This window comes from Streptomyces sp. NPDC048521, assembly GCF_043199855.1.
Lineage (GTDB): Bacteria > Actinomycetota > Actinomycetes > Streptomycetales > Streptomycetaceae > Streptomyces.
Window position 1 is genome coordinate 383,134 of record NZ_JBICWR010000003.1, and the last position, 49,896, is coordinate 433,029.

The window sequence follows — 49,896 nt, forward strand, 5'->3', positions numbered from 1 at the left end:
AGAGGGACTTGGCGTACTCGACGTCCGCGGGCGACTCGGCGAAGAAGACCTCCGGGTCGTAGGAACGGCACGGGACGGGTACGCCGAGGTTCTCGATGGCGTCGTCGAGCGCGGTGAGCGCGGTGAGGGGGATCAAGGTGGAGTCCTCCGTGAGGCCGGGCGGGGGGATCGTTTGTGAAGGCGGTACGGACGGGGCGTGCGCTTCGAGTTGCACGGTTCGTCTTCCTCGTCTGGTCGGTCCGGCCGGTTGACCGGGTGTCGGCTGGGTACCGGGTTCTTTTCTTGTCCCGAGGCCCCTTCGCTCCGTCGTCCCCGTTCGGGGAAAACAGAAGGGCCGCGGATCCCGGGTGGGGTTCCGCGGCCCTGAAGGCGCCGGCCTGATCGGCGATCAGGCTGGATCACTCCAGGGTTCTGGCCCACGGAAGGCCCACATCAGGTCGTGCTGCGTCGTCTGCTTCCGGAATCCGGCACCGGCCGCCGCAAAGGCATAGGCATGTGCCTGTGCCGCTACCGCTTCCAGTGCCTTGGTCGGTCGCTCATTGCGCTCGCGGACGGGAAGGCCCGCGAGAGACAGGGAGGACGCCGGACGGACGGCAGGAATGCCGGACAGACCGGTGCCCTGGTTCGAGGCGCCGAGGATGCACGTGGAGACGGTCGAGCGATCGGTCAGTTTGGCCGTGCTGATGGTGCTGAAGTTGATGCTGATCACTGGACTCGCCTCCTCTCGGCGTCTCAGGGACTGGGTGAACCAGTCCGCTCGGGTGTGCAAGTACATCACGGAAGCCGGGCCTTGGAGAAGGCCGCTGCTTCCGTGCCTAGAACCTATGGGGATTGCTGGCGCATGCGCAAACTATTTTTTCGACGAGTTCGCATCAATCGCTCTCCCCGTCTTCTTCGGGTTCCCGGCCTGCGCAGATGGCCAGAACGTCGGCTCCGTAGCTGCGCAACTTGCGGCTGAGGACGCCAGGGATGCGGGAGAGTTCGGCGGGGCTCTCCGGTCGCGCCTCGGCGATGGCCATCAAGGTCCGGTCGGTGAAGACGCAGAAGTCCGGCTGCCCGCTGCGCCCGGCCTGGACCGCCCGCCACTCCCGCAGCCGTTCGTAGAGCCCTTCGTCCATGTCCGAGGGGCAGTCCTCGCAGCGCATCAGCTTCATCTCGCCCGCGTCGGTCAGCGTGCGCCCGCAGACCCGGCAGCGGGCCGGGGTGCGCTGCGTGCGCCGGGGAACGGCGACGGTTCCCCCGGCGACCCCGCGCTCGACTCCTCCACCGGCGCCGGCGCCGGTGTGGCCGACGGTGGCGGTGGTGCCGGGGCGCAGGCCGTCGAGGAAGCGGCTGGGCCGGCGGCCCGGTCGGCCGCCGGGTGAACGGGACAGCGCCCAGGAGACATGGAGCCGTTCCCGGGCCCGGGTCACGCCGACGTAGAGGAGGCGGCGTTCCTCCTCGACCTGCTCATCGGTCTTGGCGTAGGTGATGGGCAGCATGCCCTCGGCGACGCCGACCAGGAAGACGACGTCCCACTCCAGGCCCTTGGCGGCGTGCAAGGACGCGAGGGTGACGCCCTGGACGGTCGGGGCGTGCTGGGCGCTCGCCCGCTCGTCCAGCTCCGCCACGAAGTCGCCGAGGGTGGCGCCGGGCTTGGCGGCGGCGAGGTCCTGGGCGAGGTTGACCAGCGCGGCCAAGGACTCCCAGCGCTCTCGGACCGCGCCGGAACCGGCCGGCGGCTGGGTGGTCCAGCCCTCCCCGGACAGCACCGCACGCACCTGCGAGGGCAGGTCCACCGCGTCGTCGAGCAGGGAGTCGTTGCCGCCGAAGCGGGCCGCGCCGCGCAGGGCGACGCCGGCCTTGCGCACCTCGGGCCGGTCGAAGAAGCGCTCGGCACCGCGCAACTGGTAGGGGACCCCGGCGTCGGCGAGCGCCTGCTCGTAGGTCTCGGACTGGGCGTTCGTACGGAACAGGACGGCGATCTCGGCGGCCGGGACGCCCGCGTCGATCAGCTCGCGGATGCGACGGGCGGCGCCCTCCGCCTCGGCGGGCTCGTCGGTGTACTCCGTATAGACGGGCTCGGGGCCCGGGGCGCGCTGGGAGACCAGTTCCAGCCGGTGGTCGGCGGCGCGGCCGCGGGCCTGGGCGAGCAGGCCGTTGGCGAGGTGGACGACCTGGGGCGTGGAGCGGTAGTCGCGGACCAGCTTCACGACGGTGGCGCCGGGATGCCGGGCCCGGAAGTCGAGCAGATGGTCGGGGGTTGCTCCCGTGAACGAGTAGATGGTCTGACTGGCGTCACCGACGACGCAGAGGTTGTCGCGGTCGCCGAGCCACAGCTCCAGCAGCCGCTGCTGCAGGGGGCTGACGTCCTGGTACTCGTCGACCACGAAGTGCTGGTACTGCGCGCGGACCTGTTCGGCGATGTCGTTCCGGTCCTGGAGGATGGCGACGGTCAGCAGCAGGACGTCCTCGAAGTCGATCACGCCACGGTCGCGCTTGAGGTCCTCGTAGGCCGCGTAGAGGTGGGCGACCTCGGCGGGGTCGCGGGGGGCCTCGCGACCGGCCTTCGCAGCCGCGTACGGGTAGTCGGCGGGCACCGTCTGGGTGACCTTGGACCACTCGATCTCGGCGGTGACGTCCCGCAGCTCGCCCCGGTCGAGCCTGGTGCCGCACGCGGCGGCCGCGTCGGCGACGAGCTGGATCTTGCGGTCGACGAGCCGGGGCATGCCGCCACCGACCGCTTTCGGCCAGAAGTACTGGAGCTGGCGCAGGGCGGCCGAGTGGAAGGTGCGGGCCTGGACGCCGTGGGCGCCGAGCTGGCGCAGTCGGCCGCGCATCTCTCCGGCGGCGCGGTTGGTGAAGGTGACGGCCAGCACGCTGGACGGCTGCAGGATCCCGGCGCGCACCCCGTAGGCGATGCGGTGGGTGATCGCCCGCGTCTTGCCCGTACCCGCCCCGGCCAGCACGCACACCGGCCCGTGCAGGGCGGTGGCCACCTCGCGCTGCTCGGGGTCGAGCCCTTCGAGCACCGCGTCGGCCCCGCTCGGCGGAGCCGAGTACGGAGAACCACCGGTGCCCTGTGGGAAGAGGGTGGAGTGCGTTGCTGCTGTCACACCGCCATGCTGCCAGGTCGCCGGAGACTGCCGTGCCGGTTGTCCACAGGCGGGCACCCGCAGTCGTATTAATGCGGCAGGGCTCACACCCGGAGCGCATACCCCGGGTGGGAATGGTGGCCCGGTCGCTTACGTTCTCTTCCTGGACGACCTTTCCGAGCTGCCTGAGGAGCGCGAGAGACATGCAGGGCACTGTGACGATGTACAGCACGACTTGGTGCGGTTACTGCCGGCGGCTGAAGAGCCAGCTGGAGCGGGAGGGCATCGCCTACACCGAGATCAACATCGAGCAGGACCCCGACTCCGCGGCGTTCGTGGAGAAGGCGAACGGCGGAAACCAGACGGTCCCGACCGTCCAGGTAGTTCCCTCCAGTGGTGGCACTGAGGTCGTGATGACGAACCCGAGCCTCGCCCAGGTGAAGCAGGCGCTCGGCGTCTGATCGCAGTCAAGAAGCAGCCCTCGTACCTACACGGTCGGGGGCCGCTTCTTTTGATGGAGCTACTGCTACTTCCAGCGCATCAGCTCCGCAAGGGCTCGGATGATCTCTGGTCGATGTCCCGGCTCCGCATCCTTCAAGGCGATCATCAGAGCCACCAGCCTCGGGATTACCAGGACCGCCGCAACCGCCAACAACATGTACGACCCTGAAACGGCCAGCTCCTGCATGACGGCCCACACAGCGCCCCCTCCTGGACGGTCTGATCGCCGTCTTCGAAAAGGGTGAGCTGGCTGCAACAACCTCAACGAAGACAGCCGGAAGTCTGTCTGTAGTCACAGCCACCCGCGAGCCGCGCCCCCACTGGCACGTGGGGGTGTTCGTTGAGGTCGTGTAGTACCGACCAGTTCTTCAATTGAGCGGGTGTGGCACGCCTCTCCAAGGTGCCAACTGCGTAACCCTGCCCCATGCCGACACGGCGGGACGCCGACTAGCACATGAGCCTAGGGTCAAGCAGCTTGCACGCTACGTTACATGGGGCCCGGCTTGCACCGCCAACCCTCCTGGAAACGCGACCGGAGGATCTTTCCTGTTCTGGAAAGTCGGAGATCTTGACCCTGCTGTCGGCAGGTCGGGAGCATCGAATGGGACAAGGACTGTCGACGTGAGGGGGAAGCCGTGGGCACACCGCTGCGGAAGCTGTCGGGAGACCCGGACTGCAAGAACGGCACGTGCCCGACGCTGTGGGGTACGGACGATGGCAAGGACTACGTGGTGCAGGGTTACGTGATCACCGACCCTGAGCGGCTGGCACAGCTCGATCTCCCCGAGGGAGAGACGGCCGTCATGGTCCCGGCCGGCGTACTTGAGGAGTACTTCCGTGCTCAGCGGTGAGGAGTTCGGCCGTCTCTTCGAGAGCTTCGAGCGGACCGCGTTCCGGATGGAGACGCTCGACGTGTATGACGTGGAGGAGGAGCGGGAGGAGATCGCTCGGTTCCTCGCGGGTGAGGACATGGGCCCGGAGTGGAGCGACAACCCATGGGTGCGCTCGATGACCGACAAGGGCAAGAGCGTGTCCCGCGTTCATGTCTTGCGCTCCCCTCTGACTGACTACCTGCGTTACGAGCTGTCGGCTTACCCCGGCAACATCAAGGCCGGGGAGTCCATCGGAATCATCGACCTTGCCGAGCAGAAGGTGACCGGCCTGCCCGATCACGACTTTTGGCTCTTCGACGACCGTGACGTGTACCGCATGCACTACACCCCCGAGGGCAAGTTCATCGGCGGTGAACTCCTGCCTACCGGCCGGCTGAGGGAGTACCAGGGTTACCGCGACCTGGCGCTCACCCGCGCCGTGCCGTTCGCGGCCTACTGGGAGCGGCATCACTGACCACGGAGTCGATCGGGAGAGCCCTGCGGGCACTGCGGGAAGCATCGGGACTGACCGGTGACGCGGTAGCCCGCAGGGCTTCCATGTCCGCAGGGAAGCTCTCGAAGATCGAGAACGGCCGGACCCTGCCCACCCTTCAGGACGTCGATCTGATCCTGTCCGCGCTCGGCGTCTCGGACACAGCAACTGCCCGAGCCGAGGTCACCGAGGCCACAGCGTGGCGCCTGCTGCGCCGCATGGGCCCCTGGAAGCACCAGAACACCATCAAGGCCATCGAGGCCAACACAGCCGCTCTCAGACTGTTTCAGGGGCAACTCATCCCCGGACTCCTCCAGACCCCGGAGTACGCCACGGCAGTGTTCTCCCTGCCCCCAGCTTTGCCGGACGAGACCAGGGCTCGGACGGTGGCAGCGAGGATGGAAAACGGCAGGCGACGCTCTACGAAGACGGCCGGTCGTTCTACTTCGTGATCTGTGAGCACGTCCTGCGGTGGCTGATCTGTGAGCCAGTCGTCATGGCGGTACAACTTGATCGGCTCGTATCCCTGTCCCGCCTTCCGAACGTGACCGTTGGGGTGGTGCCCCTGGCTGGTCGGATGCCGGACTTCCCCATGACGTGCTTCAGCATCCACGATGACCGGCTTGTGATCGTCGAGACGTTCCACTCGGAGATCACGACACGGGACCCGAGGGACATACAGACGTACGTCGACACCTTCGAGCGGTTCGCCGACGTGGCGCTCTTCGGCGATGACATGCGCGCCCTGGTCGAGAGGATCCGAGACGAGTTCTTGCCTCAACAGGAAAGAACGTAGGGCCGCTTCGCTGGAGCCCCAAGGATGGATCGCAGCAAGATCCAGGCGGGGAGGCCGTACAGGATGAGCACACCGAAGACGACGATGGCGGAGCCGGTGCACGTGACAGCTCCAGGCCCGGAGCCGGACCCCGTGGCAGGCTGCCGCGAGTGCCTCGGTATCGCGGTGACCCGAACCAACGCCCGATCGGTTGGCGACTACTCGAAGGCGTCAGATGCGAACGTCGTACTCCGTACGCACCTGCGGGAAGAACACGAGGCCGAGTGATGGTGCGCTCCGTCATGCGGTACGTGAAGCACAGGATCACGCAACACCCGGACACTGACGTGACCTTCGAAGCGGAGTGCCTTCACTGCAAGTGGACGGCCACGCCTGCCACGGATGGCGCGGCGGTCGATGTGGAGTGCATGAGCCACACGGGCCGGAGTGGGCACAAGGGCTTCAGACGGATCTGCACGTCGTTCGCGATGGTGGTCCGGGAAGAGTGATCGACAGCCCCCCGGCGCACTGAGGGACGGCGAGCACCACGACCGAGGTACGCCAGAGGGGGTTCGAGGGACACACCCCTGCCCCTGCCCCCTGTCGCCTTCCCCCGTGGTCGGCAGGGGCGTCACACCTGTCAGACGGCGTTACACGTCGTGCGTGACAACGGCCCCTGGCGTGAGCCGAGGGCCTGTCGCAAGCCGTTGTGCGCCTGTCTCAGGCGCTCTCTCCAAGGTGGCGGTAGAGGGTGGCTCGGGAGATCCCTAGAGCCTTGGCGATGGCGCTCACGCTCTCGCCCCTGGCCTTCCTCGCACGGGCCACGGTGAGCACGTCCTCATCGACGACGGACGGCCGCCCGCCTGTACGCCCCTGCGCTCTGGCTGCGTCCAGTCCTGCGCGAGTGCGCTCCTTGATGAGGCTGCGCTCGAACTCCGCCATGGCCCCGACCACCTGAAGCATGAGACGGCCGTCCGCCGTACCAGGGTCGATGTTGGCCAGTGCACCCGTGAGCACCTGGAACCCGATGCCGCGCTCTCGAAGGGTGTCGACCATGGTCACAAGGTCGATGAGCGACCGGGCGAACCGGTCGAGCTTCCACACACACAGGGTGTCGCCGGGTCTGGCGTAGTCCAGTGCGGCCGTGAGCTCTGGCCGGTTGGTGTTCTTGCCCGATGCCTTGTCCTCGAAGATGCGGGCGCACCCTGCGGCTGTCAGTGCGTCGCGCTGCAACTGCGCTTCCTGGTCATCGGTAGAGACGCGGGCGTATCCGATGAGCTGACCGGTGATCGTGTTCGTCGTCATGGCCGGGACTGTCTCAGAACTCGTCTCAATACATCAAGCCTGAGACGGGAGTTTCGAGACGGGTTTTGAACAGTGCTGCGCCCCCTTCCGGGGCGCCTTCCGTCTCGTCTCACAAACCTTGGTTTTCGAGACGCCCGTTACTGATCACGCTGCGCCACGGTCGGGCGAGACGGAGACGAGCATCGGCCCGGCTGCCTTGCTCCATGTCCCGCCCTGCGACAGGGCCGACTGTCCTTCGGTTCGCAGACCCTTGACCACGGGGGCGAGGAAGGTTTCCTGCCAGTGCTGCATCGCATCGGCAGTCATACCGCTCGCCTCAACAACGGCTCTGACTCGCGCTTCCAGTACCGCTGCGCCCTCTTGTATGTCGGCTCCGGTCCATGCGTCCGCGTGCTCGCCTGCCAGTGCCCAAGACATCTTGATCATGGCTGCATCGTAGGAGCGGAGAGCAGAGCAGCCGAGAGCCATAGCGGGTGGGGTATGACCCCTTGAAGGGGCCTCGACTCACCGCCGGGTCTTACCGGCTCAAATCCTGCCACGGTTTCAGGGCCTTTCAGGCTGGCCGGTACTCCAGCCGGCTGCGGCGTAGCGCCTGGTCAAGGGCTTGTGCTGCCTCCTTGGCGACGGCGAAGGAGTGCACAGAACGAAGCCTTACGTCCTTGCCTGTGGGGCGCGGCAGCGCCCCCCTTGGGCTTGCTCCTGTCGGCCCCTGCGGGGCCGCACTGTCGTAGAGGCTTCGGGCTGTGGCGGCCATCCGGCCGCCCATGCCGCTTACTACTTCGCCGATGCCTGTCTCTTGGGGCGCTGCCGCGCCCCCACTCCGCTTGCCGTAGGGCGCGAAGCCGCTTCCTTCTGTCGGCCCCTGCGGGGCCGCAACTGGGAGGGGTAACAGAAGAGAGAGCGAGCGAACCTTTCCGCAGGTCACTGCCCATGCCGCTACACGTACGGCGTGTGCTGGCTACACCTGCGGTGTGTGGTCACCGGTCCTGATGGACGCGGCACGGTACCGGTGCACCCTTCCCCTTCTGGAAGAAGTGATTACCAAGGACAAGGCAAGCGGCTCCCGACCGGGGCGAGACGAGCCCAAACCTCTTGGCGCGGTTGACCGCGTTGGTCGTGCTCTGGTCGGACAGGGGCTTGCCCTCCTTGCCCAGCAGAGCGGCCAGCTTCCCAGGGTCGAAGGCTGCATGACCCTGGCGGTCAGCCCAGCCCAGTGCAGCGAAGTGCACTCGGTAGGCGAGCGGGTGCCAGGGTTCCTGCGCCATGCGCCGGTACTCGCGCTGGGAGACTCCGCCCCACGGGCGGTCATGACCGAAGCTGATGGCCACTGGTTGCGGCTCCTTCCTGTGAGGCGCACACGGGTGCGCCAGCGACCCCCGCCGGACGGCGGGACATGTGTCTCCCTTCTTCGCGGGGGTGGCCGTGCGGAAGGCACAGCGCGCTTCACAGGTGGGCGCCCAAGGCTTCGGGCCTGGACTCGGTCTCTTGCAGTCGGGAGCGACGGCGGCGACCTGACCCGGCATCGTACAACACGCTGAAACGGGAAAGGCCCCCACGGTCGGGGGCCTTCCTTGCCTGCTTGCCAGCGTCAGGCGGGAGCCGGAACCTTGTGGGCCCCCGCTGCTCCCTTGGCTTCCTCTTCGGCCTTCGCTTGCTGCGCGGCACGTTCCGCTTCGAAGTCCTCCCAACGGCTCACGATTTCCCACTCCACCCCCGTGAGCGTCGGAGGCTTCTCGTACGGCTTCGCAGACAGCGAGACAGGCACGATCGGCGCCAGCACCTGCGAAGCCTTGACGGGGACGTCCCACCAAGAGACACCCTGCTGCCGGATGTTCTCGATGAGGTCGCCTGGATCGATGGCGAGAACATCGGGCCGGAAGTACGCCTTCACCCTGTGCTTCTTCAGGAACTCCCGGCGCTCGTCGGTGCTCGACCGCTGCCACCAGTCCGTGTAGCTCTCCCCCGTTCCCGTCCATACGGTCACGGGCTTCGGCCCTTCCTGGCTGGTGACTTTCTCGCGTTCCTGGGCAAGGCTCGCGACCTGCGAGGCGTATGCGACCGCGCTGATCTCGTCCTGTTGGAGTTCCTTGAGGAGCTGGTTCATCTTGCCGTCGATCACCGCGAGCTTCGCCGCACGGCTGTCATCGATGGTCGTCGTCGACTCCATCCGTTCCAGGTGGCCGATCTCCCCCAGCAAGGCCGACTCCAACCAGGGGTACAGATCCTCCGCCCAGAACCTCTGCTTCGGGCACGCGTCGATGCCCTTGCTCTTGTTGCCGTGGCAGCGGTACCGCTCACGCTGCCCCTTGGACAGGTTGCCCTTGACGTAGTACAGCGGGCTCCCGCACGTCAGGCAGAACGTCACGCCCACCGTCGGCGAGGTTGAGCCCTTCGGCTTCTTGTACTTGACCGAGGCGACGGCTTCCGACAGCTTGGCCCACTCCTCCTCGTTGAGCACCGGTTCCGACCGCATGACGGGCGTTCCGTCGTCGTTGCGGACCACTGAGCCATTGGCGCGTACGTACTCCCCAAGAAGGGATCGACTGGTCAGTACGGCCTGCACCGTCGTCGCCGTCCACCTGCTTCCGCGTGGCTTCGGAGCGGCCAGCCTCGTTGTGCTCTCCCCGGCCGCCGCGCGGATGCGAGCGATGTCCTGAGCCGTAGGTACGCCCTGCTCGTTCAGCCAGTCGGCCACACCCGAGAAACTCGGCTTCTCAACAAAGCGCCGAATCATCTCGATCAGTGTCGGGCCGTACTCAGGGTCGAGCTCCAGAGTGAACCCTTCCTCGCCCTTCACCGCCCTGCGCCCGAAGGGGACAAGGCCACCGGGCCAGCGGCCCGTCTTGCGCATGGTCTCCCGGGACGCCTTGTTGCGGGCCTTGATGGCGTCCAGCTCCGCCTCTGCGACCACGGCCAGGATCTTGGCGATGGTCTTGCCCCACGGCTTCGAGAGGTCGAACCCCTCTTCGCAGGAGATCAGGCCCTTACCGTTCGCCTCGCACCACTCGATGATGTCCGAGAGGTGACGGACCGACCGGGCGATGCGGTCGATCTTCAGGATGATGATGTGGTCGAACTGGTCCCTCTTGTTGTTGAGCCAGTCCCCCAGAGACGGACGCATCCACGGCGAGATGGACGCCGACACGTCGATGTCGACGGCGAAGTCGACCAACTCCATCTCTTCGGCGTCCGCCCGCTTGCTGATGCGGGTCCGCTGCGTTTCCTCGCCGGTCTGGTTCTCGTTGCCTACAGACAGACGGACCACGCCAAGCGCCCTGGGCTTGTCGCTCACCCTTGCCCTCCCCAAGACATGGGCGGCCCTCCCTGGCCGCCACAAGCAGGAGGGAAGTCTACAGACCGTTCCCGACCGTGCTTTTCGCTGACGGCAGCACGCTGACGAACCCGTCGCTGGCCCAGGTGAAGCAGAAGCTCGCCGCATGACGCTCCGCGGTTTCGCCGCGGTGACGAAACAGTAGGGCGGCCCCTGATCCGTCGGGGGCCGCCCTGCTGTCTGTCCCTACGCCTGTGGCTTGTCCCACACCACGGTGTAGCGCCACAGCAGCCGGCGCCGGAAGCGGCAGCCGGGCAGCAGCCGGCGGGCTGCCGCGCGGACCTCGCCCCAGTGCATGGGCGGGTCCTCCACGGGCATGCCGGCCGGCCCGCGCTTGCCGCCCCGCACGCGCGCGTACAGCAGGCTCGCGGGCACTCCGCAGCCGCTGATCACCCAGTCCAGCAGGGTGCGGTTGTACGCCATCCCGACGACGATCAGCCGGCCGCCGGGCGCGACCAGCCGGGTCAGGGCGCCGATCGCGTCCTCGAAGCGGGCGTGGTGCACGACGGCGACCGCGCTGACGACGTCGTAGGCCCCGTCCGGGAGCGCGCTGCCGTCGAGGTAGTCCGCCTCCAGGAAGGTCACGTTCCCGGTCTGCGGTGTCCCGGCCTGCGGTTTCCCGGTTTGCGGTTTCCCGGACCGAAGCCTCCCTGGCTGTCGGCGCGCGGGCTCTCCTGCGCGGGCCTGCCGGATCATCTCCGGTGAGCGGTCCACGCCCGTGACCGTCCCCGCGCGGGCGGCCAAGCTTGCGGGCGAGGAGGCCGTCGCCGCAGCCGACGTCCAGGACCGCGCGGCAGCCGCGGGGTACGGCGGCCAGCACGGCCCGGTGGTAGTGGACGTTGTGGTTCCAGTACGGGTCACCGGCCACGCGTGACGCCTCAGACGAAGCTGCGCGTCGGCAGTGGCTTGCCGTACCACATCTCGATCAGGCGGGCCGCGATGGAGATGCCGTAGGGCGGCAGCACCTCGCCGGACTCGAAGGCCTCGTGCAGATCCTGCCGGGAGAACCAGCGCGCCTCGTGGATCTCGTCGCCGTCGACGTCGATCTCGGTCGAGGTGGCGCGGGCCATGAAGCCGAGCATCAGACTGGACGGGAACGGCCACGGCTGGCTGGCGACGTACTCGACCGGGCCGACGGTGACACCGGCCTCTTCGTAGACCTCTCGGCGCACCGCCTGCTCGATGGACTCGCCGGGCTCGACGAAGCCGGCGAGCGTGGAGAAGCGGCCCTCGGGCCAGTGGACCTGGCGGCCGAGCAGGATGCGATCGTCCACGTCGGTCACGGCCATGATCACGGCCGGGTCGGTGCGCGGGTAGTGCTCGGCACCGCAGGCCGGGCAGCGGCGGATGTGCCCGGCGGCGGCGATGACCGTGCGCTCGCCGCAGCGGGAGCAGAAGCGGTGGGTGCGCTGCCAGTTCTCCAGGCCGACCGCGTGCACCATGAGCCCGGCGTCGCGCGGCGACAGCAGCAGGCCGGCCTCGCGCAGGCCCGCCGGGCGGGCGGACTGGTCGATGCGGCCGGGCAGTGCGTCCTTCTGGAGTGCGAAGTAGCTGACACCGTCCTCGTCGATGCCCAGGAAGTAACGGTGCGCCTCGGTGAGCGGGGCCTCGAAGGACGGCGTCATGACGAGTTCGGTCAGGCCGTCCGGGGTCTCGTCGATGAGCACCTGGCCGCCGGAGACGACGAAGCAGCGGGTCGTGGGGTGGCTCCACGCCGCCGCGAGCCAGGCCTCGTCCAGCCGGTGGTGGGCGGCGCGGTCGATGCCGCTCGGGGCGGTCAGCGAGATGGGTCGGTCGGCTGTGTCGTCGGTCCAGGTGGTCACGGGTGCTTCCAACTCCCCCAGTGCAGCGGTTCGTATCGGCGGACGGTTCGGCAGGTCGTAGGGCGGGAGGGCAGCGGGCCGGGCGGGGCGGGGCGTTCGGGGCGGCTCTACCAGTGTGCCCCGCGCGCGGTGCCCTTCCGTACGGCGCCGGCCGGTCAGGACGTGGGACGCCAGGTGTCGGCCAGGTCACCCCACAGGTAGGCGCTGGTCTCGACGCCCTTGAGCAGGAGGTCCAGTTCGACCTTCTCGTTGGGGGCGTGCCAGCCGTCCGAGGGGACGGAGATGCCCAGGAAGAGCACGGGGGCGCCGAGGACTTCCTGGAGGTCGGCGGCGGGTCCGGAGCCGCCCTCACGGGTGAAGCGGACCGGTTTCTCGAAGGCGCGGCCCATGGCGCGGACCACGGACTGCAGCGCGGGGTGGTCGAGCGGGGTCAGGCACGGGCGCGTGGCCGAGCCGAAGTCGATCTCGTACCGGATTCCGGCGGGCACCTGCTCGGCGGCCCAGGCGCGGACGGCTTTCTCGATGAGGTCGGGGTCCTGGCCGGCGACCAGGCGGAAGGACAGCTTCACCATCGCCGAGGACGGGATGATCGTCTTGCTGCCGGGGCCCTGGTAGCCGCCGCCGATGCCGTTGACCTCGGCGGTCGGGCGGGCCCAGATGCGCTCCAGGGTGGTGTGCCCGGCCTCGCCGTGCGTGGCGTGGGACTTGGCGGTGCGCAGCCAGCGCTCCTCGTCGAAGGGCAGCTCGGCGAACAGTTCGCGCTCGCGGTCGGTCAGCTCGACGATGCCGTCGTAGAAGCCGGGGACCGCCACGCGCGCCTGCTCGTCGTGGAGGGCGGCGACCAGGCGGGCGGCGGCGGTGGCCGGGTTGGGCACGGCACCGCCGAAGGAACCGGAGTGGATGTCCTGGCCGGGGCCGTACAGGCGGATCTCGCACTCGGCGAGGCCGCGCATGCCGGTGCACACGGTCGGGGTGTCCTCGGACCACATGCCGGTGTCGGAGACGATCACGGCGTCCGCGGTGAGGCGTCCCGCGCGCTCCTCCACGAGGGCCCGGAAGTGCGGGGAGCCGGACTCCTCCTCGCCCTCGACGAGCAGCTTCAGGTTGACCGCGGGGGCGGTGCGGCCGGTGGCGGCGAGGTGGGCGCGGACGCCGAGTGTGTGGAAGAACACCTGGCCCTTGTCGTCGGCCGCCCCGCGCGCGTAGAGGCGGTTCTCCCGGACGACCGGCTCGAAGGGGTCGCTGTCCCAGCCGTCCTCGGGGGCGGCGGGCTGTACGTCGTGGTGGCCGTAGACGAGGACGGTGGGCGCCTCGGGGTGGCCCGAGGACCACTCGGCGAAGACGGCCGGGGCGCCCGGGGTCTGCCAGACCTCGACGGTCGGGAAGCCGGTCTCCTCGAGCTTGGCGGCGAGCCAGTCGGCGCTGCGCCGTACATCGGGCGCGTGGTCGGGCTGGGCCGACACGGAGGGAATGCGCAGCCATGCGGCGAGGTCGTCGAGGAAGGCGGCGCGATGCTGCTCGATGTACGTACGGACGGCGCTGTCCGGGGTCTGGCTCATGCTCACGAGCCTATCCGGCCGCACCGGCATCCTCCGCCGCCGGTTCGTCACACTCGGTTTGTCTCCCGCGCCACACTCAGGTCCTCTCCCGCGCTCTGACCGGCTCGCCCGTGAGCAGGCGCTCCAGCGCGTCCCGGTCCGGCAGGCCTTCGGGGCGTACGACCTCGCCGCTGCGCACGTACAGGAAGGCGGCCGTGACCGACTCGGGGGGCACGCCCTGCTGCTCGGCCCAGGCCAGCCGGTACACGGCGAGCTGGAGCGGGTCGGCGGTACGGGTGCGGCTGGTCTTCCAGTCGACGATCTCGTACGTGGTCTCCTCGCCGTCGCCGGTCCGGTAGACGGCGTCGATGCGGCCCCGTACGACGCGGCCGGCGAGGGTGAGCTGGAAGGGGGCCTCGACCCGGTAGGGGGTGCGCCGGGCGTACTCGGTGCGTTCGAAGGCCTCCTTCAGGGCTTCGAGGTCGCGTTCGTCGGTGATCTCGGCGTCGCCGCCGGGCAGCTCGTCCGGTTCGAGCAGGGGCAGGGTCAATTCCTCGAAGCGGGCCTCGACCCAGGCGTGGAAACGGGTGCCTCGGCGCGCGGCCGGTTGCGGGGGGCGCGGCATGGGGCGCGCGAGTTCCTGTGCGAGCCCGTCGGGGTCCTCGGCCAGCCGCAGCAGCTGGGACGCGGACAGCGTGGCGGGCAGCGGGACGTCCGTCACGGTCTGCCGGGCGCGCAGCAGCTCTCCGGTGAGCGCGTCGAGGTCGCGGTCCCAGGAGGCGACGGTGCGGGCTTCCTCGGGGGTGAGTGCGGTGTCCGGCCGCGGTTCGGCGGGCCGGGGGCGGTCCTGCGGTGCGGGCGCCTGGTGGGGCACGGTGGACCGGCCGGCGCTCCGGGCGACCCGGCCGGCGGGACGGCCGGGGGCGGGGACGTCAGCGCGATGCGGGCGCTCCGTGCCGGAGGCGTCCTTGTCCGGGTGCTCCTCGCCGTGGGCGCCCTCGTACGGAGGCTCCTCATCGAAGACGTACGGGTGCTCCTCACCGAAGGCCTCCTCGTCGTAGGGGAAGTCCTCCTCGTGAGGAAACTCCTCGTACGGCTCCTCGCCGTAGGGGTCGTCGTCCGGCGCAGCGGGCCAGTCCGGGTCGTCGAGGGCGGCGGGGTCGTGGGCGGCCGGCGGGTGGCCGGCGTCCTGGGCGGCGAGGGCGTCCAGGTGGGCGAGGACGGTGTCGGCGGCCGCACGGCGGCGGGCCAGGGCGGCGTCGTCCAGCGGCAGCGGCCACACCTGGTCACCGGTGGCCGTGTGCAGGGCCGGGTTCTCCTCGTCCTCGGCCGGCTCCTCCGCCCAGACCTCGATCTCGCCGTACCCGGCGGCGCAGTGGTCGTACAGGGCCCGCAGGAAGTCGGAGGGACCGCGCGGCTTCTTCTGGCTGGGGCCCCACCAGTGGCCGGAGCCGAGGAGCAGGGAACGGGGGCGGGTGAAGGTGACATAGCCGAGGCGGAGTTCCTCGGTGTGCTGGTGGTCCTTCATGGCCTCGTGGAAGGCCTTCATGCCGCGCGAGTCCCAGGAGCCGACGTCGGGCAGGGTGTCGGTGTCGCCGCGCAGGGCGTGCGGCAGCACCTTGGCCTGCGCGGTCCACTTCTCGCGGCCCTGGGCGCTGGGGAAGGTCCCGTTGACGAGCCCGGGGACGGCCACGACGTCCCACTCCAGGCCCTTGGACTTGTGCGCGGTGAGCACCTTGACGGTGTTCTCGCCGCCGGGCAGGGCGTTGTCGAGGCCCTTCTCGTACTGCGCGGCGGTGCGCAGGAAGCCGAGGAAGGCCAGCAGGGTGGCCTCGCCGTCGCCGGCGGCGAAGGACGCGGCGACGTCGAGGAAGTTGGACAGGGTCTCGCGGCGGCGGGCGGCAAGTGCGTGCGGGGACGCCGACAGTTCCACCTCCAGGCCGGTGACCGCGAGGACGCGGTGCAGGACGTCCATCAGCGGGTCGGACAGGGAACGGCGCAGGTCGCGCAGTTCGGCGGCGAGACGGGCGAAACGCACGCGCGCGTCCGGGGAGAACGGCAGCCCGTCGTCGGCCCCTTCCTCGTGGTCCCCCTCCATCGGTGTCTCGAGGAACGTGTCGAGGGCGTCCGCGAGCGATATCACCTCCGCCGGGTCGACCCCTTCGACGGCCGCGGCGAGCCGGCCGTCCGGGTCGTCGGTGTCGCCCACGCGCGCGTGGGCGACCAGCAGGCGGGCGCGACGGCCGAGGAGGGCGAGGTCGCGGGGGCCGATGCGCCAGCGCGGTCCGGTCAGCAGGCGCACCAGGGAGGCGTTGGCGCCGGGGTCCTGCAGGACCTCGCAGACGGCGACGAGGTCGGCGATCTCCGGCAGGTGCAGCAGCCCGGACAGGCCGACCACTTCGACGGGGAGGTCACGGGCCACGAGGGCGCCCTGGATCTCGGCGAAGTCGGTCGCGGTGCGGCACAGTACGGCGATCTCGCCCGGGGCCGTGCCCGTGCGTACGAGGTGGGCGAGGGAGTCGGCGATCCAGTCGATCTCCTCCGCGTGGGTGCGCAGCAGGGCGCAGCGGACCGTGCCGTCGCGTTCGGCGCCGGGTGCCGGGCGGAGGGCCTCCACGCCCGCGTGCATGGCACGCAGGGGCTCGGCGAGGCCGTTGGCGAGGTCGAGGAGTCGGCCGCCGCTGCGGCGGTTCTCGCTGAGCGCCTGCCGGGTGGCGGGCCGGCCGTCGGCGTGGGCGAAGTGCGCGGGGAAGTCGTCCAGGTTGGCGACGGAGGCGCCGCGCCAGCCGTAGATGGCCTGGCAGGGGTCGCCGACGGCGGTCACCGGGTGGCCGGTGCCGCCGCCGAACAGGCCCGCCAGCAGGACGCGCTGGGCCACGGAGGTGTCCTGGTACTCGTCCAGGAGCACCACGCGGAACTCCTCGCGCAGCAGGCGCCCGACCTCGGGAATGCGGGCGAGGCGGGCGGACAGGGCGATCTGGTCGCCGAAGTCGAGCAGGTCCCGCTCGCGTTTGGCCGCCCGGTAGCGCTGGACGAGGTCGGCGAGTTCCCGGCGGGCGGCGGCCGTGTCGGGGACCTTGCGCAGGTCGGCGTTGGTGAGCCTGGCGCCCTGCAGGGTGTGCAGCAGGTCGGCGTCCCAGGCGCGCAGTTCCTCGGGGTCGACGAGGTGTTCGGCGAGTTCGGAGTCGAGGGTGAGCAGGTCGCTGACGAGGTCGGCGAAGGAGCGGGTCAGCGCCGGGTAGGGGCCGGGTGCCTCGCGCAGCACGCGCGCGGCGAGCTGGTAGCGGGTGGCGTCGGCCAGGAGACGGGAGGTGGGCTCCAGGCCGAGGCGCAGACCGTGGTCGGTCAGCAGGCGTCCGGCGAAGGCGTGGTACGTCGAGATGACCGGTTCCCCCGGCGGGTTGTCGGGGTCGATGACGTCCGGGTCGGTGACGCCGGCCTTGATCAGCGCCTTGCGGACGCGCTCGGCCAGCTCACCGGCGGCCTTGTTGGTGAAGGTCAGGCCGAGGACCTGTTCGGGGGCGACCTGTCCGGTGCCGACCAGCCAGACCACGCGGGCCGCCATCACGGTGGTCTTGCCCGATCCGGCTCCGGCCACGATCACCTGCGGGGCGGGCGGCGCGGTGATGCAGGCCGTCTGCTCCGGGGTGAACGGGATGCCGAGAAGCTCCTTGAGCTGCTCGGGGTCGGTGATACGGGCGGGCATGTCGAAAGAGGCTAGCGGCGGGCACTGACAGTCGAGGACGGATCGACCGCCCGGGGAGGAAGAAACGCAGGTCAGAACGTGGGGTGCCGTACGTCACCCCACCCTGGCCGCGGATCACTCGGCCCCGGCCGCGGATCACTCGACCACGTGCCGTCCCTCGGGACGGGCGCTGCACGAGGCACGGAACGCGCAGTGCGTGCAGTGCTGGCCGGTGCTCGGTGTGAACCGCTCGTCGAGGACCTTTCCTGCGGCGTTGGCCAGCAGCTCGCCGACCCACTCCCCCGCCAGGGGTTCCTGGGTCTGCACCTTGGGCAGGCTCTCGCCTCCGTCACGTTTGGCGGCGCCCTGCCTGAGGTGCACCAGTTCGGCGCCGCCCGGTTCGGGGCGTACGCCGTCGAAGGCCTCGTCCACGGCGCCTTCGCGGACGGCGAGCTGATAGACGGCGAGCTGGGGGTGGCGGGCCACGTCGGCGGCGCTCGGTGCCTGTTTGCCGGTCTTGAAGTCGACCACGTAGGCCCGGCCGTCACCGTCCGTCTCCACCCGGTCCATCTGGCCGCGGATGCGGACCTCGTAGTCGCCCGCCTCGAGGGTGACGTCGAAGTCCTGCTCGCTGACGACGGGGGTGCGGCCGGTGCGGTCCAGCACGTGCCAGTTCAGGAAGCGTTCGAGCGCCACGCGCGCGTTGTCCTTCTCCTGCCGCGACTTCCAGGGGGCGTCGAAGGCGAGCGCGTTCCACACCGAGTCCAGGCGTTCCATGAGGACGTCGAGGTCGGCCGGGGTGCGCCCGGAGGCGACCTCGTCGGCGAGGACGTGGACGACGTTGCCGAAGCCCTGCGCGGTGGTGGAGGGGGCGTCGGCCTTCACCTCCCGGCCCAGGAACCACTGCAGCGCACAGGTGTTGGCGAGCTGGTCGAGGGCGCTGCCGGAGAGCACCACGGGCTGGTCCCGGTGGCGCAGCGGCACCTTGCTCTCGGTCGGCTCGAACATGCCCCACCAGCGGTAGGGGTGCGCGGACGGCACCAGCGGGCGGCCGTCCTCGTCGGCGAGAGCGGCGAGCCGGGCCAGGCGGCGGGCGGCGGCGTCGCGCAGGGCGGGGGTCGCGCGCGGGTCGACGGTGGTGGCACGCAGCTCGGCGACGAGCGCGGCGACCGACAGCGGACGGCGGGGGCGTCCGGTGACGTCCTTCGGCTCGACGCCCAGTTCCGTCAGGAACCGGGACGGCTGGTCGCCGTCGTCGGCCGGTGCCTTGACCGCGGTGACGACGAGGCGCTCACGCGCGCGCGTGGCGGCCACGTAGAACAGACGGCGCTCCTCGGCGAGCAGCGCCCCGGGGGTCAGCGGTTCGGCGAGCCCGTCGCGGCCGATGCGGTCGGCCTCAAGCAGCGAGCCCCGGCGGCGCAGGTCGGGCCACAGCCCCTCCTGGACGCCGGCGACGACGACCAGGCGCCACTCCAGGCCCTTGGAGCGGTGCGCGGTCATCAGGCGGACGGCGTCGGGGCGTACCGTCCGGCGGGTGAGCGTGTCGGCGGCGATGTCCTCGGCCTCGATCTCCGCCAGGAAGTTCAGGGCGCCGCGGCCGCCGGTGCGTTCCTCCGCGCGCGCGGCGGTCGCGAACAGGGCGCACACGGCGTCCAGGTCCCGGTCGGCGTTGCGGCCGGCCGCGCCACCGCGCCGGGCGGCCCGCTCCAGGCGCGTGGGCCACGGGGTGCCCTCCCACAGGTCCCACAGCGCCTCCTCGGCCGTGCCGCCGCCCGCGAGGCGTTCGCGGGCCTTGCGGAGCAGTGCGCCGAGGCGCTGCGCCCCGCGCGCGTAGGCCGGGTCGTGCACGGCCAGGCGCTCCGGTTCGGCGAGCGCACGCGCGAGCAGTTCGTCGGACGGGGGCGGCAGCGGGTTGCCGGCGGCCCGCTCCTCCTCGCGCAGGGCCCGCCCGAGACGGCGCAGGTCGGCGGTGTCCATGCCGGCGAGGGGGGAGGCGAGCAGGGTGAGGGCGGTCTCGGTGTCCAGCCAGGAGGTGTCCGGGGTCCGCTCTCCGGCGCCTGCAGCCGCGGCTTCTCCGGCGGACGGCTCATCCCCGGACGGCTCGGCCTCCAGCGCCTGTCCGATCGGCTCGTCCCCGGACGGCTCGCCCTCCACTTCCTCGGCGGACGGCTCGCCCTCCGCTTCGTCCTGCACCGGGAGCGCGGTGGGCTCCTCCTCGCGGTGCCGTGCCTCCGCCGTGGCCACCGCCCGCAGGGCCGCCAGCAGCGGTGCCACCGCCGGCTCGTGACGCAGGGGCAGGTCGTCGCCGTCGATGTCCAGCGGGACACCGGCAGAGGTGAGGGCGCGGCGGAGGGTCGGCAGGGCGCGGGCTCCGGCACGTACCAGAACAGCCATGTCGCTCCAGGGGACGCCGTCCTCCAGGTGCGCGCGGCGCAGGATGTCCGCGATGTTGTCCAGTTCCGTGCCGGGCGTCGGGTAGGTGTAGACCTCGACGCGGCCGCCGTCCCGGACGGCGGCCGGCTCTCGGTGGGCCCGCACCTTGTCGGCGGGCAGCCTGGGCAGCGGCATGCGCTGTGTGATCAGGCGGGTCGCGGCCAGCAGGGCGGCGCCGGAGCGGCGGGAGGTGCGCAGCACCTCGACGGGGGCGGGGCGGCCGTCCGCGCGCGGGAAGGCGGCCGGGAAGTCCAGGATGCCGTTCACGTCCGCGCCCCGGAAGGCGTAGATCGACTGGTCGGGGTCGCCGAAGGCGACCAGGGTGCGCCCGCCGCCGGCCAGCGCGTGCAGGAGCCGTACCTGGGCGGGGTCGGTGTCCTGGTACTCGTCTACGTACACGGCGTCGTACCGGGCGGCGAGCCGCGCGGCCGCCTCGGGGCGGTGGGCGAGCAGGACCGCGCGGTGGACGAGTTCGGCGTAGTCGATCACGCCTTGCAGGTCGAGTACGTCGAGGTATTCGGCGAGGAACGCGGCGGCTGCCCGCCAGTCGGGGCGGCCGATGCGGCGGGCGAAGGCGTCCAGGGCGTCGGGGCCGAGGCCCAGCTCACGGCTGCGGGCGAGGACCGCGCGGACCTCGTCCGCGAAGCCACGCGTGGTCAGGCAGGCGCGCAGCTCGTCCGGCCAGCGCACATGGGCCAGCCCGAGCCGCTCCAGCTCCGGCTGGCCGGCGAGCAGCTCACGGACGGCGACGTCCTGCTCGGGGCCGGAGAGCAGGCGCAGCGGCTCGGCGAACAGGCCGCTGTCCTGGTGCGCGCGGACCAGTGCGTAGCAGTACGAGTGGAACGTGGTCGCCCGGGGGGCGTGGGCGGCGCCCATGCGCAGGGCCATGCGGTCGCGCAGGTCGACGGCGGCCTTGCGGCTGAAGGTCAGCACCAGGATCCGCTCCGGGTCGCCGCCGCGGGCGATCCGCGCCGCCACGGACTCGACCAGGGTGGTGGTCTTGCCGGTGCCCGGACCGGCGAGCACGAGGAGCGGTCCGGACCGGTGGTCAACCACGGCGCGCTGGGCAGCGTCCAGACGAGGGGGGTCCGCCGCGACCGGCGGGGTACGGACCAGTCGGTAAGCGCCACGGCTCCCCTGCCGCACCGGGGGGTGCGGCAGGCGCCTGGTGGAGGAAGAGGAGCTCACGTGATCGGCCGGTCCTGGTGGTCGTGCTGGCGGGCGGGCGGTCACGCGTGCGAGGCGGTGGCCGCGGGGTGAGGGGGACACGCGCAGCCGACGCTACGCCGCCGCTCGGGACGGAAGCAGGGCTTCCGCTTCATCCCACGTGGCGCTCGCGCCACGCGAGTCCCACCCCCCACGAACGTACGGCATGCCACGGACGTCCCCTCTGTCCCCCGAACGGGCCACAGGCCCTCCGCGGTGGCATCCGATGGCGGAAGCTGTCAGGTGTGACCCTCCGCGCCCGCACCGCCGTCCCATCGGGCCCGCCGCATGTCGAGCCGAGGCAGATGACCCTCGGTGCTCCTGCCCGCCTCCTTCAGCGGCGTGCCCTCCGCGCGGTAGTGGGCAAGGGCACGCAGCTCGTGCCCGGGCAGCAGCACGCCGTCGGCACGCACCACGCGCCACCACGGGACGGCGCCTCCGTAGAGGGCCATCACCCGGCCGACCTGGCGCGGGCCTTGCTCGGCGAGCCACTCGGCGACATCGCCGTACGTCATGACCCGCCCCGGCGGAATCCGCTCGGCGACCTCGAGGACCCGCTCGGCGTACTCCGGCAGCGCGTCCGCGTACTCCTCGCGGGTCTCCTGGGCAGGCCTCTGCTCGCTCATTCGCCCCATCCTGCCGCACCCCACCGACATCCGGTCGCTAACCGCGGCCACCGGTCCTCTCGCCCCTGGGCGGCACTTCCGGCAGACTGTGCGCTCGCGCATCCACACCCTGGTGCCCGCGTGTGTCGGTGGGACATGCCACCATCGTGCGGGCGGTGACCGGTGATACGAGACCAAGAAGAGACCATGAAGCAGCAGGGCGTGCACCCCGAAGGCGCGGCGGGCACCCCTGACGCCGCCGCGCGCCCCGACACCGCCCGCGCGGGCAAGGGCGACACCGACGCGCACCAGGAGGACGCCGGCCCGCGCGAGAACCATCCCACGGACGCGCGTGCGAAGGACGACGGCACGCGCACGCACGAGAGCAGCGGCTCGGACGGCTCACGCCCGGCCGGCAGCACGGCGCATGAGGACCACGGCTCACGCGCGCGTGAGGATGACAACACCGCAGGCAAGGGGGCGCACGTGCCGGAGAACCCGCCCCCCGACCACGGTCCGGGCGCCGGCGACGATCCCCACGCGGGGGAGGTGGAGGGCGACGAACCGCTGCTCCCCGCGCGCGTGCACCGCCCCTCCGACCTCATGCGACTCCTGGTGGGCGTGCTCGCCATCGTCGTGCTGTTCGCGATCGCCGCGTTCGCGCACGGCACCACCTCGGGCCTCGAACAGGACATCAACAAGGGCACCGGACAGGCCCCCGACCTGCTCATCAAGATCGCGGGACTGGCGTCCAGCATCGCGATCCTCCTGGTCCCGGTCGCCTTCGCGATCGAACGGCTGATCAAACGGGACGGGCTGCGCATCGCCGACGGCGTGCTGGCGGCGGTCCTGGCCCACGGGGTGACCCTCGCCACCGACCTGTGGGTCGCGCGGGCCGCCCCGGACTCGATCCAGGAGGCGCTCACCCAGCCCTCGCCGGGCGACATCCACGCCCTGACCGACCCCGTGCACGGCTATCTCGCGCCGGTCATCGCCTACATGACGGCCGTCGGCATGTCCCGCCGCCCCCGATGGCGGGCGGTGCTGTGGATCGTGCTGCTGCTCGACGCGTTCTCGATGCTGGTCACCGGCTACACCACCCCCTTCTCGATCATCTTGACGGTGCTGATCGGCTGGACCATCGCCTACGGCACCCTGTACGCGGTCGGCTCCCCGAACGTCCGCCCCACCGGGCAGACCCTGATGGCGGGCCTCAGGCACGTCGGCTTCCACCCCGTCAGCGCCGCCCGCGAGGAGGGCACCGAGACGGAGAACGGCGACCGGGGCCGGCGCTACTTCGTCACCCTGGAGGACGGCCCGCCACTGGACGTCACGGTCGTCGACCGGGAACAGCAGGCGCAGGGCTTCTTCTACCGCGCGTGGCGCAATCTGACCCTGCGCGGCTTCGCCACCCGCTCCAGCCTCCAGTCGCTGCGGCAGGCGCTGGAGCAGGAGGCCCTGCTGGCGTACGCCGCGATCGCGGCCGGCGCCAACGCGCCCAAGCTGATCGCCACCTCCGAACTCGGCCCGGACGCGGTCATGCTCGTCTACGAGCACACCGGCGGGCACACGCTGGACTCGCTGGCCGACGCGGACATCACGGACGAGTTGCTGCGCAACACCTGGCACCAGGTGCAGGCGCTGCAGTCGCGGCGCATCGCGCACCGCAGGCTGGCCGGTGACGCGATCCTGGTGGATCGTTCCGGCAGGGTGATCCTCGCCGAGCTGCGCGGCGGCGAGATCGCGGCCGGCGATCTGCTGCTGCGCATGGACGTCGCCCAGCTGGTCACCACGCTCGCCCTGCGGGTCGGCGCCGAGCGGGCCGTGGCCTCGGCGGTCGGCGTGCTCGGCCCCGACGCGGTCGCCGACTGCCTGCCGATGCTCCAGCCGATCGCGCTGACGCGCTCCACGCGCGCGACGCTGCGCCGGCTGGCCCGGGAGCGTGCCGAGCGCGAACGCGAGGCGGTGCTCGAGGCGTCCCGGCAGGCCAAGGCAATGCGCCTGGAGGAGGCGTCCACGACGGCGCCGCCCGTCCTCGAAAAGCCGGACAAGAAGACGGTCCGCGCGGAGCAGCGCGCGGAGAAGCGGGCCATCGACGAAGCCCTGGAGGAGGCCCGTGAGGAGGACCTGCTCACGCAGATCCGACACGAGGTGCTGCGGATCAGGCCCCAGGCGCCCGTCGAACCGGCCCGCCTGGAGCGGGTGCGGCCGCGCACGCTGATCAGCTTCATCGCCGGCGCCATCGGCGCGTACTTCCTGCTGACGCAACTCACCCACATCGAGTTCGGCACGCTGTTCGCGCAGGCCCAGTGGGGCTGGGTGATCGCGGCGGTGCTGTTCTCCGCGCTCAGCTACGTCGCCGCGGCGATGGCGCTGCTCGGGTTCGTGCCGGAGCGGGTGCCGTTCCCGAGAACGGTGGCGGCGCAGGTCGCCGGGTCCTTCGTGAAGATCGTGGCACCGGCCGCGGTCGGCGGTGTGGCCCTCAACACGCGCTTCTTGCAGCGCGCGGGTGTGCGCCCCGGGCTCGCGGTGGCGAGCGTCGGCGCGTCGCAGCTGTTCGGGCTCGGCTGTCACATCCTGATGCTGCTGTCCTTCGGCTATCTGACCGGCACCGAGAAGACACCGTCCCTGTCACCGTCCCGCACGGTCATCGCGGGTCTGCTGACCGTGGCGGTGCTGGTGCTCGTCGTCACCTCCGTGCCGTTCCTGCGGAAATTCGTCGTCACGCGCGTGAGGTCGCTGTTCGCCGGTGTCGTACCGCGCATGCTCGACGTGCTGCAGCGGCCGCAGAAGCTCGTCACCGGCATCGGCGGCATGCTCCTGCTGACCGCCTGCTTCGTGATGTGCCTGGACGCCTCCATCCGTGCCTTCGGCGATGGCTCGGTCTCGCTGAGCATCGCCAGCGTCGCCGTCGTCTTCCTCGCCGGCAACGCGCTCGGCTCCGCGGCGCCCACCCCCGGTGGCGTGGGCGCGGTCGAGGCGACCCTGACCGTCGGTCTGATCGCCGTGGGCCTGCCCAAGGAGGTCGCCGCGCCGGCCGTCCTGCTGTTCCGGCTGCTGACCCTGTGGCTGCCGGTGCTGCCGGGCTGGCTGGCCTTCAACCACCTGACCCGCAAGGGTGCGCTTTAGCCGCTTGGTCGAGCGGACGATCAGTGAGGGGCCGCGCGGGCGATCGGTGAGGGCCGCGCGGGAGCGCCACCGGGCCGGACGCGACGTGCGCGAGGCCTACCTCGGACGGCCCGTGTCCCGCGCGCCCCGGCCTGCGCGACCGCAGGATGGAAGCATGGCGAACCCTTCCCGGCTGCGCGCCGCCGCCCTGACCACCACCGCCGTGCTGCTGTCCGTACTGCTGGCCGGATGCGGAGACGGCGCTAAGGACGGGGACGTCACGCAACAGAAGCTGGACTGGACGGACTGCCCGGCTCCGTCCGAGGCGGAGGGTGGCGGCAGCGCCCCGTCCCCGCTGCCGAACGGGACGGAGTGGCAGTGCGCCACCATGAAGGCGCCCCTGGACTGGTCCGAGCCCAAGGGCGACACCATCGACATCGCGCTGATCCGGGCCAAGGCCAGTGGCCCGGCGAGCCGGCGGATCGGCTCGCTCGTGTTCAACTTCGGCGGCCCCGGCGGCAGCGGCGTGGCCACGCTGCCCGCCTTCGCCCAGGACTACTCGGCGCTGCGCACCCGCTACGACCTGGTCAGCTTCGACCCGCGCGGGGTCGGCCGCAGCGCACCGGTGCAGTGCGAGAGCGACTCGCAGCTGGACGCCTACTTCCAGCAGGACGCGACGCCCGACGACAGCACTGAGCGCACCCAGCTCCTGAAGCGCACCAAGCAGTTCAACGCGGCCTGCGAGAAGAACTCCAAGAGGATCCTGCCGCACGTGCGCACCACGGACGCGGCCCGCGACATGGACCTGATGCGGCAGGTCCTCGGCGACGCCAAGCTGTACTACTTCGGCATCTCGTACGGCACCGAACTCGGCGGCGTCTACGCCCACCTGTTCCCGCGGCGCGTCGGCCGGGCCGTCCTCGACGCCGTGGTCGACCCCACGCAGACCCCCGAGCAGGGCGCGCTCGGACAGGCCAAGGGCTTCCAGCTCGCGCTCGACAACTTCGCCGAGGACTGCACGTCCAAGGAGACGGAGTGCCCGATCGGGGACACCCCCCAGGATGTGAAGAACCGCATCGCGAAACTGCTGGGGGACCTGGAGAAGAAGCCGATCCCCGGCATCCTCCCGCGCCAGCTCACCCAGACCGCGGCGACCAACGGCATCGCGCAGTCCCTGTACTCGAAGGACTTCTGGGAGTACCTCACCGAAGGGCTGGAGCAGGCGTACGACGGCGACGGCAAGATCCTCATGCTGCTGTCCGACTCGTTGAACGGCCGCGACGAGAACGGGGAGTACAGCAACATCACCGCGGCGAACATCGCGATCAACTGCTCCGACGAGAAGCCTCGCTACACCACGGACTACGTCCAGGGGAAGCTGCCCGAGTTCCGCGCCGCCTCCCCGCTGTTCGGGGACTACCTGGCCTGGGGCATGGTCGGCTGCACCGACTGGGCCGTGCCGGGCGCCGCCGACCATCCCGACGTCAGCGCACCCGGATCGGCGCCCATCCTCGTCGTCGGCAACACCGGTGACCCGGCCACCCCGTACGAGGGCGCGAAGAGAATGGTGGACGCGCTCGGCAAGGGCGTCGCCGTGGAGCTGACGTACAAGGGGCAGGGGCACGGGGCGTACGACAGCAAGAACAAGTGCGTGCAGAGCGCGGTGAACGGCTACCTGCTGGACGGAAGGGTGCCGAAGGCCGGCACGGTCTGCTCCTGACGCGACGGCGAAGTCCAGCAAATTCGCTGGTCAGAGGGTTATCCACAGGCTCCCGCGGGACTGGCTCGGTGCGCCTACCATGGCCTGGAACGCCCGGCGCGGCACGACGCGCAGGGCCTGTGAGGGGGGTGCACATGTGGCGAATCCTGCGCTGGACGGCCGCCGCGGCCGCGGCGCTGCTGGTGGCCGGCTGCGGCGGTGGCTCGTCGGACAGGGGCGGAAACGAGGGCAAGGGGGCGGACACGGCTCCTCCATCGGCGTCCTCGGCGTCACCGCCATCCGGCGACCTGCCGTCCTCCCTCACCTCCCAGCGCCTCGACTGGCACCGCTGCATGGGCACCGGGGGCGCCGCGGCGCCGGGCGACGACTGGCGGTGCGCGACGCTCAAGGTGCCGCTGGACTGGGCCCGACCGAAGGGGGCGACGATCGGCCTCGCTCTGATCCGCGCCCAGGCGACCGGCCGCGACCGCATCGGATCGTTGCTGTTCAACTTCGGCGGCCCCGGCGGCTCGGGCGTGTCGATGATGCCGTACTACGGGTCCACGGCCTCCTCACTCCGTGAGCGCTATGACCTGGTGAGCTGGGACCCGCGCGGGGTCGGGGCGAGCGAGGGCATCCGTTGCCGCGCCGACCGCGAGATCCAGGCCGCCGAGGACGTGGACGCCACCCCGGACACCCCGGCCGAGGAGAAGGCGTACTTCCAGGACGTCACCGACTTCGGCAAGGGCTGCCAGAAGGCCGCCGGCCGGCTGCTGGCCCACGTGTCCACCACCGACACCGCGCGCGACATGGACCTGATGCGTCAGGTCCTCGGTGACGCGCGGATGCACTACTTCGGCATCTCCTACGGCACCGAACTCGGCGGTGTGTACGCCCACTTGTTCCCCGAGCGGGTGGGACGGCTGATCCTGGACGCGGTGGTGGACCCGACCGCGGACACGGTGGGCCATGCCGAGAACCAGGCCCGCGGTTTCCAGCGGGCGCTGGACGACTACCTGAAGTCCACCGGTCAGGACCCCGAGCTGGGCTCACGGAAGATCGCGGCCCTGCTGAAGCGGATCGACGCGCGGCCGCTGCCGACGTCGTCCGGGCGGAAGCTGACCCAGACGCTCGCGGTCACCGGGATCGTCCTGCCGCTGTACAGCGAGTCCAGCTGGCCGCGGCTGACGGCGGCGCTCAAGTCGGCGCAGGCGGGCGACGGTTCGCAGTTGCTGGCGCTCGCCGACGACTACAACGAACGGGACTCCTCGGGCCGCTACGGCACGACGTCCCACTCCCAGCGGGCCATATCGTGCCTGGACGACAAGCAGCGGCCGACGCTCGCCGAGACGAAGCGGCGACTGGCGGAGTTCGAGCGGATCTCGCCCGTGTTCGGGGACTTCCTGGGCTGGGACACGGCGGGCTGGTGCCACGGCTGGCCGATACCGGGCCAGTTCGACACCCCGGCGGTCGGCGCACCGGGCGCGGCGCCGATCCTGCTGGTCGGCAACACCGGCGACCCGGCGACGCCGTACGAGGGCGCCCGCAGGATGGCCGACGAGCTGGGCAAGGGTGTCGGCGTCGAACTCACCTGGAAGGGCGAGGGTCACGGGGCGTACGGCAACGGCAGCGACTGCGTCGACTCGACGGTGAACGCCTACCTGCTGAAGGGAACGGTGCCGAAGGACGGCACGGTCTGCTCCTGACGCGGACGGGGCCCCGGGCGCCTGTCGCGCCCGGGGCCCCTGCTCCACGACTCACCAGGAGCGGCGTCGGGACTCAGCTCCAGCGCTGGGCCTTGAGGCCGCCGTCGAAACCGGTGTAGAGCACGCTGCCGTTCTGGCCGAGCGTGAGCCCGGTCGCCTTGTTCTTCAGGCGCCAGCCCGCCGTGTCCTTGATCTCGTCCCACTTCTGGTAGGCGCCGCCGTTGCAGTGCCGCAGGTAGACCTTGCCGTCCCCGTTGCTGTCGAGGCAGTCGCCGTAGCTCGTCTTGAGCGTCCAGGTCCCGTCGGACTGCTTGGTCTCGGTCCACTTGGAGGGCGGCGTACCGCAGTCGGCGGCCGCGAGCGGGATGCCGTTCATGTAGCCCAGGCACTTGCCGTTGCCCTTGTTCTTCCAGGTGACGGTGCCGTTGGCGAACGCCTCGCCGGCGCCTGCCAGGATCACCGCCGGGGCGAGGATCATCGCCGCGAGCCTGCCCACCAAACGCTTCTTCATGGAACTCCCCCTGTCTTCTGTCCAGACGTGACGACAGCGGTCGCACCGGACCCGCGAGGGTGGTCATGCCTCGCTTGCGGCCCGGTGGCCCGTGTGGCTGCGGTCACGCAGTGGTGGTCGACCTCAACGCACCGAAGGGCGCGTGAAGTTGACGCCACGGTAACCGACATGATCATCACACTGCAACGCGCACACCCCCATGCCGAACAAAGGGAGCAAACCGGCACATTGTCCTCGCTCTCGGCCTCGCGGCAACGACAGAGGCCCACGGCTCTGAACGGGTCAGAGCCGTGGGCCTGTCAAGTCGTGCCGGCCGGCGGGCCGATCAGTAGACCGGCTTCTCCGGTTCGATCTGGTTGACCCAGCCGATGACGCCGCCGCCCACGTGGACCGCGTCGGAGAAGCCCGCGGACTTCAGGACCGCGAGGACTTCCGCACTGCGGACACCCGTCTTGCAGTGCAGGACGATCTTCCTGTCCTGCGGGAGGCTCTCCAGGGCGGCGCCCATGAGGAACTCGTTCTTCGGGATCAGCTTGGCGCCCGGGATGGAGACGATCTCGTACTCGTTCGGCTCGCGGACGTCGATGATCTCGATGTTCTCGCCGTCGTCGATCCACTCCTTGAGCTGCTTCGGAGTGATCGTGGAGTCGGCGGCCGCCGCCTGGGCCTCCTCGGAGACGACGCCGCAGAAGGCCTCGTAGTCGATCAGCTCGGTGACGGTCGGGTTCTCGCCGCAGACCGCGCAGTCGGGGTCCTTGCGCACCTTGACCTGGCGGTACTGCATCTCGAGGGCGTCGTAGATCATCAGTCGGCCGACCAGCGGCTCACCGGTGCCGGTGAGGACCTTGATCGCCTCGGTGACCTGGATGGAGCCGATGGACGCGCACAGCACGCCCAGCACGCCGCCCTCGGCGCAGGAGGGGACCATGCCGGGGGGCGGGGGCTCCGGGTACAGGCAGCGGTAGCAGGGGCCGTGCTCGGACCAGAAGACCGAGGCCTGGCCGTCGAAGCGGTAGATCGAGCCCCACACGTACGGCTTGTTCAGCAGCACGCACGCGTCGTTGACCAGGTAGCGGGTCGCGAAGTTGTCGGTGCCGTCGACGATCAGGTCGTACTGGCTGAAGATGTCCATCACGTTGTCGGCCTCGAGCCGCTCCTCGTGAAGGATCACGTTCACGTACGGGTTGATGCCGAGCACGCTGTCGCGGGCCGACTCGGCCTTGGAGCGGCCGATGTCGGCCTGGCTGTGGATGATCTGGCGCTGCAGGTTCGACTCGTCGACCTCGTCGAACTCCACGATACCGAGCGTGCCCACGCCCGCGGCGGCCAGGTACATCAGCGCCGGCGAGCCCAGGCCGCCGGCGCCCACACAGAGCACCTTGGCGTTCTTCAGCCGCTTCTGCCCGTCCATCCCGACGTCCGGGATGATCAGGTGGCGGGAGTACCGGCGGACCTCGTCTACGGTGAGCTCAGCAGCTGGCTCGACCAGGGGTGGCAGCGACACGGGGACTCCGTTGGTCGGTCAATCACTACAGTTGTTCTCCCCGTAACACTGCCACGGCCTTCTTCATTCCGAGACACCCGTTCCGACACGCGAGACGATGTCGTCCCAGTAGCCGGGCAGGGTCTCCCAGGGGTCGGCGCGCCCACCGCGGTCGGTGTGGTCCGTGAAGTAGATCGTCGCCGCTCCCTGCCAGCGGGCGATGCGCAGCGCCTCGTCCAGGTGGCCGCGCGGCACGCCGTGCACGAAGTGGCAGAAGCGGTCGGGCGGGTAGTCGGCGGTCCACTCGGCGACCTGCGACCAGCGGTAGTCGGACCAGGGGCCGGAGAAGGTCACCAGCTGGTCGGCGTTCTCCGCGTATCCCGGGTGCGGATGGCAACCGTGGCCGAGGACGATGTGGGCGGTGTCACTGATCGTCCGGAGCGTGGTGATCACACGGCGGACCTCGGGCAGCACCGTGCGCTCGCTGGGACAGCGGTCCACCAGGAAGCCGTCGACCCGGTACCAGTCGAGGTAGCGGTGGGCGTCGGTGAGCAGATCGTCGAAGGCGCGGGCGCCGTAGGTGAGGTCCAGGCGGCCGAGGACGCGGACGCCCGCGGTGCGCAGCCGGGCCGCGGCCTCCAGGCAGTGCGGGTCGGGCCGCGTGCCGGGGCCGGCGGCCACGTCGAGCACCACCCAGTCCAGCGGGGTGCCCGGGCGGGCGAGTTCGGCCCACTGGGCGGGTGCGACGAGCGGGTGGGCGTAACCGGGGATGCCGAGGGCGGTGCGGACGCCGGTGCTCGTGACGCCCGCGGCGGTGCCGGTCAGATGCGGCATGCCGCCTCCATCCAGATGTCTGCCAGGGATTCTTCGAGGTTGATCCGGGGCCGCCAGCCGAGCCGGTCGCGCGCGGTGCGCACGTCGGCCTGCTGCCAGCTGCCGCAGCCGTCCGGGTAGGGGTACGCGACCGGGGACACGTGGTCGGAGTCCGCGCGCGGGTGGCCGATCGTGCCGCGCAGGGGCCCGGGCGGGACGTCGAGTTCGTGCAGGGCGCCGCCGTATCCGGCCACGCGCGCGAGGACCGCGGCGGCGTCGCGGAGGCGGACGGCACGGCCGGAACCGATGTTGATGACGCCTTGCGCGGCGGAGAGCGAGGCGGCGTGCACGGCGCGGGCCACATCGCGTACGTCCACGAAGTCGCGCTGGACGCCGAGCCCGCCGAGCTTGAGTTCGCCGTCGCCGGACTGCATGGCGCGGCGCATGGCCTCGGCGAGGCGGCCGAGCGGGGAACCGGCCGGGGTGCCGGGCCCGGCGGGCGAGAAGACGCGCAGGACGACGGCGTCGAGGCCGGAGCCGAGGACCAGTTCGGTGGCGGCGAGCTTGCTGACGCCGTACGGGCCGCCGGGGCGCGGCACGGCGTCCTCGGCCGTGGAGGAACCGGGCTGGCTCGGGCCGTACTCGGAGCCGCAGCCGATCTGCACCAGGCGGGCGCCGCAGCCGCTGCGGCGCAGAGCCTCGCAGACGGTGGCGACGGCGACGGTGTTGTGCCGGGTGAGTTCGCGGGCGCCGCCCCGGGTGGCGCCGGCGCAGTTGACGACGACTCCGGGGTGCACCGCGTCGAGGAAGCGGGTGAGCGCGCCCGGGCTGCCGCTGGCGAGGTCGAAGCGGACGTCGGCGTCGTCGCCGCGGCCGAGTGCGGTGAGCTGGACGGCCGGGTCGGCGAGCAGGCGGTCGGCGACGAAGCGGCCGATGTATCCGTTGGCTCCGATCAGCAGAACCCTCATCGGGCGGCTCCCGGGGTGTGCGCGCCGGTGGCACCGGCCGGTGCGAAGGTTCCTGCGGCCGCTCCGGCGGTTCCGGTGGCTCCGGACGCTCCGGGTCGGGAGGTGGTCATCTGGTGTTCTCCTTCAAGGGGGTGGTGCGGGTGCCTCCGGCGGTGGGCCGGGAGCCCGTGGCCGTCGCCCGGTGCTGTCAGGTGATCCGGGCGGACGGCGGGAGGATCGGGCCGGACCGGTGGCGGAAGGTTCACTCGGCTGCTCCCGCGGGCGCGTGGGCCGAGGCCTGGGTGAGGGTGCGGGCGGCGTGCAGCAGCAGGGCCAGGGCCGCGGTGCCGCAGGCGAGGACCGGGACGGCGGACGGGCCCCAGGTGTCCACGAGGGTCTGCGCGGGGGCCGCGAGGAGGCCGCAGCCGGGCAGCCGGGCGGCCAGCGGCAGGGCGAGGGCCGCCGCCTCCATGACCGCCGCGGCGCCGAGGGCGAAGGCGGGGGCGTGCCGGTGGTGGTGCACGGTGAGCAGGCGGGCGAGCAGGAGCAGTGCGCCCAGGGCGAGGGTCTGCGTAAGGGCCGGGGGTTCGTGCAGGGCGGTGCCGCACAGCAGGAGCAGTGCCGTGAGCGCGCCGAGGAAGAGCGTGAACGTGCCCAACAGCAGCGGTCTCGCGGCCGAGGTGAAGTCCTCCAGGCCGCGACTGCCGGCGAGCCTGCGGCGGGCGCCGGCGGTGAGCAGGTGGGCGCACCAGGCCGCCGGGGCGCAGGCCAGTGTGAGGGCCAGGGCGGGCGCGGTGGCGGTGGGCCAGGGGTCGTCCGGGGCTCCGGTGGGCAGGGCGTCGGGGCCGCCCGTCACGACGGCGTCGAGCAGACCGTCACCGAAGAGGGAGTAGCCCAGCAGCCAGAGCGTCCACGCGCGCATGCCGTTCGCGGTGCTCCACGCGTGCGTGCCGGAAAGGCCGGCCAGGGGGCCGCGACGCAGTGCCGCGCGCGTGGCGAGAGCGACGGCGAGGATGCCGCCGAGGGCCGCCAGTTGGCGGGGTTGGCCGTGGGTGAGCCGCAGTGCCGTCACGGTGGCCGCGCCGAGGGCGCCGGGCAGGAGGGTGAGCAGGACCCAGCCGGCGCGGACCCGGGGCACGGGCAGGGGCTGGGACTCCGGCCGCGGATCTCCGTCGCGCGGCACGCGCGCGTAGAGCTCCTCGGCGAGCGAGAACACGTCCCGGTGCCGGAAACGGGCGGCGGTCCGGTCGGTGACCCCGTGCGCCTCCAGCCCGGCGGCGATCTCCAGCGGGTCCACGGCCCGCTCGCACAGCTCACGGTGCCGGTGCAGCAGCGCTTTCACCGGGTCTCCGCCTCCGCGCCGGGGTACGGCGGTCCGTCTCTCGCCCACCCCCGGCTTCCCGCCGGACTCCGGCTTCCCGCCGGACTCCGGCTTCGCTACGACTCCTGCGACGGCCGCCCCCGCACCGGGTCCGCCGGTCCGCCCGCCCGACCCGACGGCACCGTACGCACAGGCCGACGGCCCCGACTCCCGACTTGCCGGGGGCGACGCCGGCGAGCGGGGGCTGATCACGGAGGGCGACGACACCGACGGGCGCGGCACGCTGGTCGAGGACGCCGACGCCGGGGACGCGTCGCTCGCGGAGACCGACGGCACCAAAGGATCAGACACGTCCGCGGAAACCGGCAGCCCCGAAGGATCAGACACGTCCGCGGAGACCGGCACCCCCGAAGGGCCGGAGCCGTCCGTCGGGTCCTCGGCGGGCGAGGTGGGCTCGCCGCTCCCCCGCCCCCCGAACCACATCCCCGACCGGGCGTCCCACGGATCGGCGCCGCTGGGCATCCCCGGCCGGTCGAGCCCACCCGCGTCGCTCAGGCCCTGGCCGCCCTCCCGGTGGGACCGATGCACCACACCCGCTGCGCCCGCCTCGCCACCGGCTTGGCCCCCACCAGTACGGGGCCGGTACGCAGCAGCGGCCGCGCTCGACTCGCCCGACGCCCGACCGCCCTCATCCCGCGCCCCGCGCCCCTCAGCGGAGCCGAGGGCGTTCGGGGTGTCCGCCGCGGCGGGGCCCAGGCCGCCGTGCTCGCTCGTCGTACCGCTGAACTCGTCGCCGGAGCGGTTGTCGAACGCGTTCATCACGCTCCCTCCGCAGCCGCCAGCGGCGTCGCGCGTACCGGGGTGCCCGTGGCCCAGCCGGGAATGCCTCGGGGCAGGACGCGGGCCGTGGGGCCGGTCCAGCGGCCGGGGACGTGGGACTCGGCGGGGGTGGCGAACGGCAGCGGCTCGCCGGCCCCGTCGAGGACGACCCGGCGGACCGGACAGTGCGAGACGATCTCCAGGTAAATGCCGTGAAATGCCGCGATGTTCTGCTCGACGGTGAACAGTTCGAGCGCCCGGGCGCGCGCGGCGGCGCCGAGGCGCGCACGGCGCTCGGGGTCACGCAGCAGCGCCACGCACGCCTCGGCGAGCGCCCGCGGATTGCGCGGGGGCACGACGAGACCCGTGCCGCCGATGACCTCCACCACCGCGCCGACGTCCGTGGACACCGTGGCCCGGCCGCAGAACATGGCCTCGACGAGGCTGATCGGGAACCCTTCCACCACGCTGGACAGCACGACGACGGCGCCGGCCGCGTAAGCGTCGGGCAGGGCCGGGGCCTCCGGACCGCCGATCTCCTCGAAGGAGACGGGGTTGTCGCCGACGGCGTGCACGCCCTCAGCCTCGTCCGGGAAGAGCTGCGCGGCGAGCGCCCGGCAGTGGCCGAGATAGGCCGCGCCCTCGGGCCCGGAGGGCGCGCCGACGATGCGCAGGCGCGCGGTGGGCTCCTGCTTGCGGACCTCGGCGAAGGCGTGGAGGAGGGAGACCAGGTCCTTGGCGGGTTCGACGCGCCCGACCCAGACCAGGGTGTCCGGGGCGGAGCGGTCCGGGGACTCGCCGACCTCGGTGAAGCGGGCGGCCTCCATGCCCGGGTGGACCGTGCGGATCCTGCTGCGGTCGGCGCCGCACCGTTCCTGCCAGCGGCGGGCGTGCGCGTTGCCCGGGGTGAGGATCTCGGCCCGGCGGTAGACCTCGGCGGCGAGCCGGCCGTGGAAGGCCGCGAGCAGCGCGCGTACGGCGGGGGCGGCGACGTCGGGGCCGAGGGCCAGGTAGTGCGAGCGGAGCTGGACGCCGTACTCGGTGACCAGCAGCGGTACGTCGGCGAAGTGCCGGGCGAGCAGTCCGGGAAGGGCCGCGGTGCCGCCGGCGGTGGCGTGGCAGAGGTCGGCCGCGCCCAGGGCGTCGTCGTCGTACCAGTCGAGGGAGAGGGGGCGCAGGGCGCGTTCGAGGTGTGCGGTGACGGTGAGCAGATCCGGTACGCGCGCCTCGCGCGCCGTGCGCAGCGCACCGGGAGCCCGGCAGGCGCGTTCCAGGGTGCGTACGGCGGTGTCGGAACGCAGGGCGCCGACCAGTCCGCCCTCTTCCCGGGCGAGTTCGGCGAGCCCGTACAGCGCGCTGCCGAAACGGTCCGCCAGGTCGTCGGTTCGGGAATCGGGTCCGGCGTCGGCCCCGGCGCACAGCGCTTCGACCAACTCCCCGTAGCACTCGGTGAAGCGCCGGCGCGTGCGCCGTCCATACGCGACCCCGTCGTCCTCGGCCGTCCACAGCGGCGCCGTACGGACCCGGCTGACCTGCGCAGGGAGCGGGACCCAGCCCCCGTCCTCCTGGCGCCGGCCGCGGCTGAGCGCATAGATGTCGAACTCGTGCTGCCCGAGCCCGCGCACGAGCCGGTCGCACCAGAGTCCGGCGTCACCGCTCACAAACGGGTAGCCACCCTCCGTAAGCAGTCCGATGCGCACGTGTGCACCCCCGATCTCCCGTTTGGGGAGCCGCCGTTGTCCCGCGGCTCGCAGCGGGACGAACGTAAGCGGACAAGGCGGTGGCGCGATGGACGGTTGTCCATCGCGCCACCAAAAGGGGTGAACGGTCGTAACTTTCGCGTGCGGATCGCGTTCCGCCGCGCTAGGAGATCACACAGTGATCATCTCTTCACGAAACGTCACGCCACGGCGGGTGCGCGCCGGGCCGCGCGCCGCCGGGCCGCCAGCTCCGGGTCGAGCGCGGGTACGGCGGCCAGGAGCTGCTTGGTGTACGGCTCGCGCGGGCTGTCGTACACCTCGTCGGCCGGCCCGTATTCCACGAGCCGGCCCCGGCGCATCACCGCGACCCGGTCGCTGACCTGGCGGACCACGGCGAGGTCGTGCGCGATGAAGACCAGCGCGAGACCGAGTTCCCGCTGCAGTTCGCCGAGCAGGGCGACCACCTGGGCCTGCGTGGTGACGTCGAGCGCGGAGACGGGCTCGTCGCAGACGATGACGCGCGGCTCGGCGGCGAGCGCGCGGGCGATGCCGATGCGCTGGCGCTGGCCGCCGCTGAACTCGTGCGGGTAGCGGTCGTAGTGCGCCCTTTCGAGCCCCACGCGCTCCAGCAGTTCCGTCACGCGCCCCCGGATGCGCTCCTCGTCGTGCTCGCCCCGCGCGCGGAGCGGGTCGGCGATGGACTCGCCCACGCTGCGGCGGGGATTGAGGGAGGAGACGGGGTCCTGGAAGACCATCTGGACGGCCGGGTTCACGCCGGTGTGCGGGCGCCCTTCGTAGCGGATCCCGCCCGCGGTCGGCTCCAGCAGCCCGACCAGCATGCGGCCGAGCGTGGTCTTGCCGCTGCCGCTCTCCCCGACCACGCCGAGGGTCTCGCCGCGGCGGACGGTCAGCGAGACGTCGTCCACGGCGGCGAACGTCCGCTTGCCGCGCCCGAACTCGCGCCGGACCCCGACGGCCTCCAGCACGACCTCCTCGGCGACCGGGGAGCCGGTCCGGCGCGCCTCCAGGCGCGGGACGGCATCGAGGAGTTCACGGGTGTACGCCTGGGCGGGCGCGGCGAGGACCGATCCGACCGGGCCGCGCTCGACGGCCCTGCCGTGCCGCATGACGAGGACGTCGTCCACGCTCTCGGCGGCGACACCCACGTCGTGGGTGACGAGCAGCAGGCCCATGCCGGTCTCCTCGCGCAGCGTGTGCAGCAGGTCGAGGATCTGGGCCTGGACGGTGACGTCGAGGGCGGTGGTCGGCTCGTCGGCGATCAGCAGGTCGGGTTCGCAGGCGAGGGCCATGGCGATGAGGGCGCGTTGGCGCATGCCTCCACTGAACTCGTGCGGGCGGGAACGGGATCGCCGTACCGCGTCCGGAATTCCCACCCTCTCCAGCACCTCCACGGCACGCGCGCGTGCGGCGCGGCGCGACACGCGCGTGTGCACGCGATGGACCTCGGCGATCTGGTCGCCGATCGCGTAGTAGGGGTCGAGCGAGGACAGCGGGTCCTGGAAGACCATGGCGGCCTTCGCGCCCCGCAGCCGCCGCAGCTCGTCGTCCGAGGCCTCCTGGACGTCGGTGCCGGCGACCCGGACCGAGCCGGCGACCCGGGCTCCGGTGCCCCGGTGCAGGCCCAGCAGGGCGCCCGCGACCGTGGACTTGCCGGAGCCGGACTCGCCCACGAGGGCCAGGGCGGCGCCCTTCTCGAGGCTGAAGGAGAGACCGTCCACGGCCCGCAGGGAGCCGAACTCGACGGTCAGGTCCGTGACGTCCACCAGGCTCATGCGAGTACCACCCGTCGGTCGGCCACCGCGTACAGCACGTCCGCGACGGCGTTGGCGAGGACCACGAAGAATCCGATGACCAGGACCATGCCGACGACCACCGGCAGGTCGACGACCTTCACCGCGTGCACCAGCTCCTGGCCGATGCCGGGCAGGCCGAAGAGGGTCTCGGTGAGGACGGCGCCGCCGACGGCCGAGCCGACGTTGTTGGCGTTCAGCGCGATGACCGGCGCGAGCGCGCCGCGCAGCGCGTGCCGCCCGACGATGGCGCGTTCGCCGACGCCGTAGGCCCGGAAGGTGCGGATGTGGTCCTCGGCGAGCGTCTCCAGCATGGAGGCGCGGGTGAGGCGGGCGAAGGCCGCCGCCTCGATCAGGGCGAGCGAGAGCCAGGGCAGCAGCAGATTCCACGCCCACTGCTCGGGGTCGTCGGTGAGGTTCACGTACTGCGGGAAGGGCAGCAGCTGCAGTTCGCCGCAGACGACGATCATCAGGACCAGGCCGATGACGAACACGGGTGTGGCCGTGCCCGCCAGGGTGATCGCGGTCAGCAGGCGCTCGCTGAGCCGGCCGCGTCGCCAGGCGGAGAGCACGCCGGTGCCGACACCGAGGACGAGCCACACCACCATGGCGCCGACCACGAGCGACAGGCTGACGGGCAGCTTGGCCAGGATGATGTCCAGGACCTGCTGGTCGGTCTGGTACGACTGCCCCAGGCAGGGTGCCGCGCAGTGCTCGATCGAGGTGCCCGTGGAGAAGTCCTGGCCTACGAAGAGGCCCTCCAGGAAGTGCCAGTAGCGCAGGTAGATCGGGTCGCCCAGGTTCAGCTGCTCGGCGACCTGGTGCACCTGTTCCGGTGAGCAGCGCGGGCCGCAGGTGATCTGGGCGACGTTGCCGGGGGTGACGTAGAAGACGACGTAGACGATCACCGAGATGGCGAGCAGGGTGACCACCGTGCCCACGGCCCGGCGCAGCAGGAATCCACCGAAGCCGTTCACGCGGTCGCCTCCTTGTCGCTGTGCGCGCCCTTGTCCCTGCGGCCGGTGCCGATGCGCAGGCGGGAGGCGGCGCGTGGGTCCAGGGCGGTGCGCACGCCGTCACCGAAGACGGTGAGGGCGAGCACGGTGACGAACAGGGCCCCGGCCGGCAGCAGCAGGTACTGGGGTGCGGCCTGGTACCAGACGTCGGCGGCCGTGAGCATCTGTCCCCAGGACGGCGTGGGCGGTTTGACGCCGACACCGAGGAAGGACAGGGCCGCCTCGACGGAGATGTTCGTGGGGACCAGCAGCGCCGCGTAGGTGATGACGGGGGCGGCGAGGCCGGGGAGCAGTTCGCGGCGGGCGATCCGCCAGGTGCTCCAGCCGCTCAGCCGAGCCGCGGAGACGTAGTCGAGCCCCTTCTGGGAGAGGGTCTGCGCGCGCACGATCTTGGCGATGTTGCCCCAGGCGATCAGCCCGATGACCAGGGTGACCAGGACCGGCCGCGGGAAGCTGGACGGCACGATCGCCAGCAGTGCCAGAGACATGATCATCAGCGGCATGGCGACGATGATGTCCGTGGCGCGGCTCAACAGTTGATCAACCCATCGGCTGCCGAGCGCGGAGGCCACACCGACCACGACCCCGATGGCGACCTGCACGACCGTCGCGGCCAGCGCCACCCCCAGCGACACCCGTGCTCCGTACACCAGCCGGGCGAACATATCGCGGCCGGTCTGGGGTTCGACGCCCAGCCAGTGGTCGGCGCCGACGCCGCCGAAGGAGCCGACGGGCACGCCTCCGCGCGCGGAGTCGATCAGCGAGGGGTGGTAGGTGGTGGGGTCCTGGCCCTCCAGGGCGGTGAGCAGTGGCGCGGCGAGCGCGATCAGGACGAGAAGCGCGACGACGGCCGCGGCGACCAGGGCGGCGCGCTGCGCCCGCAGCCGCCGCCAGAACTGACGTGCCCCCGAGGCCGCCGGGACGGAAGCGTCCGTCCCGGCGGTCTCGACGGCGACAAGTGCCTCGCTCACGGCGTCACTTCACCGCGACCTGGGAGATGTCCAGCACGCCGGTCCAGTCGCTGATGACGATGTTCTTGACGTCCTTGCCGTACAGGCGCTTGTACACCGGGTGGAACAGCGGCACGACGAGAGCCTTCTCGCCGATCTTCTTGTCCAGTGCACCCCACCGCTCGGCGGCCGCGCCAAGGTCGGTCAACTTGTTGATCGCGTCAATCTCGGCATTGACCGACTTGTCGTTCAGCAGGCCCGTGTTGAAGTTCGCTCCATCCTTGACGATCTGCCGGCCGTCGAAGATGGGGGCGAGGAAGGGACCGCCGGAGGGCCAGTCGGCACCCCAGTGGGCGAGGAAGAACCCGGGCTCGGTCTTCACGCTGTGGATCTTGTCCCGGTAGTCGTTGTCCTCGAGACCCTGCAGCTTGACCGTGATGCCGGCCTTCTTGAGCGCGTCCTGGACGGCGGTCGCGATCTCCGGGCTGGTCTCGAAGTCCTTGTTGTTGGAGTGGGTCAGCGTGATGGTGAGCCCGTTCTTGTACCCGGCCTGCGCGAGCAGTTCCTTGGCCTTGGCCGCGTTGCCGGACTTGCCCGCCGGGAACGGGTCGTAAGGCGTGTAGCCGAAGGACTTCTGGTCGGGCAGGAAGGTGGTGGCGGGCTCGGCGAGCGCGCTGCCGCCGGCCGCGTTGACCACGGAGGACCGGTCGATGGCGTAGGAGATCGCCTGCCGCACCCTGGGGTTGTCGAACGGCTTCACGGTCGGGTTGAAGGCGATGTAGTTCGTGTAGCCGAAGTGGCCGGTACCCACGCGCGCGGCCAGTTCCTTGTCGCCGGTGACCTTGGCCAGCTCGGCCGGGCCGAGGTTGGTGTCCGTGGTGACCGCGGCGGCGTCCGCTCCCTGGGACGCGGACAGCCGCTGGTTGATCACGGAGGAGTCGAGGCCGGAGCGGACGTCGATCGTGTCCGGGTAGGCCTTGCGCTCGGCGTCGACGGCCGTCGACCAGTACGTGTTGCGCTCCAGGACCAGATGCTCACCGTCGTTCTCGTTCTTGACGACCTTGTACGGCCCGGACGAGACCGGGTGCGATTCGTACTTGGTGCCCGTGTCCTTGCTCTTGGGGACCGGGGTGAACTGGGTCTGCGTGGCGAGGTACGGGAACTCGCCCTCGGGCTTGTTCAGGTGGAAGACGATGGTCCGGGCGTCCGGCGTCTCGATCGCGGACAGCCCCTTCTTGTCCTTGTAGGGGCCCTGGTAGTCGGCGGCACCGACCAGCCAGTCCCGCAAGTAGGGTGCACCGCCGGAGAGTTCGGGGGCGAAGGAGCGCTCGATGCCGTACTTGATGTCGGCCGAGGTGATCGGGGTGCCGTCCTCGTACTTGAGGCCCTTCTTCAGGGTGTACGTCCACACGGTCGCGTCCTTGTTGGGGCGTCCGGTGTCGGTGGCGAGGTCCGGGACGACCTTGGCGCCGGCCTCGCCGTTCTCGCGGTTGCGCGTGGTGAGGGTGCGGAAGACGAGCGAAGGGACGTTTCCGCCGCCGGAGGTGTAGAGGCGGGCCGGGTCGAAGTCGGTCTGCGGCTCGGAGTTCAGCACCGTGAGCGTGCCGCCCTTGTGGGGCGCGGAGTCGCCACCGGAGCCCTTGGCATCGTTGTCCTCAGGACCGCAGGCAGCGGCGCCCGCTGCCACGACCAGGCTGACGGATGCCGCTGCCACGCGGCGCGCTATGACGGACGGTTGACGCATCGGAATGACGACCTCTCGGGGACTGATCGAGGGTTTCTCGAAAAGTGAGACAGATGGACGAGGAGTGAGACGACTGCGGACAGACGTCGGCCCCGGCGTCGGGTCGTCGAAAAATCCGTGACACGGCCACGGAGGAAAGAGAGGAAAGGTCGCGACGCGAACGCCAGGGAGGCGGCGTCAGCGACAGTGGATGTCGGCCACGCAGAGCGCGGTCACGCCGATCAGCGCCAGCTCGATGGCGGCGCTGTCGGAGACGGCATGACTGGACCACATGCGCAGAAATATGAACGAACTTGCGACTCATGTCAATGTGACATGAGTGGCGCCCGTCAACTCCTGGGATAGGGCCAGGGGTTGGGCAGGCAGTGGATTCCGTCGTGGTCGAGGAACTTGGTCTGCTGCTGCATGACGGGAGCCGGCTCTCCGTCCTTCTGGCACGTCACATGCCCGTGACCGAGACGGTGGCCGACCTCGTGATTGATGAGCATCTGCCGGTATGCGTAGATTTTGTCCCCGTATGTCTTGCTGCCTTGCGCCCACCGGTAGGCGTTGATCATCACCCGCTCGGTGGCGGCCGAGTCGCAGGAGACGTTGTCCTCCGTGGTGTCCAGGCCGGACTTGGCGCACCACGTGGCGGTGGTGCCCGGGCTGGCCAGCGTGATCACGAAGTCGGGTTTGCCGGAGGAGATGCGCTCGAAGGTACGGGCGCCGCCGTGGCTCCAACTGCGGTCGTCGTTCAGGGTCTTCTGCACGGCCTCGGCGAACAGCACGCCGTCCAGCCCCAGCCCCTGCTCGACATCCACCCGGTACCGGTACTTCTGCCCCGTACCGGGGGCCTTGTCGAAGCCGGGCACGGCGTCGAACTTCCCCGAGCCCTTCAGCGTGGCACCGAGCGGGTACTTCCTGCCCATCTTCTGCGCGTACGTCAACGTCACCGCGCTCGGCGCGGCGGAGGGTGCCGCCCCGTCGGGATCGCGCGCGTCACGGGCCTGTCCGGCGTCGGTGTCGGACTGGGACTGTACGGCGTCACCGTCCCGTCCCTCGGTCACCTGCCCGGCGACGACCACCGCCAGCACGGTGGTGACGGCAGCGGCCGCGATGCCGGCGAAGGCCCGCCCCTTGCCGCCGCCACGCTGTGCGGGCACACGGACGCCGTCCGCCGCGCGGGCGTCGGCCTGCCGCTCCTCGGCGGCCGGCGCCTCCTCGTCGGGTCCCCGGCCCCCGGGGGGCGCGAAGACGTCCAGGTCCTCGATGCCGTCGCTCGCGCCCTCGAAGGCGTCCAGATACTCCTGCCGGGGACCGGACCGCCGCCCAGGACCACCACCCGACCCCGCCTGCCGCTGCCGGGGCAGCACGACATCGGGCCCCGCCCCCGCACCGGCCGACCCGCCGAACGCCCCCCAGCCACCACCCGCTTCCCTCTGCTGCGGGTGCCCACCACGGGCAGAGCCACCATCGGGCAAACGGGGTACACCGCGCGCGGGGGTGCCGTCGGGAAGCCTCGGCGCACCGTGCGCAGGAGTGCCGTCCGGAAAGCGGGGCACACCGTGCGCGGGGGTACCGTCGGCGAAGCGCGGCACTCCCGGATACGCCGCTCGCGAGGTCCCTGGAGCAGCCGGACCACCTGGACCACCCGTAGCAGCCGGACCACCCGGACCACCCGGACCACCCGGAGCACCCGGAGCACCTGAGGCACCTGAGGCACCTGAGGCACCCGGAGAGCCTGAAGCACCCGGAGCACTCGAATCCCTCCGGCCACGCCAACCCCTCGGAGCATCCGGAGCGGCGCCCTCGGTGTACGGCGGCTCGGCCCCCGGCCCGCCCCTCTGGCCCGGTATCTCGGGCCGGTCTCCGGGGCTCGTGCCCCGCCGTTCCGCCCGGCGTGCGGCTATGTCGGCGGAGTCGTCCTTCGGAGCCGGTCCGCGCCGGCTGTGGCGTCCCACTCCGGCCCTCAGCTCCCCGCGCCCGTGGTGGTGGCGTCCTCGGCGGCGCCGCGTGGACCGGCGCCCGCGGGCCCACCCGCGTCACGCGCCTCCGCGTCACGCCCGCCCGCGTCACGCCCGTCCGTACTGCGCTCGCCCGCGTCGCGCTCGCCCAAGTCGCCCACCTCCGCCAGGAGTTCCCGGAAAGCCCCGGCCACCACGTCCGGGTACTCCATCATCGCCACGTGTCCGGCGTCCGGCAGGGACAGCAGACGGGAGTCACGGAAGGCGCGGGCGGCCTTGCGGGCCATCCGGAAGCCGACCAGCTGGTCACGGCCGCCGTAGATCAGCAGGGTCGGCGCGAGGACGCGCTCGGCCTGGCGCCAGAGTCCGTGCTGGCCGCCGAGCGTGTAGGCGTTGACGATCCCACGCGCGGAACGCGCCATCGCGTCCCAGAAGTACGGCAGCCGCAGCCGCCGTTCCAACTCCTCCACCGCCTGCTGGAACGCCTCCGGCGACACCCGCCCGGGGTCGCCGTAGCAGAGCGCCGTGACCCCGCGCACGCGCTGCTCGACCGTCCACCCCTGGGTGAACCGGGTGAACAGGGCAGCGACACCGGGCACGCCGAGCAGCCCCGTCGGCACAGCGGAGCGCTGGATACGCAGCTCCGGCAGCGCGGGCGAGACCAGGGTGAGCGTGCGGACGAGGTCGGGACGGACGGCGGCCACGCGCGTGCTGACCGCGCCGCCGAGCGAGTTGCCGAAGAGGTGGACCGGGCCGTGGCCGGCCGCGTCGAGATAGCGGATCACCGCTCGCGCGTGCCCGGTGACGGAGTAGTCGCCGTCGTCCGGTGGCGGGGAGTCGCCGAAGCCCGGCAGGTCGACGGCCTCGCTGTCGACGACGCCCTCCAGCTCGGCCATCAACGCGGACCAGTTCTGCGAGGAACCGCCGAGCCCGTGGACGTACAGCGCGGGCGGCAGGCCCTCGCGCGCTGGGCGCCGGGAACGGATCGACAGGGTGACGCCGGGCAGGCCCACGGACCGCAGCCGCTCGCCTTCGCCGACCCGGACGGGCGCCACCCTGGGGAGCACACTGGCAGCCGACACGGACGGCGACTCGGTCGAAGACATGCGGCAATGTTACGAGGTGATCACGCCCAGATTTGTGTGTTCGCCGTCACAGCGTGAACCCCGGGCCACAGGTGTACCGGACAACGCGTGGACCGAGCACGACAAGAGAGACGGAAAGCGTGTGAACCGTGAGCAACTGGTGAACCGGTCAGCGAACGGACGCAATGGCATGGCGTCCGGATCAGCCGTCTCCTAGGCTCGTACAGAGGGCACCCACGTGTGGCCCCTGCTGTCCAGGGACGTTCGTAGGAAGGGAGCCCACCATGGCCTATGACCCCACCGAGCCCGACGCGGTCGAGGATCTGGAACCCGACACGGTCCCGCAGATCGACGACGTCGAGGCCCCCGAGGTGGACGCTGCCGAGCAGCACGCGGACATCGCGCCGGACCGTGACGACCCCCTGACGGGGGTGGACCCGGACCGCGCGAACGTGGCCGATCTGGTCGAACAGGCCCGCGTCGTCTCGCTGGACGAGGACGACTACCGCTGACCTCGCAGGACCCCGCCGACCGCTGCCGGCCGTGCGAGGACCGCTCCGCGGCTTCCGCGGCCGTCCGGTACGTGAAATTCTGCGCTCGCACCGCGCACACCACGGTTACCGAAAAGTACGATGGCCGCGCGGCCGACACCGCATGTGGACGACTTTGGGAGGCGGCGTGACAGCCATCGAGCAAACAGAGGCGGTACGCCCGCGTGGCACCCGTCTGCCGCGCCGAGCCCGACGGAACCAGCTGCTGGGCGCCGCCCAGGAGGTCTTCGTCGCTCAGGGCTACCATGCCGCGGCGATGGACGACATCGCCGAGCGGGCGGGCGTGAGCAAGCCGGTGCTCTACCAGCACTTCCCCGGCAAGCTCGACCTCTACCTCGCCCTGCTGGACCAGCACTGCGAGTCACTGATCCAGTCGGTGCGCAGCGCGCTCGCCTCGACGACCGACAACAAGCAGCGCGTGCGGGCGACGATGGACGCCTACTTCGCCTACGTCGAGGACGACGGCGGTGCCTTCCGGCTCGTCTTCGAGTCGGACCTGACGAACGAGCCGGCGGTGCGCGAGCGCGTCGACAAGGTCACCAACGAGTGCGCCGAGGCGATCTGCGACGTCATCGCCGAGGACACCGGCCTGTCGCGCGCGGAGTCGATGCTGCTCGCCTCCGGCCTCGGCGGCCTCGCCCAGGTGGTGGCCCGCTCCTGGCTGCACAGCGACCGCAGCGTCCCGCGCGAACAGGCGGTGCAGCTGCTGACCTCACTGGCCTGGCGGGGCATCGCCGGCTTCCCGCTGCACGGCACCGAACACCACTGACGGCCGTTTGTTCCCGTGAGCTGTTCGCTGATGGCGTTCCGGCCCGCAGCGTGTACGTCCCCTCACCGGGCTAATGTGTGCTGCGTACGGCGCGGAAGATCGCGCACATCACTGACCGTCGGAGGGACATAGCCGTGGAGGTCAAGATCGGCGTGCAGCACGCGCCCCGCGAGATCGTTCTGGAGAGCGGTCAGAGCGTCGAGGAGGTCGAGCGCGTGGTGGCCGAGGCGCTGGCCGGGAAGTCGCGCCTGCTGAGCCTCGAGGACGAGAAAGGCCGCAAGGTCCTGGTGCCGACGGACCGCCTGGCGTACGTGGAGATCGGCGAGCCGACGGTGCGCAAGGTGGGTTTCGGCACGCTGTAGGCCGACATCGTGAGAAGGGCCCGGCGGCCATGTGCCGCCGGGCCCTTTCCGCGTGCGGCGTCCGCACGGACAGAGCACAGTTCCTCCACAGCGGATGATTGCAATCCGCAGGTCACGGGTATGACGGGCTACGACCGACAAGGGTCGACCGGCCGTGGGAGGGACCTCTCGATGATCCTGGAAGCACTCGGCTCCGCTGTGCTCGGTCTCCTGCTCGCGTGGGCAGCGGCGTACCGTCTGCCGCACCGGCTGCCGGCCCGCCCGCTGGTGTACTCCACGGGCATCGCCGGAGCCCTGTTCGGCGACTTCGTCACCCACAGCGCGCTGGGCCCCGGCAGCACCCTGCCGAGCTTCCTCGGCGCCGCGATCGTCTCGGCGGCGTCCCTGTCCCTGCTCCTGCGCCCCACGGGCCGCCGCCTACGGCGACGATCAGCGCCGGCGTAGCACAAGCGCCACGAAGGGGCGCGGGGAACTGCGCGAGCGACCACACCGCGCCCGCAGCGGCGCTGCTCCGCTCCCCCGTAGAGCGCACCCGGCGCTCAGGCGGCGAGGCCCAGCGCGGCCATCCGCTTGGTGTGCGCCTCGGTGATCCGCGAGAACATCCTGCCGACCTCCGCGAGATCGAACCCGTCGGCCACCCCACCCACGAGCATCGTGGACAGCGCGTCCCGGTCGGCGACGACCCGCTGCGACTGCGACAGCGCCTCCCCCATCAGCCGCCGGGCCCACAGCGCCAGCCGGCCGCCCACGCGCGGGTCGGCGTCGATCGCGGCCCGTACCTTCTCCACCGCGAACCCGGCGTGCCCGGTGTCGTCGAGCACGGCGAGCACCAACTCGCGCGTGTCGGTGTCCAGGCGGGCCGCGACCTCCCGGTAGAAGTCGCTGGCGATCGAGTCACCGACGTACGCCTTGACCAGGCCCTCCAGCCAGTCCGAGGGAGCCGTCTGCTTGTGGAAGCCGTCGAGCGCGGCGACGAACGGGTCCATGGCGGCCGTCGGCTCCTCGCCGATCTCGGTCAGCCGGTCCCGCAGCCGCTCGAAGTGGTGGAACTCGGCCGAGGCCATCTTCGCCAGCTCCGCCTTGTCCGCGAGGGTCGGCGCCAGCTTGGCGTCCTCCGCCAGCCGCTCGAACGCCGCCAGCTCGCCGTACGCGAGCGCTCCGAGCAGGTCCACGACCGCGGCACGGTACTGCGGGTCGGCGGAGGCCTGCGCCCAGTCCTGGGCGGCGACACCGGTCGGTTCGGCGGAGGCGGCGGACGCGTTCTCAGGCTTGTCAGAGCTAGTCATGAGGCGCACAATAGCCCGCTCGACGCCCCTCGGAAGCCCCTGGTCAACCACTGTGGCCACGACTACGTGACCAATTCGGCCATCACATGTGCGTGATTCCGGGGTATGGTGGTAATGCGCCTGCTGAGTGCGTCGACGGTGTTCGACGTGCTCCGACAGGGCGCACGCATGAGGATGCCCGGTCGGTGGCCCGATCGGCTCCGACCTGACAGCCCTCCCTGGCCGTACGACGGAGTACGTACGACGACCGGAGGGACACCCTCAGCGGTACGAGCGCTAGAGCGTCGGCAGAGGTCCCGTGCTTTACGGCTGGCCCGAGTGGTTCGCCCGTATGGCAGCCGACGTCCCCGGCACGGTCCGTCAAAGACCCCCGCGCTCGCCTCGCACCGCGCACACAGAAGAGGCAGCACCCTGACTACGACGTTTCGAGACCTTGGGATCCTTCCCGAGACAGCCGAGGCCCTGGAAGCCGTCGGCATCATCAACCCCTTCCCCATCCAGGAGATGACGCTCCCCGTCGCCCTTACCGGCACGGACGTCATCGGCCAGGCCAAGACCGGCACCGGCAAGACGCTGGGCTTCGGTCTCCCACTCCTCGAGCGCGTCACCGTCCCCGCCGACGTCGAGGCCGGACGCGCCACCCCCGAAGCCCTCACCGACGCCCCGCAGGCGCTCGTCGTCGTCCCCACGCGCGAGCTGTGCACGCAGGTCACCAACGACCTGCTCACCGCCGGCAAGGTACGCAACGTGCGCGTGCTGGCGATCTACGGCGGCCGGGCCTACGAGCCTCAGGTCGAGGCGCTGAAGAAGGGCGTCGACGTGGTCGTCGGCACCCCGGGCCGGCTGCTCGACCTTGCGGGGCAGAAGAAGCTGGACCTGAACCACATCCGGAGCCTGGTCCTCGACGAGGCCGACGAGATGCTCGACCTGGGCTTCCTGCCCGACGTCGAGAAGATCATCAACCTGCTCCCGGCCAAGCGCCAGACCATGCTGTTCTCCGCGACCATGCCCGGTGCGGTCATCGGCCTCGCGCGCCGCTACATGTCACAGCCCACGCACATCCGCGCCACCGCGCCGGACGACGAGGGCGTGACGGTCGCCAACATCAAGCAGTTCGTCTACCGCGCGCACTCCATGGACAAGCCGGAGATGATCGCCCGCATCCTGCAGGCCGAGGGCCGCGGACTGGCGATGATCTTCTGCCGTACGAAGCGCACGGCCGCCGACATCGCCGAGCAGCTCCAGCGGCGCGGCTTCGCCTCCGGCGCGGTCCACGGCGACCTCGGCCAGGGCGCCCGCGAGCAGGCGCTGCGCGCCTTCCGCAACGGCAAGGTCGACGTCCTGGTCTGCACCGACGTGGCCGCACGCGGCATCGACGTCGAGGGCGTGACCCACGTCATCAACTACCAGTCCCCCGAGGACGAGAAGACGTACCTGCACCGCGTCGGCCGTACGGGCCGGGCGGGCGCCAAGGGTACGGCGATCACGTTCGTCGACTGGGACGACATCCCGCGCTGGCAGCTGATCAACAAGGCGCTGGAGCTGGACTTCAACGATCCGGCGGAGACGTACTCGAGCTCCCCGCACCTGTTCTCGGACCTCGGCATCCCGGAGGGCACCAAGGGCACCCTGCCGCGCTCGGAGCGGACCCGTGCCGGTCTGGACGCGGAGGAGCTGGAGGACCTGGGCGAGACCGGCGGACGCGGCGGTCGCGGACGCGGGGACCGGGGCGGCCGTGGTGGCCGTGCCGAGTCCGCCCCGGTCGAGCACGAGCGTCCGGCGCGTACGCCGCGCCGTCGCCGCCGTACGCGCGGCGGCACACCGCTGGACGCCCCCGCCGCCACGACCACGCCGGCACCGGCCGCCGAGTCGGGCACCGAGGATTCGCAGGCGAACCGTACGCCGCGCCGCCGTCGCCGTACGCGCGGCGGAGCGCCGGCGGAGGCCGTGACGGCCACCACGGCGCCCGTGACCCCCGAGGCCGCCGTCGAGTCGGTGGACACGGTGGAGGCCCCTGCCGCGCTGGACGCTCCGGAGAAGCCGCGCCGCCGTCGGACCCGCAAGTCCGCGGAGCACCCGGTGACGGCCACGGCCGTGGAGCCCACGGTGACGGACGGCCCGGCCACCACCGAGCCCGTGACCGAGCCGGCCCCCACGGCCGCGCTGGACACCGCCGAGGCCACCGAGGCCAAGCCCCGCCGTCGTACCCGCAAGACGGCCGAGCCCGTCGCCGCGGCCGAGGCCGTACTGGACACCGCCGAGGCCAAGCCCCGCCGTCGTACCCGTAAGGCAGCGGAGCCGGCCACGGAGACCGCGCCCACGGCGCCCGCCGAGGCCACGGCCACGGAGGACGCCGCCCCGGCGACCAAGCCGCGCCGCACGCGGAAGACGGCGGCTGCCGCCGAGGCCGCCGCGGACACCGCCGAAGGCACGGAAGCCAAGCCCCGCCGCACCCGCAAGGCCGCCGCCACCACCGTGGAGGCCGCCGAGACGGAGCCCGAGGCCAAACCGCGCCGCACCCGCAAGACCGCCGCCGCCGAGGCCGCCGCGGACACCGCCGAAGGCACGGAAGCCAAGCCCCGCCGCACCCGCAAGGCCGCCGCCACCACCGTGGAGGCCGCCGAGACG

The 49,896-nt window shown here is 71.5% G+C and carries 40 protein-coding genes and 1 pseudogene (1 of these 41 only partly in view); 14 read left to right on the top strand and 27 right to left on the bottom strand.

The window, feature by feature from the left end:
- The 3 genes from ACGFRF_RS09310 to ACGFRF_RS09320 all read right to left on the bottom strand — a co-directional run.
- Positions 1–214, bottom strand: partial view of a WhiB family transcriptional regulator gene (locus tag ACGFRF_RS09310; protein ID WP_037660091.1) — the 5' portion only. 155 nt of this gene lie to the left of the window's left edge; only the first 214 of its 369 coding nucleotides appear in the window; its start codon is at positions 212–214; its stop codon lies off the left edge, out of view.
- 174 nt (positions 215–388) lie between these two features.
- Positions 389–709 carry a hypothetical protein gene (locus ACGFRF_RS09315; RefSeq protein ID WP_393737995.1) on the bottom strand — a complete coding sequence of 107 codons (321 nt, stop codon included), beginning with the start codon at positions 707–709 and terminating at the stop codon, positions 389–391.
- Between the two features lie 163 nt (positions 710–872).
- Positions 873–3,152: an ATP-dependent DNA helicase UvrD2 gene (locus ACGFRF_RS09320; protein WP_393737996.1), complete on the bottom strand. Its 2,280-nt coding sequence runs from the start codon at positions 3,150–3,152 to the stop codon at positions 873–875.
- Positions 3,153–3,277: 125 nt separating this feature from the next.
- On the opposite strand from ACGFRF_RS09320, the gene ACGFRF_RS09325 reads away from it, so the two are divergent.
- The 5 genes from ACGFRF_RS09325 to ACGFRF_RS09345 all read left to right on the top strand — a co-directional run bounded on the left by ACGFRF_RS09325 (position 3,278) and on the right by ACGFRF_RS09345 (position 5,736).
- Entirely contained in the window at positions 3,278–3,535 is a 258-nt protein-coding gene (locus ACGFRF_RS09325) for a mycoredoxin (RefSeq protein WP_393737997.1), read from the top strand.
- Positions 3,536–4,210: 675 nt separating this feature from the next.
- Positions 4,211–4,426 (top strand): hypothetical protein, encoded by a 216-nt coding sequence (locus ACGFRF_RS09330; protein WP_240656415.1) that lies wholly within the window; start codon positions 4,211–4,213, stop codon positions 4,424–4,426.
- Complete coding sequence (locus tag ACGFRF_RS09335) at positions 4,413–4,922, top strand: DUF6879 family protein (protein ID WP_393737998.1); 510 nt, start codon at positions 4,413–4,415, stop codon at positions 4,920–4,922. The genes ACGFRF_RS09330 and ACGFRF_RS09335 overlap by 14 nt, the downstream gene beginning before the upstream one ends.
- Positions 4,923–4,972: 50 nt before the next feature.
- The gene (locus ACGFRF_RS09340) at positions 4,973–5,392 is read left to right on the top strand and encodes a Scr1 family TA system antitoxin-like transcriptional regulator (RefSeq protein ID WP_393738314.1); all 420 of its coding nucleotides are present in this window, start codon (positions 4,973–4,975) and stop codon (positions 5,390–5,392) included.
- A complete protein-coding gene (locus ACGFRF_RS09345; protein ID WP_393737999.1) occupies positions 5,389–5,736 on the top strand; it encodes a Scr1 family TA system antitoxin-like transcriptional regulator in 348 nt (115 codons plus the stop codon). Before ACGFRF_RS09340 ends, ACGFRF_RS09345 begins: the two co-directional genes overlap by 4 nt.
- A 699-nt stretch (positions 5,737–6,435) precedes the next feature.
- Here the strand turns inward: ACGFRF_RS09345 and ACGFRF_RS09350 are convergent.
- The 4 genes from ACGFRF_RS09350 to ACGFRF_RS09365 all read right to left on the bottom strand — a co-directional run bounded on the left by ACGFRF_RS09350 (position 6,436) and on the right by ACGFRF_RS09365 (position 10,312).
- Positions 6,436–7,020: a recombinase family protein gene (locus tag ACGFRF_RS09350; protein ID WP_109361258.1), complete on the bottom strand. Its 585-nt coding sequence runs from the start codon at positions 7,018–7,020 to the stop codon at positions 6,436–6,438.
- 144 nt (positions 7,021–7,164) lie between these two features.
- On the bottom strand, positions 7,165–7,446 hold the full coding sequence (locus ACGFRF_RS09355) for a hypothetical protein (RefSeq protein WP_133258143.1): 282 nt from the start codon (positions 7,444–7,446) through the stop codon (positions 7,165–7,167).
- A gap of 551 nt (positions 7,447–7,997) precedes the next feature.
- The gene (locus ACGFRF_RS09360; protein ID WP_393738000.1) at positions 7,998–8,348 is read right to left on the bottom strand and encodes a hypothetical protein; all 351 of its coding nucleotides are present in this window, start codon (positions 8,346–8,348) and stop codon (positions 7,998–8,000) included.
- 260 nt (positions 8,349–8,608) lie between these two features.
- Complete coding sequence (locus ACGFRF_RS09365; protein ID WP_393738001.1) at positions 8,609–10,312, bottom strand: recombinase family protein; 1,704 nt, start codon at positions 10,310–10,312, stop codon at positions 8,609–8,611.
- 71 nt (positions 10,313–10,383) lie between these two features.
- On the opposite strand from ACGFRF_RS09365, the pseudogene ACGFRF_RS09370 reads away from it, so the two are divergent.
- Positions 10,384–10,461, top strand: a pseudogene (locus ACGFRF_RS09370) (NrdH-redoxin); the annotation flags it as partial.
- Between the two features lie 76 nt (positions 10,462–10,537).
- Here the strand turns inward: ACGFRF_RS09370 and ACGFRF_RS09375 are convergent.
- From ACGFRF_RS09375 to ACGFRF_RS09400, 6 genes are all read right to left on the bottom strand, one after another.
- On the bottom strand, positions 10,538–11,047 hold the full coding sequence (locus ACGFRF_RS09375; protein WP_393738316.1) for a methyltransferase domain-containing protein: 510 nt from the start codon (positions 11,045–11,047) through the stop codon (positions 10,538–10,540).
- A gap of 182 nt (positions 11,048–11,229) precedes the next feature.
- Positions 11,230–12,174, bottom strand: coding sequence for an NAD(+) diphosphatase (nudC, locus tag ACGFRF_RS09380; RefSeq protein ID WP_393738002.1), 945 nt, complete (start codon positions 12,172–12,174; stop codon positions 11,230–11,232).
- Positions 12,175–12,329: 155 nt separating this feature from the next.
- Positions 12,330–13,733, bottom strand: coding sequence for a dipeptidase (locus tag ACGFRF_RS09385; RefSeq protein ID WP_393738003.1), 1,404 nt, complete (start codon positions 13,731–13,733; stop codon positions 12,330–12,332).
- A 76-nt stretch (positions 13,734–13,809) separates the two neighbouring features.
- A complete protein-coding gene (locus tag ACGFRF_RS09390; protein ID WP_393738004.1) occupies positions 13,810–17,418 on the bottom strand; it encodes a UvrD-helicase domain-containing protein in 3,609 nt (1,202 codons plus the stop codon).
- Positions 17,419–17,553: 135 nt separating this feature from the next.
- On the bottom strand, positions 17,554–21,018 hold the full coding sequence (locus tag ACGFRF_RS09395; protein ID WP_393738005.1) for an ATP-dependent helicase: 3,465 nt from the start codon (positions 21,016–21,018) through the stop codon (positions 17,554–17,556).
- A gap of 257 nt (positions 21,019–21,275) precedes the next feature.
- The gene (locus ACGFRF_RS09400; protein ID WP_393738006.1) at positions 21,276–21,662 is read right to left on the bottom strand and encodes an MGMT family protein; all 387 of its coding nucleotides are present in this window, start codon (positions 21,660–21,662) and stop codon (positions 21,276–21,278) included.
- A gap of 186 nt (positions 21,663–21,848) precedes the next feature.
- Between ACGFRF_RS09400 and ACGFRF_RS09405 the strand changes: the two genes are divergently transcribed.
- From ACGFRF_RS09405 to ACGFRF_RS09415, 3 genes are all read left to right on the top strand, one after another.
- Positions 21,849–24,770, top strand: coding sequence for a lysylphosphatidylglycerol synthase domain-containing protein (locus ACGFRF_RS09405; RefSeq protein ID WP_393738007.1), 2,922 nt, complete (start codon positions 21,849–21,851; stop codon positions 24,768–24,770).
- Positions 24,771–24,924: 154 nt separating this feature from the next.
- On the top strand, positions 24,925–26,469 hold the full coding sequence (locus ACGFRF_RS09410; RefSeq protein ID WP_393738008.1) for an alpha/beta hydrolase: 1,545 nt from the start codon (positions 24,925–24,927) through the stop codon (positions 26,467–26,469).
- Positions 26,470–26,603: 134 nt separating this feature from the next.
- Positions 26,604–28,154, top strand: a complete 1,551-nt coding sequence (locus ACGFRF_RS09415) for an alpha/beta hydrolase (protein ID WP_393738009.1) — start codon at positions 26,604–26,606, stop codon at positions 28,152–28,154.
- A 73-nt stretch (positions 28,155–28,227) separates the two neighbouring features.
- On the opposite strand, the gene ACGFRF_RS09420 is transcribed toward ACGFRF_RS09415, so the two are convergent.
- The 13 genes from ACGFRF_RS09420 to ACGFRF_RS09480 all read right to left on the bottom strand — a co-directional run bounded on the left by ACGFRF_RS09420 (position 28,228) and on the right by ACGFRF_RS09480 (position 44,321).
- Complete coding sequence (locus tag ACGFRF_RS09420) at positions 28,228–28,665, bottom strand: ricin-type beta-trefoil lectin domain protein (RefSeq protein WP_393738010.1); 438 nt, start codon at positions 28,663–28,665, stop codon at positions 28,228–28,230.
- A gap of 325 nt (positions 28,666–28,990) precedes the next feature.
- Positions 28,991–30,169 carry an adenylyltransferase/sulfurtransferase MoeZ gene (moeZ, locus tag ACGFRF_RS09425; protein ID WP_393738011.1) on the bottom strand — a complete coding sequence of 393 codons (1,179 nt, stop codon included), beginning with the start codon at positions 30,167–30,169 and terminating at the stop codon, positions 28,991–28,993.
- Between the two features lie 63 nt (positions 30,170–30,232).
- Positions 30,233–30,982 (bottom strand): spherulation-specific family 4 protein, encoded by a 750-nt coding sequence (locus tag ACGFRF_RS09430; RefSeq protein ID WP_393738012.1) that lies wholly within the window; start codon positions 30,980–30,982, stop codon positions 30,233–30,235.
- Positions 30,970–31,929 carry an NAD-dependent epimerase/dehydratase family protein gene (locus ACGFRF_RS09435; protein WP_393738013.1) on the bottom strand — a complete coding sequence of 320 codons (960 nt, stop codon included), beginning with the start codon at positions 31,927–31,929 and terminating at the stop codon, positions 30,970–30,972. Before ACGFRF_RS09435 ends, ACGFRF_RS09430 begins: the two co-directional genes overlap by 13 nt.
- Positions 31,930–32,170: 241 nt before the next feature.
- Positions 32,171–33,712, bottom strand: coding sequence for a hypothetical protein (locus ACGFRF_RS09440; protein WP_393738318.1), 1,542 nt, complete (start codon positions 33,710–33,712; stop codon positions 32,171–32,173).
- 335 nt (positions 33,713–34,047) lie between these two features.
- Positions 34,048–35,709, bottom strand: a complete 1,662-nt coding sequence (locus ACGFRF_RS09445) for a glycosyltransferase (RefSeq protein ID WP_393738014.1) — start codon at positions 35,707–35,709, stop codon at positions 34,048–34,050.
- A 239-nt stretch (positions 35,710–35,948) separates the two neighbouring features.
- The gene (locus ACGFRF_RS09450; RefSeq protein ID WP_393738015.1) at positions 35,949–37,541 is read right to left on the bottom strand and encodes a dipeptide ABC transporter ATP-binding protein; all 1,593 of its coding nucleotides are present in this window, start codon (positions 37,539–37,541) and stop codon (positions 35,949–35,951) included.
- Positions 37,538–38,536 (bottom strand): ABC transporter permease, encoded by a 999-nt coding sequence (locus ACGFRF_RS09455; protein WP_393738016.1) that lies wholly within the window; start codon positions 38,534–38,536, stop codon positions 37,538–37,540. Before ACGFRF_RS09455 ends, ACGFRF_RS09450 begins: the two co-directional genes overlap by 4 nt.
- Positions 38,533–39,546, bottom strand: a complete 1,014-nt coding sequence (locus tag ACGFRF_RS09460) for an ABC transporter permease (RefSeq protein WP_393738017.1) — start codon at positions 39,544–39,546, stop codon at positions 38,533–38,535. The genes ACGFRF_RS09455 and ACGFRF_RS09460 overlap by 4 nt, the downstream gene beginning before the upstream one ends.
- Positions 39,547–39,550: 4 nt before the next feature.
- Complete coding sequence (locus ACGFRF_RS09465; RefSeq protein ID WP_393738018.1) at positions 39,551–41,269, bottom strand: ABC transporter substrate-binding protein; 1,719 nt, start codon at positions 41,267–41,269, stop codon at positions 39,551–39,553.
- Positions 41,270–41,446: 177 nt separating this feature from the next.
- The gene (locus ACGFRF_RS09470) at positions 41,447–41,542 is read right to left on the bottom strand and encodes an Ms4533A family Cys-rich leader peptide (RefSeq protein ID WP_317933593.1); all 96 of its coding nucleotides are present in this window, start codon (positions 41,540–41,542) and stop codon (positions 41,447–41,449) included.
- Between the two features lie 56 nt (positions 41,543–41,598).
- Positions 41,599–43,212: a DUF3152 domain-containing protein gene (locus tag ACGFRF_RS09475; RefSeq protein ID WP_393738019.1), complete on the bottom strand. Its 1,614-nt coding sequence runs from the start codon at positions 43,210–43,212 to the stop codon at positions 41,599–41,601.
- Positions 43,213–43,220: 8 nt separating this feature from the next.
- Complete coding sequence (locus ACGFRF_RS09480; protein WP_393738020.1) at positions 43,221–44,321, bottom strand: alpha/beta fold hydrolase; 1,101 nt, start codon at positions 44,319–44,321, stop codon at positions 43,221–43,223.
- Positions 44,322–44,584: 263 nt separating this feature from the next.
- On the opposite strand from ACGFRF_RS09480, the gene ACGFRF_RS09485 reads away from it, so the two are divergent.
- The 4 genes from ACGFRF_RS09485 to ACGFRF_RS09500 all read left to right on the top strand — a co-directional run bounded on the left by ACGFRF_RS09485 (position 44,585) and on the right by ACGFRF_RS09500 (position 46,426).
- Positions 44,585–44,812: a hypothetical protein gene (locus ACGFRF_RS09485; protein ID WP_393738021.1), complete on the top strand. Its 228-nt coding sequence runs from the start codon at positions 44,585–44,587 to the stop codon at positions 44,810–44,812.
- Between the two features lie 166 nt (positions 44,813–44,978).
- Positions 44,979–45,620, top strand: coding sequence for a TetR/AcrR family transcriptional regulator (locus ACGFRF_RS09490; RefSeq protein ID WP_393738022.1), 642 nt, complete (start codon positions 44,979–44,981; stop codon positions 45,618–45,620).
- A 134-nt stretch (positions 45,621–45,754) separates the two neighbouring features.
- Complete coding sequence (locus ACGFRF_RS09495; protein WP_393738023.1) at positions 45,755–45,982, top strand: DUF3107 domain-containing protein; 228 nt, start codon at positions 45,755–45,757, stop codon at positions 45,980–45,982.
- 171 nt (positions 45,983–46,153) lie between these two features.
- Positions 46,154–46,426 (top strand): hypothetical protein, encoded by a 273-nt coding sequence (locus tag ACGFRF_RS09500; RefSeq protein WP_393738024.1) that lies wholly within the window; start codon positions 46,154–46,156, stop codon positions 46,424–46,426.
- Between the two features lie 95 nt (positions 46,427–46,521).
- Here the strand turns inward: ACGFRF_RS09500 and ACGFRF_RS09505 are convergent, their stop codons facing one another.
- Complete coding sequence (locus ACGFRF_RS09505; RefSeq protein WP_393738025.1) at positions 46,522–47,268, bottom strand: ferritin-like fold-containing protein; 747 nt, start codon at positions 47,266–47,268, stop codon at positions 46,522–46,524.
- A gap of 504 nt (positions 47,269–47,772) precedes the next feature.
- Here ACGFRF_RS09505 and ACGFRF_RS09510 point away from each other — a divergent pair.
- Positions 47,773–49,896, top strand: a 2,124-nt coding sequence (locus ACGFRF_RS09510; RefSeq protein ID WP_393738026.1) for a DEAD/DEAH box helicase, incomplete at its 3' end; no start/stop codon positions are given.

What these genes read in the sequence shown, in the direction of transcription:
- ACGFRF_RS09325 (WP_393737997.1), top strand. Translation starts at nt 3,278, where the DNA reads ATGCAGGGCACTGTGACGATGTACAGCACGACTTGGTGCGGTTACTGC.
- ACGFRF_RS09350 (WP_109361258.1), bottom strand. Translation starts at nt 7,020, where the DNA reads ATGACGACGAACACGATCACCGGTCAGCTCATCGGATACGCCCGCGTC.
- ACGFRF_RS09355 (WP_133258143.1), bottom strand. Translation starts at nt 7,446, where the DNA reads ATGATCAAGATGTCTTGGGCACTGGCAGGCGAGCACGCGGACGCATGG.
- ACGFRF_RS09375 (WP_393738316.1), bottom strand. Translation starts at nt 11,047, where the DNA reads ATGATCCGGCAGGCCCGCGCAGGAGAGCCCGCGCGCCGACAGCCAGGG.
- ACGFRF_RS09385 (WP_393738003.1), bottom strand. Translation starts at nt 13,733, where the DNA reads ATGAGCCAGACCCCGGACAGCGCCGTCCGTACGTACATCGAGCAGCAT.
- ACGFRF_RS09390 (WP_393738004.1), bottom strand. Translation starts at nt 17,418, where the DNA reads ATGCCCGCCCGTATCACCGACCCCGAGCAGCTCAAGGAGCTTCTCGGC.
- ACGFRF_RS09400 (WP_393738006.1), bottom strand. Translation starts at nt 21,662, where the DNA reads ATGAGCGAGCAGAGGCCTGCCCAGGAGACCCGCGAGGAGTACGCGGAC.
- ACGFRF_RS09405 (WP_393738007.1), top strand. Translation starts at nt 21,849, where the DNA reads ATGAAGCAGCAGGGCGTGCACCCCGAAGGCGCGGCGGGCACCCCTGAC.
- ACGFRF_RS09410 (WP_393738008.1), top strand. Translation starts at nt 24,925, where the DNA reads ATGGCGAACCCTTCCCGGCTGCGCGCCGCCGCCCTGACCACCACCGCC.
- ACGFRF_RS09415 (WP_393738009.1), top strand. Translation starts at nt 26,604, where the DNA reads ATGTGGCGAATCCTGCGCTGGACGGCCGCCGCGGCCGCGGCGCTGCTG.
- ACGFRF_RS09420 (WP_393738010.1), bottom strand. Translation starts at nt 28,665, where the DNA reads ATGAAGAAGCGTTTGGTGGGCAGGCTCGCGGCGATGATCCTCGCCCCG.
- ACGFRF_RS09430 (WP_393738012.1), bottom strand. Translation starts at nt 30,982, where the DNA reads ATGCCGCATCTGACCGGCACCGCCGCGGGCGTCACGAGCACCGGCGTC.
- ACGFRF_RS09435 (WP_393738013.1), bottom strand. Translation starts at nt 31,929, where the DNA reads ATGAGGGTTCTGCTGATCGGAGCCAACGGATACATCGGCCGCTTCGTC.
- ACGFRF_RS09440 (WP_393738318.1), bottom strand. Translation starts at nt 33,712, where the DNA reads ATGTGGTTCGGGGGGCGGGGGAGCGGCGAGCCCACCTCGCCCGCCGAG.
- ACGFRF_RS09450 (WP_393738015.1), bottom strand. Translation starts at nt 37,541, where the DNA reads ATGAGCCTGGTGGACGTCACGGACCTGACCGTCGAGTTCGGCTCCCTG.
- ACGFRF_RS09465 (WP_393738018.1), bottom strand. Translation starts at nt 41,269, where the DNA reads ATGCGTCAACCGTCCGTCATAGCGCGCCGCGTGGCAGCGGCATCCGTC.
- ACGFRF_RS09470 (WP_317933593.1), bottom strand. Translation starts at nt 41,542, where the DNA reads ATGTGGTCCAGTCATGCCGTCTCCGACAGCGCCGCCATCGAGCTGGCG.
- ACGFRF_RS09480 (WP_393738020.1), bottom strand. Translation starts at nt 44,321, where the DNA reads ATGTCTTCGACCGAGTCGCCGTCCGTGTCGGCTGCCAGTGTGCTCCCC.
- ACGFRF_RS09485 (WP_393738021.1), top strand. Translation starts at nt 44,585, where the DNA reads ATGGCCTATGACCCCACCGAGCCCGACGCGGTCGAGGATCTGGAACCC.
- ACGFRF_RS09500 (WP_393738024.1), top strand. Translation starts at nt 46,154, where the DNA reads ATGATCCTGGAAGCACTCGGCTCCGCTGTGCTCGGTCTCCTGCTCGCG.
- ACGFRF_RS09505 (WP_393738025.1), bottom strand. Translation starts at nt 47,268, where the DNA reads ATGACTAGCTCTGACAAGCCTGAGAACGCGTCCGCCGCCTCCGCCGAA.